The organism is Citrobacter amalonaticus Y19, from assembly GCF_000981805.1.
Classification (GTDB): domain Bacteria; phylum Pseudomonadota; class Gammaproteobacteria; order Enterobacterales; family Enterobacteriaceae; genus Citrobacter_A; species Citrobacter_A amalonaticus_C.
Map to the genome: position 1 here is coordinate 519,042 of NZ_CP011132.1, position 57,671 is coordinate 576,712.

A 57,671-nucleotide genomic window follows, 5' to 3' on the forward strand; every position below is an offset into this window, starting at 1 on the left:
CGATAGCGCCTTCTTTGATCCAGTCACCTGGAATGAAGCCCGGTTTACCGACGGCAACGATCAGCAGATCGGCATGCTCAACGTGGTGACGCAGATTTTTGGTGAAGCGGTGGGTTACCGTGGTGGTGCAACCGGCCAGCAGCAGCTCCATGCTCATTGGACGCCCCACGATGTTAGAGGCGCCGATCACGACCGCATTCAGGCCGTAGAGATCGATGTTGTAACGCTCAAGCAAGGTGACAATCCCGCGCGGTGTGCAGGGGCGCAGACGCGGGGCGCGCTGGCACAGACGACCGACGTTGTACGGATGAAAACCGTCCACGTCTTTATCCGGATCAATCCGCTCCAGCACTTTGACATTATCGATGCCCGCCGGAAGCGGCAGCTGCACCAGAATACCGTCGATGGTGTTATCGGCGTTGAGCGTATCAATCAGCTCAAGCAGTTCCGCCTCGCTGGTGGTTTCCGGTAGGTCATACGAGCGGGAGACGAATCCCACCTCGTCACAGGCTTTACGCTTGCTTGCCACATAAATCTGTGAGGCCGGGTTGCTGCCTACCAGGACTACAGCCAGGCCCGGGGCTCGACGTCCGGCGGCAATGCGCGCCTGAACTTTTTGAGCAACCTCAGAGCGCACCTGCTGCGCAATCGTTTTACCGTCAATAATCTTTGCTGCCATCAGAGAGAGGATTCCATCTGTTACTACACGTCAAAGGGGATGGCGCTATTTTGTCAGAAGTGAAGACCGTTGTCAGTTATCGCTTTCTGTCAGGGGGGATTTACACGGCGATCCGCCAGGCGAGGTGAGGCTCCAGGAAGAGAGGATGCTCACAACTCAAGCAGTTGAGAGGAAAGCCATTGACCGCTAAGGTTGTGAACGTATAATACCGACCAGTTTTGTATCAGTCCGCATTGCAGTTCTCTGCTCCCTTAGCTCAGTTGGATAGAGCAACGGCCTTCTAAGCCGTCGGTCACAGGTTCGAATCCTGTAGGGGGCGCCATTAGAACTCAACGAGTTAACCATTTCCTCCAGACTCCATATTTCCTTCATGGGACATATTTGGGGCATCGTCGTTTAAATCGGGTCAATTTGTGGCTCGAAACCGTCTAAGACCTCCAGTTTTTTCAGTTCCATTTGGGAAACACGGTCTGAGCAGCCCTGAACCAGACACCTAAAGGCTGAAGCTGATTTCCACTGATGGTGTACTGCGCTGCGCTTCACCATGATAGACGGCTTCAATGTTGTTACCATCCGGATCAAGCACGAAAGCTGCGTAGTACCCGGAGTGGTAGTGGCGTTCGCCAGGTGCTCCGTTGTCACGTCCCCCATGCGCCATTGCTGCACGATAAAAGGCATCCACCCTGTCACGATCGTTGGCCTGGAAGGCAAGATGATGACGTCCTGTCGGTACTCCCAGCGCTCCTGCGCTTTTCACCGAAGACACGACCAGTTCGTCTGCCCAGAAATAATCGTCCGTTGTGCTTACGATCGGGATTTCCAGCGTCGTCAGGACGGCAGTGTAAAACGCTTTGCTGGCGTTAAAGTCGTTAACCACGAGCTGGATATGGTCGATAAGTCTGCCACGATGGAGTTGATATGTTTTCATAAATTCATTTCCCTTTCTTTTACCGTCGTTTTTGCTGGTATTTATTCTTTATCAGGAAAAAACAAATCTCAATTTTATCTTTCGGTGATTTCATATCTGTTCCTATTAATACGGAGAGTTAAGCGTTCATCACCATGACAGAAAGACCATCCGGAAAACCGGATAGTCTTTTTGCGCTTTGGAGATATAGAGGCACGTAGCCCGCATTCACTCGCTATTCTCGTTCTGACGCTTTGCGCAAAAACGGGGTATACGATATTGCCATGATGATCCCTTCAGGACTGAGAAAGCGGGTGACAGTTTGTCCCCAGGGTTCTTCCTGCATACAGGTCAATAAGTTACATCCCTTTTCCTTTAAAATTTCGGACGCGGATTGCATGTCGTCAACTTCAAATTCGAGCCAGGCTTGGGGAACAGGTAAACTGGCAGGCCATTCAGATGAGCCAAAACAAGAGAGGGCCACTTTATCCAGTGGCCAGACAGCAAAATACTTCACGCCGGGGATGTTTTGCGTTTGCAGATATCCGTCATAACCGTCAATAGTTTCAAGCGGCAGTTGCAGTACGTCTTTATATAAAAACGCACTTTCTTCTGTGTTTGTTGTGACAGGACCAAACCCGGCGACAAATAACACATTAATTCCTTTCAGGATGCTGGACATAGTCACCTCATAGTGTTGATGCGTGATTACATTGTTATGCATGAATCGCACAATAATAAAATTTCTACAGTTGATGAGAAGAAAGGTACGATATAATCCAGATTCCTCGTTGTAAAAAAGGGACATTTCTATGAGGGAATATCAAAATGTACCGCGTTGCCGCCCAGAGACAGGCGGATTGAAGCAAATTGTCGGCAACCGACACAGCGCGGCGACGCAGCTCTTTTTCGCGCCGTCTGAGCCTTTACGTCACATTGTTTCCCACTATACCGTGCAATTACGCTGCGATTGTGAGCAGACGCAACAGCCATTGACGATTGTTCCTGACGCCAGCGGCTGCCTTGTTTTCACTATAGCCCGTGAGCGTGTCCAGCAGCTCTTTTGGGGGCCTTGCAGCCAACCGTACCAGGTTACGCGGGACTTCAATACGATCACCATGCGGATTCTGGTGGAGTTTTTGCCCGGCGGCGCGTTTGGGCTTCTGGGCAGCATGCCTTTAGATGAATTGCAAAACAGGCAATACCTTCTGGAGACCATCGCGCCTTCTCTGGAACGGCTATTTCTTCCTGTGATTGAACTGCATCATGAATCTTATCTGTTTCTGCTTCAGGCCATCGACGAGGCATTAGTCCGTCATCCCTGTGTTGCCACAGAAAACGGGCTGATGCAGCAGGTTCTTGCTTGTTCCTCTTCCGCGCATGGCGTGCTTCGTCTTAATACTCTGAGCGAGATGACGTCTTACAGCACCCGGCATATCAACCGGTTATGCCAGACGAGAATCGGCTTGTCGTGGAAATCGTTTGTCAGAATCCTCAGAATCAACGAAGCGTGTCGTCGCATCAATCGGGGAGGGGATGTTCTCAGAACGCTTGCCTGTGACCTGGACTACCACGATCAGGCTCACTTTACCAAAGACTTCAAAGCGCTCTGTGGGGTAACGCCGTCCGACTATCAACGAAACCTGTCGGACTTTTATCATGAAGAAACGAAATTGTGTGCGCATTTGCCTGGCCGGTATGCGCGTTGCGAATAATTAAAACGGCATAACCCGTTGTTTATACCTCATGCGGATAAAACCCATTGACCCGCAGTGAAGAGGGAGCGGAGGATCCGCCCCCTGGTTCATCAATGCCTTTTATCAGAACGATGCTTTAATGCCCAGCATCACTGAGGTATCGCTATAACCCTTATCGCCAGCCTGCTGCGCAACGTTGCCCCACAGCGCCACATTTTTGGTTAACTGGCCTTCAACACCGGCTTTCACTTCGCCAATGTTGCGGCTGCCGGCTAAATTCACATCCCGATCGCCCAGCGAGGTACCGAAGTCTTTGGTGTTGTGGATCCAGTTCACCTCCACAAACGGCTGGAAGTTGCGGTCTTTGCCAGCATCCAGCTTGTTGTGACCGTGACCATACAGACGGACGCCAACACGAGACTGCAAGTTGCCATCGCCTTTGCCTTCAACACGGGTACCGTTGGCTTCCTTATGATCGTCCGCCCGCACACCCATCCAGGTCAGTTGCGCTTTGGGCTGAATGTACAGCGCGTTGCGCTCACTGATATCCGCCAGTTTCCAGGTATAGCCGGATTCAACCGATGCGGTGAAGCCTTTGGATTTGTACTTTTCCTCATCAACGGCGTCGCTGGAGACGGTATTGTGGAACCAGTTGTACTGCGCCCAGGTATCCACATAGGCTCCTTCCAGCGTGTCATTGTCCTGCAGCCATGTGCCATAAATGCCCACGCTGTAGCCATTGACATGGCCGTCTGCACGGTTGCCGTTGCGCTTGTTCTTCGCATGGCTGCTCTGGTTAGCGTAACCGGCCATCAGACCAAGGTGGAAACGGTCTGCGTGATTCGAACTCCACTGCGCAAGATCGCCGCCAAGCTGTGCTACGTAGCGGTTGCTCTGCATATTCAACTGGCCGGAGTCGTCGCGCTGGCGGGTATGTCCCCCCACATTGCGCAGCCAGAGGCTGGTAACCGCCTCTTCGCCGGTCAGGGCGTCAACATAGTGGGTTTCGCCAAGGCGATCGTGCAGACGGGTATTGAACAACGAGTTTGCCGCCGCGAGGTTGACGGCATACAGGCCCGCTTCTGGACGAATGGCGCTCTCGCCTTCTTCCGGCATTGGCTCTGGCTGAACCGGTGCCTCAGAAGGCAGCAGATTGCTCAGATACCAGTTGGCGGCATCCACTCCGTTACCGCGACGCAATGTGTAGTCATACGCGCCGGCGACGATGCGCCCGGTCTGTCTGAACTCGCCATCGGACGTGCCGTTAACGGTGATAAGTTCAATGCCGTTAGTGGTCTGCGCACCCGCTCCGCCTGCGTTGACGACCGTGACGTTGGTAGTACCGTGGGTAGAACCTTCGATAATCAACCTGTCGGTTGGCGAACTGTCGTCGCCAAGGGCGGTGTTCATGACAATATGACCCTCATTGCCCTGATAGTCACCCGCCACGGTGAGCGTTTTGAACGTCCCGCTGCTGCGCGTTGCCCGCCGGGCCAGGCCATTTTCATGCATGAAATTCAGCGTGGAGTCGCTCAGGGTCAGGTCGGTAAGCTGCGAATCCTTCGTCATATTCCATGCGGAGGCCTCGCTCAGCGCCAGATTACTGGTAGCGCCTGACTCAGTGATAAATCCACCGGTGATGCGGGAGGCATTGTTCGCGCTGAGATCGATAACCCCGGCGTCGCTGGCCTCAATGGTCCCGACAATCTCCATTTTCTGCGCATTACCGATAACGCGAGTACCGGCGTTGCTTGCCTGAATCGCGGTAACATCAGGATCGTTATAGCCAACCCCCAGACGAGCGCCGCCATTTAGCGTGATTTCGCCACCGTTTTCCGCGTGGATGTAGCGCCAGTTGCCGCTGCGGCTGTCGTCTGCGACATCAATGTCCAGTTCGCCATTCAGCGTGATTTTACCCGCTGTGGCAGCAGTCGTAGATTTCCCTGCATACAACCCAATGCCTTCCGTCTGCTGATGGCCTTGAGTATCCATGAGTACAGATAACTGGTTTGCAGTGAACTGAGATGACCCCATTGACTCCACCGCGTGAAGTTGCGTACCGTCGGCGCCCGCCTTCATCAGCAACTGCGCTTTACCATGCGACGTGACATTCGAGGCCATGTCGAGGCCGGTTTGCCCAAAGTTGTTGGATAACCAGATGCCGGAGATCAAACCGCCAGTCTGGTTTATGGTGGCGTTAATCGTGGTATCGCCCAATGCTTCGACGTTGCCGCCAACAGCACCGATGCCATCGACATATTCATCTGCCGTGGCATTAATCACCGCGTTCTGATACTGCACGTTAGCGGGCTTGACTTTGTCTATAGGGGTAGAGGTAATTCCAGACTGAGAGTAAATACCCGCCGCGTAGAGTGTCCCCGTACTGTTCACAAGCAGGTTTTCTGCCGAAACGCTGGTACCGCGCTTGACGTACACGCCTACTGCACTCCCGTTGGCGCCGCTTGTTGTTGAGTTAAGGGTCGTCAGGCCGGTCAGATTAAAGAAGGCATCATCTTGATCGCCGTCCAGCGCAACCGCATATTCAATATCATTGCGAGTATTATTGATATTAACGGTCAGATTATCAGCGATTAATTTTCCCATACCGCTGGTAGTGATGGGAACAGTACCAACTGGCGTATCAAAATTAGTGGAAATACTCACCGCCGCGGCGAAACGTGACGTTGTACCGGAGAGGGGATACAGATTATGTTCCACATTGATAGTGGAACCCGACCCTAAATTGAGCGTGCCACCATGGGCTATCGAGACAGCAAGATTCTGCGTATATCCTTGATGTATCTGGCTTATATCAGTAGGGATGGGAACATAGAAACTCTCACCATCAAAATTAATCGTCACGCTACCATTGTTTTCGATGGAAATAGTATTATTTTCGCCAATAACCCCAATTCCCTGATAGATACTGCCATTATCTAACACACCGCTACCGGTGATCCGATTATCACCCAGATCGGTAATTTTTGCCGTTGCGTTGTTTGCGAACAGCGCAACGCCGATCAATAAAGCGGTCGTTTTTAGTTTGCATTTAATCATGTTTTATTTATATCCCTAAAAATAAATCATCCTAACTTTCTGAGATGCCCACGATGCTTGTATTTGTGAGTGAATCACAATCTCTCCATTACACGCATTGGGTATAGGATAAACAATATTTCGTTTTTTATGCTATGGGTAACTACGGTGAATAAGAACAATCCTATTTTTATATTATGTTTCTTATTTAAGATGTTTTGCAGGATAAAATGCTGACAAATTAAAATATTTTCACATTTTAATCTGTTTAATTAAATTGTACGACCTTTGAATCACCAGGCCGCTTTATAAAGAGCGAGCTCATTTAAGATGATATAAATCCCTTAAATTAAGCTATCTGAATGTTGCTGACAGGAAGACAGAGATAGGCTTTAAAAATATGTTATGGTTCAGCACAGTCATTATTAAAAATCAAAACAACCTGGTGCATTTATCTCTATGCCAGAGACCGGTGTCGTGTTTCATTAAGAAGGCTGTGGAGTCACTTCATTTCAGGATGATATCTGGGTTGATTCTGTTGCGGGGTAAAGAAAAGGAGAGGGGGGAGGTGTTGCCAGACGGTTTTTCCATCAATGGGGAGATTCACATCGGCTTCTTGCTCAACGCGACCTGTACGAAGAGCCTTAGCGTACGATCTTATCCGTTTCTCAGGCGTTCTCTGGTGCAGTCAGTGGGATTCGGTTTTGCTATGACTCATCAATCCGTTGTTGTCTAAACAGGATAAGGAAGGAGGGCTTTCTGGAAGTGTAGGCCGGATAAGGCTTCGCCGGCATCCGGCATACAGATAACGACATTATTCTCTATGAAAGTTTGAAATATCGACCGTGTTTTCTTTCACCGCATCCATCGCAGAAATGAACGCATTTTCATGGTCTTCCTCTTCTGTGCGCGGTAAAGAGTTACCGTAGAAGCGCCCATTTTTATGGATAGCCAGAGAATCACTTTTCACCTGACCATTCACGATACCCTGCGCGTTTATACTGACCTCGCCACCAATACAGTTTCCATTCAGCACGCCATCAACGGCGATAGCATAAGCAATAATGTCACCTTCAACATGTCCACTTCTTAGAATGTGAACCGTTTTCTCTGAACGAATAATACCGTCTATGCGACCATTAACGTGAATGTCGCTGGTTGAGTTCAGTTCACCCTTAATAATGCAGGTTTCAGGAATGACAGCAACGGAAGGTTCCATCTGTACGCTTTGCGAGGGTTTGACGGTGATTTCGACGTCGTCGCCCAGATAGGAAACCTGGGAAGAATCAAGAGAAGATGCAATGTTAATATCTGCGTTGGTATCAGCAAAAATCGTGTTTTGCGCTTTACGTTTAAACATGGTGCGGATCCTCATCGATGATGAAAGTAAATAAACGGCATAAATTAAACCACAGCTTAAAATAATTACGGCAATAATCTTCCATCGCGATTTTAACGTGATATAAAAATGTTGGTCACCTATGCCGTAATGTATAATGAGGTAAAGCCAAAGCCCCCAAACAAGCCACAGGAGGTTATATTGCATAATCTTTCACGTAATCTCCTGTTTGTATTTATAACGGTTAATAGGTATTGCGACGGTATCATTCAGCGATTCATTCCACAATAAAAAACAAACTTTGCTTTATTTGGTTTGCAATAATTAAAATTTCATCTGTTTAAAAAATATCAACGCAATATTAACAATAATGAAAAAAAAGCGCTGAGTAGTAAGCGCCAGATTGCTCATGATAAGGCCTGGGATAATACTTTCCGGAATGCTTCAGGATCGGTAACGGGGTAATTTTTCGGATTTTTTTTCTTTTTCAGTAAAAGACTTTGTGCAGTAGTTTGAAGTTTTGGTGATGAAATGCTGCCAGGGCAGGGGGTATCCACTGGATGGCGTGCAAGATGTTATCGGCCAGAAGAAAGAAGAATGACGGTCAACCACGTTGTCACAGAGACGGATTTGCAAAGGTCCAACTGTGATTGAAATGTAAAAAAGATGTAGTGATGAAAAATAAGTAAAGGTAAGTGGCTGTTTTTTTTAGGATGAATCCTAGAGTCTGCAATGCTGAAGAGGTGAAGCGCAGGTCAGTCAGACCTGCTCTTTAGGCAAACTCAGAATAAAACGGGTGACGCGGGTATCTGAGGTCACCGACACGGTTCCGTGGTGCGCTGTCACAATGGATTTCACGATGGCCAGGCCAATACCGCTGCCTTCTCCTTTGCGCTGGCGGGACGGATCCACGCGATAAAAGCGATCAAACAACCGTGGCAGATGTTCGGCAGGGATGGGCGTTCCCGGGTTTTCAATGATGATGTGCACCTGGTCGTCCGCCTCTTTCAGTCGCACGGTGATGCTCTGGCCCGACGGCGTATAGCGCATCGCGTTGGAGAGGAGATTGCTTATTGCCCGGCGCAGCATGCCGGGATCGCCGGAAACCAGGCATGGACGCCCTTCAAAATGCAGTCCGACTTCCCGCTCTTCCGCCAGCGCTTCAAAAAAGTCGAACACTTTCGTGACTTCATCCGCCAGATTGAGCGCTTTTTTCTCCGGAATCAGTTGGTTGTTATCGGCCTGCGCCAGAAACAGCATATCGCTGACCATTTTCGCCATATGGCTAAACTCTTCGAGGTTGGAATAGAGCACCTCTTCCAGTTCCTTCTGACTACGAGGCTGGCTGAGAACAATTTCCGTCTGTGTCACCAGGTTGGTGATGGGGGTGCGGATCTCATGGGCAATATCGGCAGAAAAATTGGACTGGCGGGTAAAAACGTCCTCAATACGCTCGATCATGTGATTAAAAGAGAGCACCAGCCGTTCCAGTTCAATGGGCACCGATTGGGGATCCAGGCGAACGTCGAGATCTTTCGAGGTAATGTTTTGAATCTGTCGACTGACGCTGCGGATCGGTTCGTGCCCTTTATAAACGGCAAACAGCACAATAAGAATGATCAGCATACTGATGATCGAGGCGGTCATGATCAGCTTGTTTTTCAGGTCGTTAATGTAATGCAGGTGGAAATCGATCGACAGCGCCAGATACAGGGTATAGGCCGGTTTGCCCTCGACCAGCGGCCCGACCGGCAGGCGGATCATGCGCCAGGTGGAATGCGTGCCGTGGCCTGGCATCTGCATCGACGGACCGTTAATCAAATAGACGTTGCCACCCGGAACGGTTTTATCCGGCGTGGCGCGGGCCAGAAACTGCCGGATGTCCGGTACATGAGGGGAATGAAAAAGCGCCTGCTGGTTTGCATCCTCCAGCGAAACGATCACGTTTGAGTAACCGGCCACGACGTTTTTCAGGATCTCCAGCCGCCGGGATTCCGGTTCGTCGGAGGGACTGAGGATACGTTCAAGGGTGGCGCTGATTTCGGTTAAGTCGTTGATGTCCTGTTCGGCAAAATGCACTTTTACCGACTGGACCATTATCCAGGTAAAGGCAAAAAAAGAGGCAATGGTCGCGAGGCTGATAAAAAAGGTCAGACGCGTCGCCAGCGAAAAAGGGCGGGAAAATCGCTTACTGACCATCCGGCACCTCAAGCACATATCCCACGCCACGCACGGTCTGAATCAGCTTAGGTTCAAAGTCGTTATCAATTTTGCCGCGCAGGCGCTTCACGGCGACATCAATGGCGTTGGTATCGCTGTCGAAATTCATGTCCCACACCTGAGAGGCAATCAGCGAGCGGGGCAACACCTCTCCCTGGTGGCGCAGGAAAAACTCCAGCAGGGTAAATTCTTTGCTGGTGAGCGTGATGCGCGTTCCGCTACGACTCACTTTGCGACTCACCAGGTCAACCGTCAGATCGGCTACCTGAAACTGGCTTTCGACAATCACCGCGGCTCCCCGGCGCAGCAGAGTTCTTACGCGCGCCAGCAGTTCGGCAAAAGCAAAGGGCTTAACCAGATAATCATCCGCCCCTAACTCCAGTCCTTTCACCCGATGTTCGATGGTGCCCAGCGCGGTAAGCAGCAGAATCGGCATACCTTTATTGGCGCTACGCAGCATCCGGACGATATCCCAGCCGTTGACGTCGGGCAGCATGATGTCAAGGATGAGCAGGTCGTATTCACCGGTCATCGCCAGGTGGTAACCGTTCAGACCGTTGTCGGCAAGATCGACAACAAAGCCAGCTTCCGTCAGCCCTTTGGTCAGGTATTCACCGGTTTTTTTCTCATCTTCGACAATCAAAATCTTCAACACGTTCTCCTTCACCACGCGAATGTCATGGGGCCCCTCAATTCTAGAGAAGCCAGATCGGATAGCAATCGCATTCTGGGAAAATGACAGCTTTGTCATTTTGCTGTCACGGGTTGAACAGAGAGCGCCAGGTAAAGTTGCTGATATCAACCCACATGAAAATCAGGCTTATGCGTAATTTTAGGTTTCTCACGCTCTCGATGGCGTTACTGCTGGCAGGATGTTCACTCGCGCCGGACTATCAGCGCCCGGCGCTCCCGGTGCCGCAACAGTTTTCTCTGAGCCAGAACCAACTGGTGACGTCACCGGCGGGTTATCAGGACAGCGGCTGGCGGCAGTTTTTCGTCGATCCACAGGTAAAAACGTTGATTGACGAGGCGCTGCGCAACAACCGCGATTTACGCATGGCGACGCTAAAAGTGCAGGAGGCGAGGGCGCAATACCGGGTCACCGATGCCGATCGTTATCCGCAACTGAACGCAGAAAGCAGCGGAAACTGGAGTGGAAAGCTCAAGGGCGACACCCGCAGTACGCGTGAATATGAGGCCGGACTGAACCTGAGCTTTGATCTGGATTTCTTTGGCCGACTGAAAAACATGAGCGAAGCCGACCGACAGAACTTCTTCGCCAGTGAAGAGGCGCGTCGGGCGGTGCATATTCTGTTGGTGTCCAACGTGGCGCAGAGCTATTTCAATCAGCGTCTGGCCTTCGCGCAGCTCCAGGTGGCGCAAGAAACGCTGAGCAACTATGAGCGCGCCTATGCGCTGGTGGAAAAACAACTGGTCACCGGCACGACCAACGTGCTGGCACTGGAACAGGCGCGCGGCGTGATCGAAAGTACCCGCAGTGACATCGCGAAGCGTCAGGGTGAACTGGCGCAGGCGAACAACGCGTTGCAACTGTTGTTGGGGAGCTATGGCGCACTGCCGGATGACACGCGACAGAACGTCGGCGATCTCAACGGCGTGACGTTACCGCCGTCGCTTTCATCGCACATCCTGTTGCAACGCCCGGACATTATGGAAGCCGAACATGCGCTGATGGCGGCGAATGCCAATATCGGCGCGGCGCGGGCGGCATTTTTTCCCTCCATTACGCTGACCAGCGGAATTTCTGGCAGCAGCAGCGACCTTTCAACGCTGTTTTCGGCGGCAGGCGGGATGTGGAATTTCATTCCGAAGGTGGAGTTACCCATCTTCAACGCCGGGCGTAATCAGGCCAACTTCGATCTGGCTGAAATCCGCCAGCAGCAGTCGGTGGTCAATTACGAGCAGAAGATCCAGAACGCTTTCAAAGAGGTTGCCGATGCGCTGGCGCTGCGCCAGAGCCTGGCCGATCAGATTCGCGGTCAGCAGCGTTACCTGTCCTCGCTACAAATCACCCTTCAGCGCGCCAGAGCGCTTTATCGCAACGGTGCGGTGAGCTATATCGACGTGCTGGACGCCGAACGTTCGCTCTTTACGACACAACAAACCCTGCTTGACCTTAATTATGCCCGGCAGGTTAACGAAATTACGCTCTATACCGCGCTTGGCGGCGGTTGGCTGGAATAAATCAAATGACATCATGGGAGATTAAAATGAACACAGTATTTAAAGCAGTGGTATTCGCGGTTTTCTCGACGCTGGCGATTAACGCTCAGGCTAATGAGCACCATCACGGCGATATGATGAGCGCCATGCCTGCCGCCGAACAAAGCCCGGTAATCAGCGCCACCGGCGTGGTGAAAAGCGTTGATAGGGAAAGCAAAAAAGTCACCATTGAGCATGGTCCTATTCCCGCGCTGAACTGGCCGGCAATGACCATGCGTTTTACCATCACGCCGCAAACGCAGCTCAACGATATAAAAGCGGGTGACAACGTGGCGTTTACGTTTATCCAGCAGGGCAATCTCTCTTTATTGCAGGATATTAAAAGCCAGTAATTCACTCTTATTTTAACGTTGAGCATGACCTCATGAAAAATATCGCGCTGATTATCGGCAGCATGATGGCGGGCGGCATTATCGCCGTGGGCGGCTATGCGTATTTCGCCGCCGCGCACCCGTCGGCGGCGACACCGCCTGCCACGGAAAAAGAAGCCCGCACCGTGCTGTTCTGGTACGACCCGATGTACCCGAATACCCGCTTCGATAAACCCGGTAAATCGCCCTTTATGGATATGGATCTGGTGCCGAAATATGCCGATGAAGAGTCTGCCAGCGGCGCTGCGCCGGGCGTCCATATCGATCCGACACAAACGCAAAACCTCGGTGTGAAGACCGAGGCCGTGCGCCGTGGTCCTCTCACGTTCGCCCAGACGTTCCCGGCCAACGTCAGCTACAACGAGTATCAGTTTGTCATCATGCAGGCACGGGCCGCCGGGTTTGTCGAGAAAGTCTGGCCGCTAACCGTGGGCGATAAGGTGAAAAAAGGCGCGCCGCTGCTCGAACTCACGATCCCTGACTGGGTGGAGGCGCAGAGCGAATATCTGCTGCTCAAAGAGACCGGCGGTACGACAACCCAGATTGAGGGGATTCTGGAGCGGCTGCGTCTGGCCGGTATGCCGGACGCGGATATTCGACGTCTGACCGCAACGCGCAAAATTCAGACCCGCTTTACTCTCACCGCCCCCATTGACGGGGTGATTACCGCCTTTGATTTACGCGCTGGCATGAACATCGCCAAAGATAACGTGGTGGCGAAAATTCAGGGGATGAACCCGGTGTGGGTCACGGCCTCCGTGCCGGAATCCATCGCGTGGTTGATTAAAGACGCGTCATCGTTTTCGCTGACCGTTCCGGCGCGTCCGGATAAGTCATTCGCTTTCCGTAAGTGGACGCTGCTGCCCAGTGCAGATACCACTACCCGGACGCTGCAACTGCGTCTGGAAGTCGAAAATCCGGACGAAGCGCTGAAACCGGGGATGAATGCTTATCTCAATCTGAAAACGGAAAGTGAGCCGATGCTGCTGATCCCGTCTAAAGCGCTGATCGATACCGGCAGCGAGCAGCGGGTGATCACGGTGGACGGTGATGGCCGTTTTGTCCCGAAGACGGTCTCCGTCTTCCAGGCCTCACAGGGGGTGACGGCGATCCGTTCCGGGCTGGACGAAGGCGAGAAGGTAGTTGCCAGCGGCCTGTTCCTGATTGATTCGGAAGCCAACATTTCGGGGGCGTTGGATCGAATGCGCGCGCAGCAACCGTCGGCGACGTCCGGCAATGCGGCCCATGCGCACTGAGGAGAACGCAGATGATTGAATGGATTATTCGCCGCTCGGTGGCCAACCGCTTTCTGGTGATCATTGGCGCGCTCTTTCTCAGTGTCTGGGGCACCTGGACTATCGTCAACACGCCGGTGGATGCGCTGCCCGATCTGTCCGATGTGCAGGTGATCGTCAAAACCAGCTATCCGGGACAGGCGCCGCAGATTGTCGAGAATCAGGTCACCTATCCGCTGACCACCACCATGTTGTCCGTGCCGGGCGCGAAGACGGTGCGCGGCTTCTCGCAGTTTGGCGACTCGTATGTCTATGTCATTTTTGAAGATGGCACCGATCCGTACTGGGCCCGTTCACGCGTGCTGGAATATCTCAACCAGGTGCAGGGTAAGCTCCCGGCGGGCGTTAGTGCGGAAATGGGGCCGGACGCCACCGGCGTGGGTTGGATCTTCGAGTATGCGCTGGTCGATCGCAGCGGTAAACACGATCTGGCGGAACTGCGATCGCTTCAGGACTGGTTCCTGAAATATGAGTTGAAGACCATCCCGAATGTGTCGGAAGTGGCCTCTGTAGGCGGCGTGGTGAAAGAGTATCAGGTGGTGATCGACCCGATGAAACTCGCTCAGTACGGCATTAGCCTGTCAGAGGTGAAAGGCGCGCTGGATGCCTCTAACCAGGAGGCGGGCGGCTCGTCGGTGGAACTGTCGGAAGCGGAGTACATGGTCCGCGCCAGCGGGTATCTACAAACGCTGGATGACTTTAATCACATTGTCCTGAAATCAGGGGAAAACGGTGTGCCGGTGTATCTGCGTGATGTGGCGAGAGTGCAGATCGGCCCGGAAATGCGCCGGGGAATCGCCGAACTCAACGGCGATGGTGAAGTGGCCGGCGGGGTGGTCATATTGCGTTCCGGTAAAAACGCGCGTGAGGTGATTTCGGCGGTCAAAAGTAAACTTGAGACGCTGAAAAGTAGCCTGCCGGAAGGCGTGGAAGTAGTGACCACCTACGATCGCAGTCAGTTGATTGACCGCGCCATCGACAATCTCAGCACTAAGCTGCTGGAAGAGTTTATCGTCGTGGCGCTGGTCTGTGCGCTGTTCCTCTGGCACGTGCGTTCCGCGCTGGTGGCGATCATCTCGCTACCGCTGGGGCTGTGTATCGCTTTTATCGTGATGCATTTCCAGGGGCTGAACGCCAACATTATGTCGCTTGGCGGGATCGCTATCGCGGTGGGGGCGATGGTGGATGCCGCCATTGTGATGATCGAAAACGCCCATAAACGGCTGGAGGAGTGGGAACATCAGCATCCGGGCGAAGCGCTTGATAACGAGACGCGCTGGAAGGTGATCACCAACGCGTCCGTGGAGGTCGGCCCGGCGCTGTTTATCAGTTTGCTGATCATCACACTCTCTTTTATTCCCATCTTTACCCTTGAGGGTCAGGAAGGACGCCTGTTCGGGCCACTGGCGTTTACCAAAACGTATGCGATGGCGGGGGCGGCGTTTCTGGCGATCGTGGTGATCCCGATTCTGATGGGGCTGTGGATCCGCGGTAAAATTCCGGCGGAAAGCAGCAACCCGCTCAACCGCTTTTTGATCCGCATTTACCATCCGCTATTGCTGAAAGTGCTGCACTGGCCGAAAACCACGCTGCTGGTGGCGGTGCTCTCGATCCTGACGGTTGCCTGGCCGCTGAGTAAAGTGGGGGGCGAGTTCTTACCGCAGATTAACGAAGGCGATCTGCTGTACATGCCGTCCACGCTGCCGGGGATTTCGGCAGCAGAAGCGGCCAGTATGTTACAGAAAACCGACAGGCTTATCATGACCGTACCGGAAGTGGCCAGAGTCTTTGGTAAAACCGGGAAAGCGGAGACCGCCACGGATTCAGCTCCGCTGGAAATGGTGGAAACCACTATTCAGCTTAAACCGCAGGAGCAGTGGCGTCCGGGCATGACGATGGACAAAATCATTGAGGAACTGGACAAAACCGTCCGCCTGCCGGGGCTGGCAAACCTGTGGGTGCCGCCGATTCGTAACCGTATTGATATGCTCTCTACCGGTATTAAGAGTCCGATTGGGATTAAAGTTTCCGGTAATGTGCTGGCCGATATCGATGCCATGGCTGAGCAGATTGAAGAGGTCGCCCGAACCGTCCCAGGCGTGACGTCCGCGCTGGCCGAGCGTTTGCAAGGGGGCCGTTATCTCAACATCGACATTAACCGTGAGAAGGCGGCCCGCTACGGCATGACGGTGGGCGACGTGCAGTTGTTCATTACCTCCGCCGTCGGCGGGGCGATGGTGGGGGAGACCGTTGAGGGGATCGCCCGTTATCCCATCAATCTGCGTTATCCGCAAAGCTACCGTGACAGCCCACAGGCGCTGCGTCAGTTACCGATTCTGACGCCGATGAAGCAGCAAATAACGCTGGGAGATGTGGCCACAATCAACATCACGCCGGGTCCCTCGATGCTGAAAACCGAGAATGCGCGGCCCACCGGTTGGATCTACATTGACGCGCGTGACAGGGATATGGTCTCCGTGGTCAACGACCTGAAAAAGGCGATTGCCGATAACGTCCAGTTGAAGCCCGGTACCAGCGTCGCGTTTTCTGGTCAGTTTGAGTTGCTGGAGCGGGCGAACCATAAGCTGAAGCTGATGGTGCCCATGACGCTGATGATCATCTTCGTCCTGTTGTATCTGGCCTTCCGCCGTGTCGGGGAAGCGCTGTTGATCATCACCAGCGTGCCGTTTGCGTTAGTGGGCGGGATCTGGTTTCTGTACTGGATGGGATTCCATCTGTCGGTGGCGACAGGAACCGGGTTTATCGCGCTGGCGGGGGTGGCGGCGGAATTTGGCGTGGTTATGCTGATGTATCTACGTCATGCCATTGAAGCCGACCCTTCGCTGGACAATCCGCAGACGTTCAGCGCAGAGAAACTGGATGATGCGCTGTATCACGGCGCAGTGCTGCGGGTACGGCCCAAAGCGATGACCGTGGCGGTGATCATTGCCGGTCTGCTGCCTATTTTATGGGGAACCGGGGCCGGTTCGGAAGTGATGAGCCGGATTGCGGCGCCCATGATCGGCGGCATGATTACGGCGCCGCTGCTGTCACTGTTTATTATCCCTGCGGCTTATAAATTGATGTGGATGCGCCGTCACCGCAAAATATCACCTTAATGCCATCATCATCCGGCCTGCTGCAATCGAACAGGCCGGATAACATCATCTCTTACGGTATGATTTCTATTCTGTCTGACATATTCCGCAATACTGTCAAATGCGTTATCTGATGATAACGCTTATCCCTTCCTGAATCTCCATTTATTGTTCATTCGCTCCCCTGATATTTAATTTTGCCGTTACCTGTCAGCAAGTTGTGCATAAAAAGCACAATTCTCCCCCTTATGTTGCAAATGGTGTAAACATCGATTTTATATTTCAGAATCGTGCAGTTAATCGCATTTTATTCATTTTTATTATCCAGTTTTCGTTAAGTTAATCTCCTTTTGCGCATAATGCGGGCCACTTTTACACTTCACTGAATGTTTTTACATATCAATTAATCAGTAAAAATAGCCAAAAACTTAATATCATGCGAAATATCTGAAAGGTAATCCCTTATGGTAATCAAAAAACCATCAGCGGGAGTCAGTTTTAGCCTTTTGTCATTAAACACGAATGAGAAGTATCTGAAACACAAAATAAGGATTTTATTATGGGATTTGGGATGGCAAAGGACAATAAATTTGAGATCGTGGCCATTATTCGCGAAGAGCTTCTCAGAAAAACCAAGGTGGAACTGAAATTTAAAGACACCAGCGTGGTCACTCAATTAGAAAAGGTTGACTTCGACTACTTCGTGATTGCCAACAATAGCGACATCCCTCTCTCTTCTATCCAGTCTTTTATCTTGCACAGTGACAGCGGCATTATCAGGTTCAATGCCCGATTCAGCCAGTCGCTGACCGATAAACTGGAGTGCGGACTGGCGTATCGCATACCTGAAGTGATCTTATTGGTCCAGCGCCGCCAGCATCAGCGTTTCTCTTTTTTAAAGGGATATCACTTTTACTGTTCTGGTCGCTATAAAAATGGTGAGAACTACGTGCTGCAGATTAAAAATATCTCTCGCGGTGGTTGTGCACTGATCTCACAAAAAATAAATACCCGCTTTCTTTATAAAAATGCGCTGATCAAAGGGGCACTCCTCGATTTTGAACAGTTTGGTCGTTTGCATTGCGATCTCCGGGTGGTCAACGTTGTTGCTATTAACGAATTTGATGAAAACAATCAGCTTTATTCTTGTCAGCAGATCTCCTGCAAGTTCGAATTTAAACATCCCCGCGATGCGTTGGATGTCGAAAAGGTCATTATTCATTTTTTGATGAGTAACAAATTGAAAAGTTTATAAAGGAAGGTGAACTTTATGTTGATGTGTGGAAATGAAGATTTTGTCGGCAGCAGTGTCTCAACGTATTTGAAAAGTAAAAATGCCGAGGTGACGAATGTCCCCTGGCAGGTGATGGTGGATTACTCTGCACGTTATCGCCATCGGCTGATGATTTTTAATATTATCAGCCACGAACAGTCTTACGCAGATTTCGTGAGCTATTTAAATAAGAACCGCTTTAAGGTTTACGATAATGCCGTGGTGGTGATTGCCGATGACCGTCTGGCGAAATTGTGCATTGAGTTGCTGTATGTTGAAAAGGCCATTGTGCTGACCGATAAATCACCGCTGCGTGATTTTGGTCGACTGACAACCCTGACGGGGGAGTGCTGGAATCCGCGCTTATTCCGTTCGCAAAAACGGCTGAGCGATCGTGAACAACAAATCCTCAGTTTGTTGGTGAGAGGATATTCGCCCGGCGAGATATCGAGTCTGATCAGCGTGAGTTATAAAACGATACAGACTCATAAAATGAGAGTCATCGCTAAGTTGGGGCTGGCCCATTCTACTGAACTGAATAAACTGATTGTCAGATTCAACCATCCGTTGTCTTTTTTGTCCTGAGTTTGTTATCAGCCTGATGGCGCTTCGCTTATCAGGCCTACAGATGTCACGAGTAACGTGTTGATATTCCAAAGTCTGTAGGCCGGGTAAGGTATAATCTACAGATGTCACGAATAACGTGTTGATATTACAAAGTTTGTAGGCCGGGTAAGGCATAGCCGTCACCCGGCATAATCCCAGTTCGACACGTTGTCAGCAATCTGAAATCCCTCTGTATTCCAGAGGGATTTTTCATATCAGAACGACTTTTTAAAGCCAATGGAGGCATTGACTGGCGCTTCCACCTGCGACTTATGCCCGCCGTTGTTGAACTGCGTGCCCAGTTCGCCGTACACCTGCAGATCGCGGTCGATGTTCCAGCTCAGACCTGCTGCCACCTCGGTACTGGAATACTGCTGCGAGGATTCCAGCGTTGTGGTCGCAACCGCATTGCTGAAGTGGGTTTTGTCTTTCGACCCCAGTCCCTGCCACAGGTTGACGCGACCATAAGGCTGAATCTTGCCGTGACGGGTGTCATAGTCGGCCTTCAGTCGCAGCCCTACGCGGGCGGTAAAGGCATCGGCGGTATCGAGTCTGACTTTCGTCTTCGTCGCGCCGCCCAGCGTGCTGTCATCAAAATCGCTGTACTGATAAATCAACTGCGCCTGCGGTTCCAGACTCCATGCGCTCGCCCCTAAACGGAACGCTTTGCCGATTTCCGTCGAGGCGGTTAGCGTGTGGCCTTTCACGGTATGGGAGCCATTGTTTCCGGATGCTGACAGGCGCGCGTCATGGTTTCCGTATTGCAAGACGTTATCCATGTATACGCCATCCGTGGAGAACCAGGTGGCATAACCGCCCAGGTAAAACGCGTTGTCGTCAATGTTACCGCCTTTACCCGCGCTGCCCGCATTACTGCCTTTGACGCTGCTGTCGATATCCAGAATGCTGGTGTAAACACCGGCTTTCCAGTTGGCATTCGCGTAGAGGTCAACCCCCGCCTGAATCCCCATTGTGTGGCTGGTGGTCTGCGTGCCGGTGACATCATCCAGTTTGGTTTTACCGGAGTAGCCAATCATTCTCGCCCACGCCCGGTTGTCTTCATCGAGACCTGGTCGCGCGTCGTCTCCCATTCGCTGGTGCAGGTTACCTAACAGGCTCAGGTCGCCTTGACGCACCACGCTGGCGAGACCCGAGTAGAGCATGGTCTCCGGACGATAGGCGCTGCGCAGATACCAGTTTTCGCCCAGACCTTGCGTGTTGCCGGCATACAGCTGGTATTCAAACGCCCCGGCGGACATGCGGTTACTCGCCAGATAGAAACCGTCGCGTGTGGATTGCGCCGTGGTGGTGGCACCGTTCTTCGCCGTCACCACTTCGATCCCGTCGCCTACCGTCGGCGCGCCCAGTCCGGAACCGTCCACGTTCAGCAGCGTGCTGCCGCTGACCTTACCGCCATCGATCACCAGTCGATCCGCAATACCTTGACCGCTGTTGCTCTGTGCGGCGGCTAATGCAAGCGTCCCGTTATTGCCGCTGTAATCGCCTTTCACCGTTAACGCGGAGCCAACCGCCGCCCCCGTCAGCGACACGTTGCCGCTGTTGGTTAATCCGGCGACCGTCTGATCGTACCCTTGAGTTTTCAGCGCAGTGTCGCTTGCCACATAGTGATGAGACGCGGCGCTCAGCGTATTGGCGCCACCGGCTTGCAGAACGCCACTGGCGACAAGCGTTGCGCCTTTGTAGCTATTCGTTCCTTCCAGCGTGGTGGTGCCGCTGCCGGTGTGGTGGAGCTGTCCTTCGCCGCTGATATTACCGCTCAGGGTGTAGCTGTTGCAGCGTTTCACATCCAGTATGCCGTCAGCGATGATATCGCCCTGTATGCTGCCGATCTCACCGCCGTTACCCAACTGCAACGTTCCCTGCACGACGTGGGTACCGCCAGTGTAGGAGGTATCCAGCGTGAGCATCAGCGTGCCCTGACCGGTTTTTGTTAACTGACCGCTGCCATCAACTTCAGTCAGCAGCGCAACGTTGAAGCCGTTGGTGTCGAAGGTCCCGCCGCCGGATTCCAGCGTCACCTGACGAGCGGTATTAAACGCATCGCCATATTTCAGCGTGCCGCCATTAAAAGTGATCCCGGTATTGGCCGCGCCGAGGTTGTTATCGCCGGAAACTTGCAGCGTCCCTGCCGTAATGGTCGTGCCGCCGCTGTAATGGTTATCGCCGGTCAGGATCAGCGTGCCAAGATCGCTCTTATTGACGCCGCCAGCGCCGCGGATCTGACTGTCGATGGTGGCGGTATAGCCTGCGCCATCGACGGTGCCGTCGCCGACGCGAATCAGCGTATTGGCCGTGTCGGTGGTGATGGCATCGCCCGCCACGCGGTAGCCATCGGCGGCAAACTGCGCGCCGCTGATGATCACATCACCCAGGCTGTTATCCACGGTGACGTTGCCCGCCTCCCCCTGGAAGACGGCGAAAGCGGCATCGGTGAACGGGGCGTTCAGGGCGCCTTCCGGCGTGGATTCATCAGTGGTCCAGTTGTCGTTGCCATGGCTGGACTGCCAGATACCGTCGCCGCCGTTGATCACGCCGTTGTTTTTCAGTTCGCCGTTTTCACCGCCGGTGCCGTCCCAGAAGCGCAGGGTCAGCCCGCCGTGATTCACCAGGTTGACCTGATTTTTCACTGACGTCTGCACGTACAAACTGTCCGCCGCTGCCGGGGCGTTGGCAATGTCCATCACGTTGTTGGTCAGCGCGCCGGAGTAGTTAATGACGCGATAGACGCCGACATCAAAACTGCCGCCGGGTGAGGTCGCAATGTTGAGTTTGCCGTCGAGCACCAGATCGCCGTTGACGTTAATCAGGTCGTTGAAGGCACCGCCTGGGGTATACGCCTGACCAAACTGATAGTCCAGTTGCGACAGGTCATTCAGGGTCAGAGAACCGGTGGTCAGTTTGCCGACGCTGTTGAGTGTGGAACCGGCGCTGATATGGCCGTTATCCGCCACGTTCACCGCGCCGCCAATAATGCCGTTGCCGCCGAGCGTCGCACCCGCCTTGACCGTGACGTCACCGGTCGCCGCCGCCTGGTTACCGTTGACCAGCAGCACCCCTTCATCGACCGATGTGGTGCCGGTGTAAGTGTTGTCACCCGTTACGGTCAGCGTCCCGTCGCCGATTTTCACCAGGTTGCCGTGATCACCGCTGATGATGCCGCTGATGGTGTCATCCAGCGCCAGATTGCCGAGGGAGAGCGTTTTATCACCCAGCGCAACGTTACCCGCACCGGAAAGCGAACCGATAGACGTCGCGCTGTCGACGTTGCTGATATCCACGTTGCCGCCGGACTGGTTTTTCACGGTGGTCATCTGTGCCAGCGCGTGACCGGCAAAGGACATCAATCCGCTGTTGGTCACCGTTGCGCTACCGCCGCTGGCATTCTCTTCCAGCGCCAGCGTGCTCTCTTCTGATACGTTAATGGTCGATTGTCCTGCCGTTGCAACGTCTGCAATCAGCGCCTTTGCTTTACCATTCAGATTCAGCGTCGCGTCGGCGGCAGTGACCGTGTCTTTCAGCGTTAACAGGCTGTCGGTAATATCCAGCGTCAGTGATTGCAAACGGGTGGCAGCGCCGCTGACGTTCAGCGTCGCGCCTTTCGTTACGCTCACCGTGCTGCTGGCGTTGCTGCCAAATACGCCCGTCTGGCTGGCATTCACCGTGACGTTATGAGCCTGACCGGTGCCTTCAATCAGCGTCGTGCCCTGATAGCTGTTGGCCCGGTCGAGCGACAGCGTGCTGGCTGCATCGTGGGTACTGCTGGTGACTTTCAGGTTGCCCGCACCGGTTATCTCGCCAACAGGGGAGAAGTGATGCGAATTCAGGTCGAACACGGCCGCCGTGCCGGATGTGCCCAGAGTGAGGACGCGCTCGGTGGTGAAGTCCGCGCCCAACTGTAGCGTGGAACCGTTGTTGATGGTGACGCCGGTCCCGGCCTGGCCCAGGTTGTTATCCGCCGAGATTTGCAGCGTGCCGCCGTCAATGCGTGTGCCGCCATGATAGGTGTTGTCACCGCTCAGGATCAGCCGCCCCTGGTCAGTCTTGACCAGCGTCAGGCTATCCGCACTGTCACCTTCGCGGATCGCTGATGCGATCGTCGCGGTGAAATTTTCGCCCGCGCCGCCTGAACCGACGCGCAGCATCAGCTCATTACTGCCCGCGATGGTCTCCCACGCGTTCAGCGCATCGCCTTTGATGATATAGCCGTCCGCGTCAAACTGTGCGCCGGAGAACTGAACGTTGCCCGCGCTCCTGTCGACTTCGACCGTGCCGGCGGTGCCGGTAAAGACGGCGAAGGCTTTCTGCGCCCACGGTGCGTTGCCGATACCGTCCTGCTGCGTCCAGTTGTTATCGCCCTGGTTTCCGATCGCCATCCATTTGCCATCGCCACCGTCGATTTTGCCGTTGCCTTCAATCCCGGTTTTACCGTGATTTTCACCCGTCTGCGCGCCGTCCCAGAACTGCAGCGTGACGCCATTGGCGTTGACCAGGTTGACCTGTTTATCCAGCACCGTCTGGACAAAAATGTTGCTCTTATCCTGGCCCGCCGGAACGTCGCCCAACGCCAGCGTCTGGTTGTCGAGCGTGCCGCCGTAGTTATAGAGACGGTAGACGCCCGGTCCAAACGCGCCGCCTGCGCTTTGGCTGACGTTCAGCGTGCCGTCAAGCAGCAGATTACCGGCAACATCGACCAGATCGTTTTGTGCGCCACCGGGCACGAAGGCCTGCCCCAGCTCAAATGCGGACGTCGTTTTACTGCCCAGTTGCAGGCTACCGTTGATTTTCAGCGTTCCCGCGCCGCCGTCGCCTGCGCTGAGGGTGGTGGCGTCATTCATCACGACGTCGCCGCCGAGGGTTCCGGTACCGCCCAGCGTCGCCATGCCATTCACGGTTGTCATGCCCGTCGCGGCTGACTGATTGCCGTTGACCAGCAGCGTGCCGTTGTCGACGGTGGTTTCCCCTTTATAGCGGTTGGTGCCGGTTAAACGCGTGATGCCTTGACCGATTTGTTCCAGCGCGCCGATACCGGAAATCACCCCGTTAAGCAGGACGCTGTTACTGCGGTTAATGGTCAGAATACCGTCATCAACGATCTGAGAAACCGGGTTGATACCCCCCGTCGTGCCTCCCTGACCCAGATGTAATGCACCGCCCTGATTGATGGTGGTCGAACCGCTGTAGCTATTGTCGGCGGTGAAAACCGTCGTGCCGCCCGTTGCGCGAACAAAGTTGCCGCTACCGCTGATGGTGCCCTGATAAATCTGGCTGTCGGCGCCATTGCCCTGCGTGTCAAAGATGATATTGCTGGCATTGCCGCTGGTGGTAATGCTGTAGTTGCCAATGGTTGCGCCGGTATTACTTACATCCCGATGGTCACCTGTGCGCAGCGTCGCGCCGTTGTTAACGGCGAGGGTTCCGTCAGTCAGCGTCAGGCTTTCAACGATGCGCATATCTGCCTGTGCGCCCGTCAGCGTTAATGTATTCCAGCCGCTGCCGATGTTGGTTCCCAGACTGAGGTCATCTCCCAGCAGTGAACCGACATGGCCCGTGGTATTCGTGAAGGTGAGGGCGTTGCCCATCCCGGCGAGCGTGGTGATGTGGCGCGTGCTCGTCAGCGATACATTACCGATGTTGGCCTTGTTGTTGGTTGTCCCCGCGAAGTTCACCTCTCCGGCGAATGTTCCGCTGTTCCAGATAAAGCGGTCGCTACCGGTGCCGGTATTGATGACGCCGCGCGTATTGCCGCCGCTGATGTTGATGGTATCGTTGCCTTTACCGGACAGAATGGCGACATCCCGATCGGTGGCGGCAAGAATGGTTCCGTTGTTGGTGATGGTTTTACCGTTGTCGCCGCTGGCATCCACCACCGGACCGTTTACACTGTTGGAGGTGACGTTGCCGCTGTTGGTGAGGGCGGAAACGTCTTTTGCCAGGATGGCTGATCCACCCGTCGTGTCCTGAACGGTTATATTGGCGCGGGTGGTCAGTCTGCCGTTGGTGCGGGCATCGATCCCGTTCCCTGTGGCGTTTCCGGCATCGTTGTGCACCAGCACCGTGTAACCGGCGCCGATCGCCAAATCGCCGATAGCGTTGTCGCCGTTCTCTTTCATGAAGGCAAAGCCTGAGCCAGAGCCGGTGACGTTGAGCATATTGTTGGCGCCGTCTTTCACGTTCAGCGCCACGCTGGTGCGGATCCCCGGACCGTTGTTGGCGTTAATCGTAACGTCGTTTAGCGTGATATCCGAACTTTCGGCATGGTTCTGAATCCCTGCGCCGCTGCCTAATGCGCTGATGGTGACGCCTTTGGCCGTCAGTGAGCCAGCGCCTGCTTCAAGGCGAATACCGTCCGCCGTACCGTTGGTCGTAATGGTATCGGCTAATCCACCGTTTCCCGCCGTCATATTCAGCGTTGCGCCATTGGTCAGCAGCACGCCTGCAGTGCCGTCATCGACCTCTATCGCACCCAGCTTTTTGATTTGTGCGTCTTTACCGGAGGCGCGAACACCGATTCCGTTGCTGACATGCAATACCTGGGAGGCGTTGTTGCTCAACCGTCCTCCTTCCTGCACGTCGACGCCGATACTGTTTTTACTGGCGAGTTCGATAACCGCGTCCTGTTGCAGCACGATATTGCCCAGATTCTTCGCCACATAGGCGATAACATTCAGCCCATCCACGGCGGATCGAATGGTGGCGCTGGTGTTGAGAACGGTCTCGACGGGGGCGTTCTGTTTGTTACCGTTCAACTGATGCGCCTGCCCGTCGACAATCCCGGCGGTGGTGTTTGAGCCAGTCAGTTCGATAAGGGTCTTATCGCTAATGCTACCGGTTGCGCCACCTTCCAGCAGCAGGGCGGCGGCCCCGTTGCCACTGACGATGAATGTCGCTTCGCCTGTATCCACGGTGCTGCCTGCACCGGTTGCGAAGACGCCAATGGATTTTTCACCGGTTAAGGTCATCTTGAGTGTAGATGACTGATTATTCAAAGGATTGATCGTATCACCGGCAAAGTTTGCACCGTTAGCAATGCGGAACAGCGTCGTGCGCGCCTGGCCGTTATCGTTCATCTCGGCTTTGCCGATATTGGCGGTCGCCCCGTTGCCGTACAGGTAGTAGCCAATCTGATCGCTATTTTTGAACAGCGGACTGCTGGTGCTGTTAATGTTTGCGACCGCATTATCGCGGACGTGAACGCCAATGTTGCCAACTTCTTCCAGCGTGATCGTGGAAAACACATCGACGGTAGCCTGAGCGGTGGTACTTCCCTCGGCCCAGATCGCATAGTTACGGTTCGACGTGCCGCCGTCGCCCGCGACCGCGATCGCGCCGGCATTGCTGGACGTCACATGCGCGTCCTTCGAACTGGCGGTCAGATGGATACCGATGTTGTTGTGGCCGTTGACGTTAATCTCGCCGTCGTTGCGGATCTGCTGGCCGTTTTCGCTGCCGCTGTCGCGTACCGAAATACCGAAGTTCTGGCTGGTGCCGGACGACGAGTCACCATTGAGGGTGATTTTACCCGTGTTGATAACGTTCCCGGTGGCGTTGCCGACCAGGATCCCGGCGGCGTTACGTACGCCAGTTCCAAGGGTGATCGTCCCGTCATTGGTGACATCGCCTGAGCTTCGTGTCAGGATCCCGGCGCTGGGACTTGCGCCGCCTGCCATCGCAATATCCTCAGCGGGGTTGTCAACATTACGCCCAAGGTAAATAGTCCCGCCTGCGGTGTTCGTGAAGGTGGCATCACCGGATACTTCAACGCCGTAAGCCGTTCCCTTACCAAATGAAGCGCCGCTACTGCGTCCGTCGACAACGTTAATTTCACCCTTGTTAATCCCGGTGGTTTCACCGGACAACTGCATACCGATAGCGAGCGTCAGAGAACTGTTGGGTTTATCGGTTGACCATGGGTCGGCGGCGGCCGCAGTGCCGTAGTTGTTGGTTGTAATCGCCTGGTTAATCGTCCCTTCGTTCACCACGGTGCTGTTTCCCAGCCCCTGCATACCGTAAGCGCCGTAGCTGTTGACGTTCTGATTACCATCTTTATCGATAAACAATCCGGAATTGATCGTGCCTCGGTTAGTGGCGCTGGCGTCACTGGCCAGCATGCCTATCGCCAGTCCCTGCCCGGTAGACGTTCGCAGAACGTTCAGAGCCCCCTCATTGAGGACAGAACCGCCGCCATCGGCCTTCATTGCGCCATTGATACTGCCATCGACAGCCAGAATTGCGCCCGCGGCCAGGGTGCCGGTGGTGCCTTGTCCGTTGGCGTAGATGGCATGCAGCTCCCCTGTAGCCGCCGTGGTGTTATTGGTGTGCGCCTGCCCGTCAGTCCAGACATCGTAATCCCAGGTCAGCAGGTCGGCATTGGTGCTGGAGGTCAGCAGTTGATTGATAAGGCTCGCGTAGTAAGTCTGTGCGTCAGACACTTTACTGATAGCGCCAGAATCCAGCCACAGCTGGATCTGGCTGATATCTTGCCCGTCGGGGGTTTTGGCGCTCTCACTGCCGACGCCAATCAGCCAGTTGTTGAAATTCGCCAGATCCGCCGTGCTTTTGATAGAAAAGGTGCGATTACCCGTTTCAACGACCTTGCCCTCTTCGTCGTAGCCGTAGGTCATTAAGGTGATGTCATTGCCAAACACGGTTGTCTGTTTCGAACCGGCAAAGGTTTTGCTCGGAACGACCGGTGCAGCACCAAACTGGATGTAGTTATCGGATTGCCAGTTGACCTTGCTGTTCAGGTCTTGCGCTTTGAGCAGAGAAGAGTCTTTTGCCAGCAGACGGATATCATTTTCTCTGACGTTCAGTGAATTATCGCCAATATTGAGATTGGCGGTTGCGCCATCTTTGGCAAGAGCAAAGCCAAACTGCTTATAGATTTGCGACACATTGGCATCAAAGGTGTTAAGCACCGCATCGCCAATTTGCGAAACGCTAATAAAGTTTGCCAGGCTTGCGGTATCAAACACCTTCAGGGTGGAGGTTGTCTCGGGATCGGCCGGGTCAATTACCTGAAATTCCACGCTTTGCTGTGGGGTAGACGACTGAGTATGACTCAGGTATTCCGCCAGTTCTTCAATGGTGGTGATGGATTTTTGCTCGTGGCTGGGGCTGGTGGCGGTAATAACAATTTTGCCGCTTTCCAGCAGATCCCGGATGGTGGACGACTCCACAATGCCGGTCTGTCCGTAGGCGATGTTGGGGATCGCGCCGGTGACATTCAGTTCGCTGCCGCCGGTGTGGTTTTCATATAAAAAACCGTAGTTGAAGACGTCCTGATGGACGCCAGCGGAGAGGCCATCCTGGTAATCCACGGCGATATCGCGAGTACCATCGGTCACGATCGGCGCCGCGACGGCAGTGAGCGAAACGCCAGCGAATAAACCGGAAACGATAAGCCGTCCCGTTTTACGTGAGCGGCTTTTTTTCTTCCCCTTTGATAATTCGGAGGCGACAACCCAAAGCCCGAGTGCCGCATTCCATATAATGTTGTAAACCTTATTCATAATAACCTCGTCTGCATTTCTATTTTTTTGTTGGCTGGTGCATTGCATTTATGGTTAGGGCTGGCTCACGATGAGTGCGGCCTGGGTTGTCAAATTTCGAAAATGGGAATCCCTTCCGCAGGGCGGAATAATTTTCAGTGATTGGACGCGCCTTAAATAATAATCAGTCGGCCGTGTCTTACTTCCTTGGTTGATGGTTAGCGATAATGGAAAAGCCTGTATTTCAGATGGGTGTTGCGGTATCCCAGTTTTTTGGCAATATTGCTTTTATAAGTACCAATTGTTTTTTCACTTTTATGCGCAATAGTGGCGATGCTGGTCAGTGACCAGCCCCGGGAATACATCATCATGACGTTAAATTCATTCACGCTTATGGCGTTATCCAGCGGACGACTCGTGTTCTTGTTGCTAATGAGGTGAGTGACCCGGCGATGCAGTGCGTCAAGGCTCAACGTGTGATCGAGAAAGTGCATCTGCATGCCGCAAATGGCCTGGAACACCGCAAAGGTTTCGGCATCCGTCAGTACGAAAAGCCTCAATGACGAACGTGAGGAGAGACGACGAATGATGCTGGCGTATTTCAGAATATCTGCCTGTACGGGATGAATAATGAGGTAATCATTATTCTGGACAGCAGGAAGAGAGGAGGGCGGTAAATCGGTTGCATAATATTGTATGCCATAAAAGATTGATGTCCCGCGCAGGATATTTTTCATGCCAAGCCAGGTGTAATAATTATCACCAAAGAAAATAGCTTTAGACATAAATTTCTCCTTGAATCGGCTATAGCATCCTGCCCCTCTTTAAATGACTAAAAAAGGGTTCTTTCCCTTGCCGGGAATCAGTTTGAATTCACATTTTTTATTGGGATTATTCTCAATAGAAATATTACGCTTTGTTAAAATTTAAGATAAATCGTTTATTTCGACGTCGAGAGAATGATTGATAGATTTCACTTATGGATTGATATAAACAGGAAAGAAAATAATGAAGAATATGCGGGGTTGTCTTAAAAAATCACGGAGGCAAAAGAGGCGGGAAGGAGCGCAGTCAGGTGAGGTGGGATAAGCGTGACGATCCAGGGGAACGTAGGTTAAGAATATTCCTGGTTGATGCGGCAATGATGATGCTGCGGTTGGAGGTAACTGCTTAAAATTTATAATTTGATGGTTGATTGTTTTATATTTATTGATTTTTGCAGAGACAACAATCAATGATTATCTTGATTTATATGATTATGTGTTGTTTTTGATTATTTGTGCTGAACGGGCAGCTCAGCGGTCGCCAGTAAGCAGTGTGTCGCAGACAAGCCTTAACCCGCCAGCAGATCCTGCTCAACGTGTTTGACCTGGTTCTCCAGCGTATCGCGCAACTCAGCCAGCGCGCGCTCCTGCTCGGAAAAGTATGCCTCTTTATCGCGAAGCGATGTCGCCAGACGCCAGGCATTTTCCGCTTCCAGTCCGGCTATCTCTTTTAGCAGCGCGTCAATCTGGATCCGCAACTGCTGGATTTTTTGCCGCAGATGGTCGAGGTTGTTCAGCCGATCGCTGGCCATCATCGGTTCCAGACCGCTTTGTAACTGGTTGAGCAGGGCGCGAATGGCCACCAGATCGGCATTCTGTCGGGCCAGATTAAGCTGCACCATCATCTGATGTGCTTTCTCTTTCAGTTCGTCGGCGACGACGTCCGGATGACACAGACGGCTGGCCTGACGCCACAGGCGTTTGAGTTCATTGCGTTCGTCCGTTGAAAGACGCTGATCGCGCGCGAAGCGGTGCTGAGCATCCTGCTGCTGTTCCTGATATTCCTCATATTCATGCGCTGCCTCTTCCTGCGCCTGTCGCGTGTCGCTGTCATCCTGACGGGAAAAATCGGCTTCCAGTTCACGGATCTCAGCGAGCAGATCGGTAATCAACTCCGTTTGCTGCTGGATACGCTGGCGAATGTCGACCGCAGAACGAGAGGTCGAGTCCATGCCCATCCACTGCTGTTTGAGTTGCGCTAACCGATCGATTGCCAGTGAGATGTACTGCTGACAGGAGAGGTAATCTTTCTCGCGGCGTCTGCGCTCCGCCTCTTGCCGACGTTGGGCACTGGCCGCGAGCTGTTTACGCAGTTCGAGAATACGGCTCATTAACGGCCCGAGGCGCAAATGATACTGGTCGTTAAATTCATCCAGAATCTGAATGCGGGTATTGCGGGTGTCGATCAGCTCGCGCAACTGACTTTCCAGCGCTTTTAGTTCCAGCTTGCTGGCGGCAATCGCCGGATCCTGCCAGCTGGTTATTGCGCGCTGATTTTGCAACCAGGTGGCAATTTCACGCATTGCATCACTGAACCGGCGCGTTTCGATAGCCTGGGCAATTGCCGTTATTACGGGATCACCAGATTCCCGCTGCAGATGCACAAGCTGCTGCTGGATTATCTCCTCATCTTCAAGTTCGATGGCGCTTTTAATGATTTCGAGTCGTTTGATGATTTTATTCATGACACCGTTGCCTGGCGTGACCGACACATGAATGACGATATTTAGGTTAAGTCATTCGTTTGAAAAATATAAAAAAAGTGCAAATCGCATTCTGTGGCCTGTGGGGCCTGTTCGTCCAGAATAATTCGCAGAAATTATCGTTCACTCACCATTTTCGTTTGAGCTCTCACAATTCGAACCTCTGTTTCATTAAGGGTATTTTTTGTGCGAAATACGCTTGCTTCGAAAAAGAGAATAAGTATAGTTCTCATTCTCTTTATTGTTTAATGCGTCTCTTTTTTGGTAAGGAACCCAGGAATGAAAAAAAACATAACCGCGCTGGCAGTGCTGATCGCGGCAGCATTAAGCGGTTGCGCGGCCACTACGCCCGCCACCACGCCGACCAACACCGTTGAAAAAGTGGCGGCGCCAGCAGTGGCGACCGATACGTTAAAACGCTCCCTGGCGGATGGTCTGTATGAGATGGCCCTGAATCCGGCAGGGGACGCGCTGTATGTCGCCAGTGCCGAAGGCTTTAAAGATGTTCAGGGCGGGGTGGTCTACAAACTGGATGCCAAAACGCTTAAGACGATCGGGCGCAGCCACACGGATCTGAAAAACTTTGGCATGGCCATTTCACCGGACGGCAAAACGGTGTACGTCACCAACTCGCTGGACGGTGGTCTGAGCGCGTTGAATACCGCGGACGGCAAAGTCAAAAATCGCATCCTGTTCCCGGAGCGAAATCCTGAAGGTTTCCCGTATGGCGCACGTCAGGTGCTGCTGCATAACGGCCTGCTGTATATCGGCGCGGTCGCCGATCCCGCGGTGATCTGGGTGGTTGATGCCGAAACGCTGAAGCTGAAAACGCGCATTAAAAACACCGGCAAATGGATGACGGGTCTGCACTACTCCGAAACCACTCAGCGCATCTATGCCGCGAATGGCGGTGGTGAGATCCTGGTTATCAACCCGCGTAACCAGCGTGTTGAGAAACGCTGGAAGCCGCTGGGTGACAAACCGGCGCTGCTGCTGAATATGGCAGAAGATCCGCAAACCGGGCGTCTGTTCGTGACCGACAATTCCAAAGCGAAAACCACGCTGGTGCTCGATATCCACACCGGCAAGGTGCTGAAACAGCTGGAAGTGGGCGATTCGCTGTCCGTGAAATTCAATGCCAAGCGCCACGAAATTTACATCACCCAGCGGGATTCCGGGAAGCTGCTTAGCCTCGACGCGACCGATTACAGCGTGAAGAAAAGCTGGGATCTGCCGCCGAATCCAAACAGCCTGCTGCTCTCTGCTGACGGTCAGACTCTGTATGTCACCGTGAAACAGAAATTTAATAAGGATCACTCAACCGACGCGCCGGACAGCGTCGTGCGCATTGAGCTGAATAAATAATAAAAACCAGCCGGGGGGCGGATGTCGTCCCCCCGACACATTGACTTCTTTTGATGGCATTCACATGAACAACACCAAAACAATTCTGGCGCTGACGATTGGCGCTATCTCTGGCACGGCCTGGGCGGCAGACACTGCGAAAAAAGCGGAAGATACCATTGTGGTTCAGGCGACAACGAATAATGATTTCAAACCGGGTGGCGACACGCCGTTACCGGCATTCCTTGACGGGCAGGTTGCCAACGGCGGCAGGCTGGGAATGCTCGGTCAACAGAGCGCGATGGACGTCCCCTTCAACGTCATCAGCTATACCTCTAAACTGGTTGAAGATCAGCAGGCAAAAACCATTGCCGATGTCGTGGCAAACGATGCGGGCGTGCAGTATGTCCAGGGCTATGGTAACAGCGCGGAAAGCTTCCGTATCCGCGGCCTGAAGTTTGATGGCGATGACATGACCTTTGGCGGCCTTTCCGGCATTTTGCCGCGTCAGGTGGTGGATGCGCAGATGGTGGATCGCATCGAAATCTTCAAAGGGGCAAACGCCCTGATGAACGGTGCCGCAAGCTCCGCTGTCGGCGGGATGATCAACCTTGAACCGAAACATGCAGGCGACATCCCGCAGGCCAAAGTCGGCGTGGACTACACCTCAGATTCACAGATTGGCACCACGCTGGATGCCGGTCGTCGCTTTGGTGACAGCGACCAGTTTGGCGCACGGGTGAATCTGGTCCACCGTGAAGGCGAAACCCGAATTCAGGACGATCGCCGCCGTACGACGCTGCTCTCCACGGGACTGGACTACAAAGGCGATAATTTCCGCACCTCGCTGGACGTGGGGTATCAGAAGAAAACCTTCCACGGCAGCCCAACCAGCGTCAACATTTCTGCGGTCGATTTCATCCCGACGCTGCCGAAAAATGACCGCAACTTCTCGCAGAAGTGGGCGTACAGCGATATCGAAAACGAATTCGGTATGTGGCGTAGTGAATACGACATCACCGACAACTGGACCGCCTATACCGGTCTTGGCGCTCAGCACGCGCACGAAGAAGGTCTCTACAGCGCGCCGAAACTGCTGGATAAGAGCGGTACGGCCACTGCCAGCCGTCTTGATACTAACCGCATCAGCGACACGGTGAGCGGCATGGCGGGGATTCGCGGCAACTTCGACACTGGCTTTGTCTCGCACAAAGTGAACGTCGGCTACTCGGCGCAAAGCAAAAACGAAAAAATCGCGTGGAAGATGTCCAAAGCGGCGGATAACCCGTATACCAATATCTACCACAACCGCGGCGTTGATGCGCCAGCCAGTACCAACTCAAACGGCAAGGGCGGCAACTACAGCGATCCGCTGACCAGCGGACGCACCCGTACTCAGGGCTGGCTGCTGAGCGATACGCTGGGCGTGCTGGATGACACACTGCTGTTTACCGTCGGGGCGCGCCATCAGAAAGTGGTCATCCGGGGTTATGACAAAGTCACCGGTGCGGAAAACGCCGCCGACGGCTTTGACGGCAGTCGCTGGATGCCCACTTACGGTGTCGTCTACAAACCGTGGGAGGCGATCGCTTTCTACGCCAATCACACCGAAGCGCTACAGCCAGGTAAAACGGCGCCCAATACCGCAACCAACTATGGTCAGAGCACCGGTATCGTCCATTCTAAGCAGAACGAAGTGGGCGTGAAGGCGGACTTCGGGCGCGTGGGCGGCTCGCTGGCGCTGTTTGAGATCAAGATGCCTTCGGCGATCCTTGACAGTGAAACCAAACATTATGGTCTGGATGCCGAGCAGCGTAACCGCGGCGTTGAGCTGAATGTCTTCGGTGAACCGATGCTGGGCATGCGTCTGAACGCCAGCGCCACCTGGCTGCAGGCGGAGATGACCAAAACCAACAATGGCCTGAATCAGGGCAATGATGTGATCGGCGTGCCGAATTTTTACGCCGTGCTGGGTGCCGAGTATGACATCAAACCGATTGAGGGTCTGACCGCCACGGCACGCGTGAACCATTCCGGTTCTCAGTATGCAAACCTGACCAATACCAAAAAGCTCGACAGCTTCACTACCCTGGATCTGGGTATGCGTTATCGCTTCGCGCTTAACCAGAACCAAAACCAGATGACCGTTCGCGCGGGCATCGACAACGTGACCAACGAAAACTACTGGGCCAGTGTTGATGATTCCGGCACGTATGTCACCCAGGGCGAACCGCGCACCGTTAAAGTGTCCGTTGGCTACGAGTTCTGAGTTCCACCTCGTTATCAGGGGCAAGGATGCCCCATCCATTCCCGTGCCTTTAACTTGCTACCTCCAGCATGAAGTGTTAAAACGTGCCCCTTCGAAAAACGAGACAGGGGTAGGACGTGAGAGACGCGTCATCCGCTTCAGGCAATGGCCGTTCTGAAGCGTCGTCGGAACAGACTCCGACGCTGCAACGTGGTTTGCAAAATCGACATATTCAGTTAATCGCCCTCGGCGGCGCGATTGGTACTGGGCTGTTTCTGGGTATCGGCCCGGCGATTCAGATGGCGGGACCGGCCGTACTGCTGGGTTACGGCATCGCCGGGGTTATTGCCTTTCTGATCATGCGCCAGCTCGGCGAAATGGTCGTCGAAGAGCCGGTATCGGGCTCCTTCGCTCACTTTGCCTATAAATACTGGGGGCCATTTGCGGGCTTCCTGTCAGGCTGGAACTACTGGGTGATGTTTGTGCTGGTCGGGATGGCTGAACTGACGGCCGCCGGCATCTATATGCAGTACTGGTTACCTGACGTTCCCACCTGGGTCTGGGCCGCAGCCTTCTTTATTATCATTAACGCCGTCAACCTGGTGAACGTTCGACTGTATGGCGAAACCGAATTCTGGTTTGCGCTCATTAAAGTGCTGGCGATTATCGGCATGATTGGCTTTGGTCTGTGGCTGCTGTTCTCGGGTAACGGCGGCGAGCGGGCGACCATCGACAACCTGTGGCAGCACGGTGGTTTCCTGGCGACGGGCTGGAAGGGGTTGATCCTGTCGCTGGCGGTAATTATGTTCTCCTTCGGCGGGCTGGAGCTTATCGGGATCACTGCGGCAGAAGCCCGCGATCCGCATAAAAGCATCCCCAAAGCCGTCAATCAGGTGGTGTATCGTATTCTGCTGTTCTACATCGGTTCGCTGGTGGTTCTGCTGGCGCTCTATCCGTGGGTGGAAGTGAAATCCGACAGTAGCCCGTTCGTGATGATTTTCCACGATCTGAACAGCAACGTGGTGGCTTCAGCACTGAACTTCGTGATTTTGGTGGCATCCCTGTCTGTTTATAACAGCGGCGTTTATTCCAACAGTCGTATGCTGTTTGGTCTGTCAGTCCAGGGCAACGCCCCGAAGTTTCTGACCCGCGTCAGCCGTCGTGGTGTGCCGGTGAACTCACTGCTGCTCTCTGGTGCTATCACCTCGCTGGTGGTGCTGATTAACTACCTGCTGCCGAAAGAGGCTTTTGGCTTGCTGATGGCGCTGGTGGTGGCAACGCTGCTGCTGAACTGGATCATGATCTGTCTGGCGCACCTGCGTTTTCGTGCTGCGATGCGTCGCAAAGGGCGCGACACCCAGTTCAAAGCATTGCTCTACCCGGCGGGGAACTACATCTGTATTGCCTTCCTGGCGATGATCCTCGTGCTGATGTGCACTATCGACGATATGCGTCTGTCAGCCATGCTGCTGCCGGTGTGGGTCATCTTCCTGTTTGTGGCGTTTAAGCTCTCCCGCAAGAAATAACCCTGTTGATGCCCGGTGGCGCTTTGCTTGCCGGGCATCAAATCTGAAAAGCTATCCGTTTCCCATCAGGTAAGGTCACATCAATACTCAGTTCTCCCCCAAGCGCCGCTACGTAGCGTTTCAGAGTAGACAGTCGAGGGTCGTTACCGGGATGTTCAATTTTAGCCACCGTGGGCTGTTTTACTCCCATTGCCGCAGCGAGTTCGGTTTGCGAGATGTTCAACTCTTCGCGCAACTGGTTGAGTGCAACGATACGGCGCATCTCTTCAACTTTAGTAGCAATGCGCTCCTGACTTTCCACGCTCTGTTGCGCCATCAGTTCTTTCAGCGTAGCCATATGGCCTCCTTACTTCGCCAGATGCTGGCAGAACTCAGCATCTGCCAGCTTAATCATCTCTTTGTAGAATTGTTTTTCCAGGCGTCCCGTTTTATCCCCGGCGCACAACACGATCGCTTTACGGCTGGGATCAAAAGCAAAGAATGCTCTGATTGGTGTTCCCGCATGCTGAATGCGTAATTCCTTCATATTTGGATAGGTTGACGCTTTCACTGTATCAACGTAGGGACGTCCAAGTTGTGGGCCATACTCTGCAAGAATATACATTGCAGCCAGCACATCCTCTTTTAATGCCAAGGTTTGTTGATAGAACCATTCATCAAACCGTTCTGTTGTTTCGACGTCCCACATCGTTCGTCCCTTATAGCTTCCTGGCTATAAATAGTGTATAGCCAAATAGCTATACTCTCAACCTGATCCGTTCATCAGGTCATGAGACGATCTTTATCGTGACCCTTCTCTCAATTCTGTTTCGATCCACAGGATCTTTATTTTGTAATCGATTACTTTTCACGTGATGACAATTTGTAATCGATTACTTTTTAAAGGCGAGGCTCAAAATGGTGTCAACAACGGAAAGTAGTGGAAAGGCGATAGGGCAGCACCGGCTGCTGGTCCCCCGACTGTCGCTGATGATGTTCTTACAGTTTTTTATCTGGGGAAGCTGGTCGGTGACGCTCGGTCTGGTCATGACGCAGCACGACATGTCTTTGCTGATTGGCGATGCGTTTTCCGCAGGGCCGATCGCCTCCATCCTTTCACCGTTTGTGCTCGGTATGCTGGTGGATCGCTTCTTCGCCTCGCAAAAGGTGATGGCGGTGATGCATCTGGCCGGGGCGGTGATTCTGTGGTTTGTGCCGGGGGCATTGATTGCCCAGAACGGGGCGCTGCTGATTGGCCTGCTGTTCGGCTATACGCTGTGTTATATGCCGACGCTGGCGCTGACCAATAACATCGCGTTTCACAGCCTGACGAATGTCGATAAAACCTTCCCGGTGGTGCGCGTGTTCGGCACGATAGGCTGGATTGTGGCGGGGATTTTTATCGGCGTCACCGGCGTGGCGTCCAGTATTACCATCTTCCAGGTGGCGGCGGTCAGTTCCGTGGTGCTGGCGTTGTATAGTCTGACTCTGCCGCATACGCCCGCTCCTGCGAAAGGGCTGCCGGTACAGGTGCGCGATCTGTTCTGTGCTGATGCGTTTGCACTGCTCAAAACGCGCCATTTCTTTATCTTTTCGCTTTGCGCGATGTTGATCTCGGTACCGCTCGGCACTTATTACGCTTATACCGCCTCGTATCTGGCGGATGCCGACATTGCGGATGTCAGTACCGCGATGTCGTTCGGGCAGATGTCAGAAATCTTCTTCATGCTGGTTATCCCACTATTGTTCCGCCGTCTGGGCGTGAAATACATGCTGCTGATCGGCATGCTGGCGTGGTTCGTTCGCTATGCGTTTTTTGCGCTTGGAGTGAGTGAAGAGGGGCGTTTCCTGCTGTATCTCGGCATTCTGCTGCACGGCGTGTGCTATGACTTTTTCTTTGTTGTCGGCTTTATCTACACCGACCGCGTAGCGGGGGAAAAGGTAAAAGGCCAGGCGCAGAGCATGATCGTCATGTTCACTTACGGTATTGGGATGCTGCTGGGATCGCAGATCTCCGGAGCGCTGTATAACCGGTTGGTGGCCGGACAAACCGTGCCGCAGGCATGGGTGACATTCTGGTGGATCCCGGCGGTGGCGGCCGCGGTGATTGCCCTGATTTTCCTGTTCTCGTTTAAGTATGACGATGACAAGGCGTAATTTTCTGGAGGTGGTATGAGGACGATTAAAGGACCGGGTATTTTTCTGTCGCAGTTTATCGGGGAACAAGCGCCGTTTAATTCGCTGGAAGGGCTGGCAGGTTGGGCGGCGGGCAAAGGTTATTGCGCGGTACAGATCCCCTGCCATCAGCCGCAGATTTTCGATCTGGCAACCGCGGCGCAGAGTCAGGCCTATTGCGATGACATCAACGGTAAGCTGGCGGAACACGGGATAGTCATCAGCGAACTGTCGACCCATCTGGAAGGGCAACTGATAGCGGTAAACCCGGTCTACAGCGATGCCTTTGACCACTTTGCGCCAGAGGCAGTGCGCGGTAACGATGTGGCGCGTCGGGCGTGGGCTACGGAAAAGCTGAAACAGGCGGCCGCGGCGTCGGCAAAGCTGGGGCTACGCGCACATGCCACGTTTTCTGGTTCGCTGGCCTGGCCGTTTTTCTACCCGTGGCCGCCGCACAATGAAGCGCGTTTTCAGGACGCATTCAGTGAACTGGCAAACCGCTGGCGACCGATTCTGGATACCTTCGATGCACACGGGGTGGACGTCTGTTTTGAGCTACATCCTGGGGAAGATTTGCACGATGGCGTCACGTTCGAGCGTTTCTTACACCTTCTGGACAACCACCCGCGCTGCAACATTCTTTATGATCCCAGTCATATGCTGTTGCAGCAGATGGATTACCTGGCCTTTATCGACATCTACCACGCGCGTATCAAAGCGTTCCATGTGAAGGATGCGGAGTTCCGGGCGAACGGACGCAGCGGGGTATACGGCGGCTATCAGTCGTGGATCAACCGTGCAGGGCGCTTCCGTTCGCTGGGCGACGGGCAGATCGACTTCAACGGTATTTTCAGCAAACTGACGCAGTATGACTTTGACGGTTGGGCGGTGCTGGAGTGGGAATGTTGCCTGAAAGACGGTGAAACCGGGGCCCGCGAAGGCAGCGAATTTATCCGCCGCCATATCATTCCGGTCTCCGGACGGGCGTTTGATGATTTTGCCGCCGGAGGCGCCAGTGATTAACGTCGGTATTATTGGCAGCGGATTTATCGGTCCTGCGCATATCGACGCGCTGCGTCGGCTCGGGTTTGTGCAGGTGGTGGCGCTGTGCGACGGGAGCCTTTCTCAGGCGCAGGAAAAAGCGCAGGCGCTGAACGTGCCGTATGCCTACGGCAGCGTTGAGGAACTGCTCGCGCATCCGAATCTGCAGGTGGTGCATAACTGCACGCCGAACCATCTGCATGCGCAGATCAACCGGCAGATAGTGCAGGCAGGCAAGCATGTCTTCTCTGAAAAGCCATTGTGCATGACGCCAGAAGAGGCGCGCGAGCTGGTGGCGCTGGCGGAAGAGGCCGGTGTGGTACATGGCGTCAGCTTTGTTTATCGCCAGTTTGCCATGGTGCGTCAGGCGGCCAGCATGATGCACGCAGGAAGCATCGGGCGACTGTTTGCTACTCATGGCAGCTATCTGCAGGACTGGATGTTGCTGGAAACCGACTACAACTGGCGGGTGGAAGCGGCGCTTGGCGGGGCGTCGCGTGCCGTGGCGGATATTGGACCCCACTGGTGCGACACGGTGCAGTTTGTTACCGGACGACGCATCACGGAGGTGATGGCCGATCTCGCGATTGTCTGGCCGACGCGCAAGGCGAATGTTGCGGGTAACCAGACCTTTGTTCATGACCCGAACGCCCGGTATGACGATAAACCGGTGAACACGGAGGATTTCGGTTCGGTGCTGTTTCGCTTTGACGATGGCAGCAAGGGCAGTTTTCGCGTCTCACAGGTGAGCGCCGGGCGGAAAAATGGCCTGACATTTGAAATCAACGGCAGCGAACAGTCCGTGGCGTGGGATCAGGAGGTGCCGCAGCAGTTGTGGGTGGGGCATCGCGCGCAGGCGAATCAGATCCTGACCGATGATCCTGCACTGATGAACCGCGATGTTGCCGACAGCGCCCATTTTCCCGGCGGACATATTGAAGGCTGGCCCGATGCCTTCAAAAATATGATGGCGCAGTTCTACCGTGCCGTTCAGGCTGGCGAAATGGCGAAAACTCCGCAATTTGCGACCTTCCACGACGGTGCGGATGTGATGTATATCATTGATGCGATAGTGAAAAGTCATCAGCAGCAGCGCTGGGTACGCATTGAGCGATGACGCGTTGCCCGGTTCGCCGGGCAACAAATTTATGATAGCCTGCATAAAACGCTAACCGCAGGATGTGTCGTCGTTATGTCTATTCAGAAAATCGCTCAGTTGGCCGGGGTTTCGGTGGCGACGGTGTCGCGCGTGTTGAACAACAGCGACAGCGTGAAAGCGAAAAACCGTGAGCGGGTTTTGCAGGCAATCAAGGAGAGTAACTACCAGCCCAATCTGCTGGCACGTCAACTTCGCACCGCGCGTAGCCACATGATTCTGGTGATGGTGTCCAACATCGCCAACCCGTTCTGCGCGGAGGTGGTCAAGGGCATTGAAGCGGAGGCCGAGAAAAACGGCTACCGTATCCTGCTGTGCAATTCAGGTTCTGACATCGATCGTTCCCGCTCAGGGTTAAGCCTGCTGTCGGGGAAAATCGTCGACGGCATTATCACCATGGACGCCTTCTCCCGACTGCCGGAACTTGCCGAGTTAATCGGCAGCGCCGCCTGGGTTCAGTGTGCGGAGTATGCCGATGCGGGAACCGTTTCCTGTGTCGGGATCAACGATGTGGATGCGTCGCAGTATGTGGTGAGTCAGCTCGCCGATAGCGGGCGTACGCGGATTGCCTTGATTAACCACGACTTAAGCTACAAATATGCCCGTTTGCGCGAGCGCGGTTACAAGAGCGTGATTCATCTGCGCGATCTGGATTATCAGGTGGTGGAATATGCCAGCGACCTCAGCTCAGCGGCCGGAATGGCGGCGATGCAAACGCTACTGAAAGAGAACCCGCCAGATGCGGTGTTTGCCGTTTCCGATACGCTGGCGGCAGGGGCGCTGCGCGCCATTGAGCAGGCGGGACTCCGTGTACCGCAGGATATCGCCGTGGTGGGGTTCGACGGTACCGAACTGTCTGAGATGGTGTCACTCACGACCATTGAACAGCCGTCGCGGGAGATTGGCCGCAAAGCGGTCACCTTACTGCTCAACAAAATTGATAATCCGGATGCGCCAACGGAAAGGGTCATGATGGACTGGCGCTTTATTTCGCGCGCCAGTACCTGATTTATTGGCTGAAGGTTCCTGCCAGCGAGCGAATATCATTGCCGGTGGGCGACTGGTGAATACGTAAGCCGAACTCTTCCACTACCGCAAAAATATGGTCGAAAATATCGGCCTGAATACTTTCATATTCCAGCCAGACCACGGTATTGGTAAACGCGTAAATCTCGATGGGCAGACCGTGATCGTCCGGCGCTAACTGGCGCACCATTAAGGTCATATCTTTACGAATACGCGGATGGTTGCGCAAATATTCGTTCAGGTAGGCGCGGAACGTCCCAATATTGGTCATCCGTCGATGGTTTAATACCGATTCCGGCGCATCCAGTTGTTGATTCCATTCATCAATTTCCTGATGGCGCGTAACCAGATAAGGCTTCAGCAGGCGCGCTTTATACAGGCGCTGCTTTTCATCATCATCCAGAAAATGAATGCTGGTGGCGTCAATACTGATGCTGCGTTTAATACGCCGACCGCCGGAGGCCGACATACCGCTCCAGTTTTTAAAGGAATCAGAGACCAGTGACCAGGTGGGAATGGTGGTGATGGTATTGTCCCAGTTGCGGACTTTCACTGTTGTCAGGCCAATGTCAATCACCGCGCCGTCAGCGCCGTATTTCGGCATCTCCAGCCAGTCGCCCAGTTTCAGCATGTCGTTGGCGGAAAGTTGAATGCCGGCAACCAGCCCCAGAATCGGGTCTTTAAATACCAACATCAGCACGGCCGCCATCGCGCCCAGGCCGCTAATCAGAATCGCCGGGGATTGCCCCATTAACAGCGAGATCACCAGAATGCCAACGATAATCGCGCTGATCAGTTTAACGCCCTGAAATATGCCTTTGAGCGGAAGCTGAGAGGCTGCCGGTAATTTTTGCGCCAGATTTAAGATGACATCCAGTAATGAAAACAGCGACAGCAGGGCATACATCATGATCCACAACTGCGCACAGGTGGTCAGAATACCTGCCGCTTCACTGCCTTTTTGCAGCCATAGCGCCGCCTGAATATTGACGATAATCCCCTGCAGGGTAAACGCCAGACGATGGAATAACTTGTTCTGGGTAATAATTTGCAGCCACAGGCGGGAACTGGCAGTGGCGCGTTTTTCGAATGTGCGCAGTACCACCCAGTGCAAAATAATATGCACAACGACAGCAGTGAGAAAAATAATACCAAAAATCATCACCAGCGAGGTGGTGTGATTCATCTCAATACCCGCTAAATCTTCAACCTGGGTAATTAATTCCTGCATAACCTCTCCTTTATAAAACAGCGGTCAATGATGACCGCTGAGGCGAAATTATGCAAACGGAGGGACGACGGGTGAATTACACCTCTGTCAGCGTGGTTTCCAGCGGCAGGCGAGATTTTGGCAGCGACGCGTTGAAATCTTCGACGCTATGATGGCCCACAGGAACCACGACCACACTGGTGAAGCCTTTTTCTTTCAGGCCAAATTCCGCGTCGAGAATGGCGGCGTCGAACCCTTCGATCGGTACCGCGTCCAGACCCAGCGCGCCAACGCCTAACAGGAAGTTACCGACGTTCAGATAAACCTGTTTTGCCATCCAGTGCGCGTCATCTTTCAAATCTTTCCGGTGCATGTCGGCGAAGAAAGTACGACCTTTATGGTTGGCGGCTTTCGCGTCGGCAGAGGCAAAACGACCATCAGCCTCTTCCTGATCGACCACGCGCTCCAGCCACGCATCGTCCATCGCCGTTTTGGCGCAGAACACCACAACATGCGAGGCATCGAGCATTTTACGCTCGTTGAAGACATAGCTGCCGGTGGCGGATTTCGCCACGCGCGCTTTGCCTTCCTCTGTGCTGGCAACAATAAAGTGCCACGGCTGAGAGTTAGTGCTGGACGGGCTGTACTGCAGCAGCGTTTTGATTTTTTCTGCTTCTTCAGCGGTCAGCTTTTTATTTGGGTCGAATGCCTTGGTGGAGTGACGCTTTAAGGCTACTGAAACGATATCCATAACTACTCCCGATTGGTTTTAATACCCGCAGGGTACAAGGTTCTCCGGACGATGATAAGAGAGATAATGCGAAAACAGTTTTCGGCTCTCGCGACCAATCAGGTGGGGCGGATGCGTTTTTGGTCGCGTTTGGCCAGGCCGTCGACCACTAAATTCCACGAATCATCGACCAGTTCTTCCAGTAATGACTCACTGATGTCATCGCCGGGGGCGACGGAAATCCAGTGCTTTTTGTTCATATGGTAACCGGGGGTAATGCTCGGGTAAATTTGCTGATTTAGCAGCGATTTTTCCGGATCGGCTTTCAGGTTAATCACCGCGCGGCGGTTAAATTCGGTAACGATCATAAAAATCTTACCGCCGACTTTAAACACGTCGTACTCCGGCCCGAACGGCCAGCAGTGCTCGGTAAACGGAAACGCCAGCGCCAGACGGCTTGCGGACTCATACAGCGTTTTTTCATCCATTATGCTTCCTCACGGGTGAGGGCGCGCCACATCGCTTCAAAGCCCAGGGAGATAAATTCGCTGGCGCGACCCGGTTCGCGAGCGGCAAATTCCATTGTTGTTTCTGCCAGCGTTAAAAACAGCGCATCGCCGAAGGCGCGATACTCATCGGACATAAAGACTGGCAGCACCGAACGGTGGCAAAGATCGCGTAGCTCAGGAAACAGATCGTCGGCTTTTTGTTCCGTCTCTTTGGTTATTTTTTCACTGACCGCCAGTTGGCGAATGGCGCGATGTCCCTGCGTATGGTTGAGACCCCAACTGATATAGCTGCTCCAGATGTAAAAGGTCAGCACTTTGGTATCCGTCAGTGAACGATCGAGGTGCTCGATCAGCGACTGGCAAAGGCTTTGTTTAAGATGAAGATAAAGTTCGTTGATTAACTCGTCTTTTGTCGCGAAATAGCGAAACAACGTTCCCTCTGCCACGCCTGCGTTGCGGGCTATCACAGCGGTAGATGCTGCGATCCCGGATTGCGCAATTGCCGTGGTTGCCGCTTCCAGTAATGCCTGTTTTTTGTCTTCACTCTTCGGACGAGCCACTACACTTTACCCTTATGATTGTTTAAAAAGGTGATTGAAACACGGCCTTTGTAGCGCCGCAACGGTGAATGTCAAAGATTGAAAATCATCTTGACGCGAAACTTCCGATTTCTATAATGAGTGCTTACTCACTCATAATCAAGAGTCAGCCGCGCAAACCATCGGACAGGAGCGCGTTTTACAGGTCAGGATATGAAGCCTCTCTCCGTTTGTGTGGTCGTTATTATGCTCATTGCCAGTGCAGCAACGTTACCGTTTATCCTCAATGCGGGCTTCGGCCAGGCGCCGCAGGGCGCTCAGCTTAGTCAGGTAGAGCAATCTGTGAACTACCGTGATGGGCAATTTCATAACCAGGTGCCAACGCCGGGCTATACCGGAAACAAAAGTATGCTCGCGGCATGGTGGGAGTTTCTGGTCGCGAAGCGTGAAAATGCGCGGCCTGCTCAGCCATTACCGCTGGTTGCCACCGATCTTGCCAGCCTGCCGGTGGAGCAAAATACCCTGATCTGGCTGGGGCACTCCTCGTGGTATCTGCAACTGGGCGGCAAACGTATTCTTATCGACCCGGTCTTCAGCAGCTACGCCGCACCGTTTTCATTCCTCAACAAAGCGTTCGCCGGTGAGTATCCGTGGACGGCACAAGCGATGCCAGAGATAGACCTGCTGATCATTTCGCACGATCACTATGACCATCTGGATTACGCCACCATCACCGCGTTAATGCCGAAGGTTAAACGCGTGCTCACGCCGCTGGGCGTTGGCTCGCATCTGCGTTACTGGGGAATGAATGGCGATGTGATTGAAGAGCGTGACTGGAATCAGTCTGTCAGAGTTGACGATTCACTGATGGTTCACGTGCTGCCCGCGCGGCACTTTTCCGGGCGCGGTATCAAGCGCAACCAGACGCTGTGGGCCAGTTTTCTGTTTGAAACACCGGAACAGAAAATTTATTACAGCGGCGACTCGGGCTATGGCCCGCATTTCAGGGCAATTGGCGAACAGTTTGGCGGCATCGATCTCGCCATCATGGAGAACGGCCAATACGACCAGGACTGGAAATACATTCACATGATGCCGGAAGAGACCGCGCAGGCCGCTCTGGATTTGCGGGCAAAAGCGATATTGCCCGGTCATGCCGGACGCTTTGTGTTGGCAAAGCATAGCTGGGATGACCCTTACAAACGGCTGGCGCTGGCCAGTCGAAATAAAGCGTACCGTCTGCTCACCCCGATGCAGGGGGAACCGGTGAAGCTGGACGATCCAGCGCAACGGTTCACCACATGGTGGGATCAGGCAACACATTTGCAGGAGAGGAGTTCCGAATGACCATTTCTGCTCAGGTTATCGACAGCATTGTCGAGTGGATTGATGATAATTTGAATCAGCCGCTGCGTATTGATGAGATCGCCCGCCATGCGGGTTACTCCAAATGGCACTTGCAGCGCCTGTTTTTGCAGTACAAAGGGGAGAGCCTGGGGCGCTACATTCGCGAGCGTAAACTGCTGCTGGCGGCGCGGGATCTGCGCGAATCCGACGAAAAAGTGTATGAGATTTGTCTGCGCTACGGCTTTGACTCGCAGCAGACCTTTACCCGTATTTTTACTCGCACGTTTAACCAGCCGCCGGGTGCCTACCGCAAAGAAAACCACAGCCGGGCGCACTGATCCTCTTCGGCATGCGGGGATTTAACGGCCCTGATGGGCCAGCGAAAACCAGCGACGCCAGACGTAGCGAATCACGAAATATTCGACAGCGCCAAGCGCTAAGAACCACAGACAGAACAGCAGCGTATAAAGCTGGTTGAGGTCCATCAGATGGAAGGTCGCAACCAGCTTTTGCGCCAGCACCAGTCCCAGCGACGGCGCCGGAAGCAGCAGGCAAGAGAGAAAAGCCAGCAGTAAAATACCGGCGGCGGTCATCAGGGATTCAAGCGGGTGTTTCATGGCATTGTTAAACTTGAGTTAAAAAAGCCATTGTCCGGGATCTTCTCCGCTAACGCAAACCCGCTCCGCTTACCCCGCCCAGATCTCACCATGTTTTTTCACCAGCCCGATGAGCGAACCGCCCTCGCTGACAAACTCTCGCATTGTCTGCGCTTCATTGAGGCCGTTTTTCACCTGACGGGTTAAGGCCTCGATGGCGCTGGCCGCACCCACTTTATCCGCCGATGGCGCCACGTTTTCCAGCAGGCGCAGGGTATCGTCTGACAACGGATGGCGATCGCCGGTATGCACATCGGTCAGAATACCTTCCAGCCCATAGCGGCAGGCCTGAAAGCGGTTGAATTTATACAGCAGGTAATCTCGCTCCTGATGCTTAAACGGACGCTCGGTCAGCAGCCAGTGCGCGGTGGCCTGGATTAATCCGGCGATATTTACCGCATGCGACAGGGTCAGCGGCGTATCCATCACCCGCACTTCGACGGTACCAAAATGTGGGCTGGGACGAATATCCCAGTGCAAATCCTTAATGCTGTCGATCATGCTCGTATAGCTGAGCCGACGGAATAACCCCTCAAATTCCTGCCAGTTGCTGACCCACGGCATCGGGCCGTTATCGGGAAAACCGGAGAAGATGTTCAGGCGTGACGAGGCAAAGCGGGTGTCAGAGCCCTGCATATAGGGCGAAGCCGCTGAGAGCGCGATAAAGTGGGGGACAAAGCGCGACAGCCCGTGCAGCAGATAAATGGCGTCATCTCCGCTGGAACAGCCGACGTGGACGTGCTGCCCAAACACCGTGGCCTGCTGGATGAGGTAGCCAAACCTTTCCAGCGTGCGCTGATAGCGCTCGTTGTCGCAGACCTGCTGGCGCTGCCATTTCTGAAACGGATGGGTGCCGCCGCCGCAAATTTCGAGGTGATGCTCAGCCGCCGCCTGTAGGATCACCTGCTGCATGGCGGAAAACTGCGCGGCGGCCTGATCGATGTTGTGGCAGACGTCGGTGGCCATCTCCAGCATGCTTTCGGTGATATCGTGCTTCACCTCTCCGGCGCTCACCCGATCTTTCACCGCAGCAATCAGCGTCGAAGAGTCCTGACTCAGGTCATAACCCGGTGGATTCACCACCTGCATTTCCAGTTCAATGCCGAGGGTGTACGGTGTCGAGACGTGAAAATCGGGTAGTGGCATGGCGTTCGTTTCCCGGATGATTTGCTTTCAGTATAGAAGCGATGCGGAGATCCGCAGCGGCAGAAGAAATCTGAAGGTGGCGCTTTGAAGACGAATCGGGAACTGCTATAACCAGATTTTACCGTTGCGTAAGGAGTGAGCTGTGCCGGAAATTAATCAGTATGGTCAGACGGTTGGCGACGCGCTGCCGGACTGGCATGGCGCGTCGGTTCTGGAACGAACCGTGCTGGAAGGCCGCTGGTGTCGTCTTGAGCCGCTTGACCCGGAACGTCATGCCGGAGATCTGTTCGATGCCTATGCGCAGGCAGACGACGAGCGGGACTGGACGTGGCTGGCGAGCAGTCGCCCCGACAGCGTTGCGGCGACGTTCCACTGGCTTTGCGGGAAAGCGAACGATGACGCGCTGGTGCCTTTCACCGTCGTGGATACACGCGCTGAACGTGCGGTGGGACTGGTCTGCTTTATGGCTATCGAACGCGAGCATGGCAGCGTCGAAATCGGCCATGTCACCTGGTCGCCGCGGATGAAAAATAGCGTACTGGGCACGGAAGCCGTCTGGCTCCTGTTGCGGTATGCGTTTGCGCTGGGCTATCGCCGCGTGGAGTGGAAATGTGACTCTCTGAACCTGGCGTCGCGTCGGGCGGCTGAGCGGTTAGGATTTGTGTTTGAAGGCCGTTTTCGCCAGAAAATTGTCCGCAAAGGCCGCAATCGGGACAGCGACTGGTTGTCGATGATTGATGGTGAGTGGCCTGAATGTGACCGCGCAATGCAGCGCTGGTTAGCGCCGGAGAATTTTGACGAACACGGTCAGCAGCGGCAAACGCTGGCGCAGTGTCGGTAGCGATAAGCGACATTCCGCTCTGTTACCAGAGCGGAAATCACTTTAGCGCTGTGCCGGTTTGCGTACCGGCGCATCGCCCGCCACGTAATAGCGCGCGGTGCTTTTTGCCAGCGGCGCACGACCGCGAATGGCATCGGCGATTTTCTCGCCAATCATGATGGTCGTTGCATTCAGATTGCCGGTGATAATTTGCGGCATGATCGACGCATCCACCACGCGCAGGTTTTCCACGCCGTGCACCTTGCCTTCACCATCAACCACCGCCATCTCATCAAAGCCCATTTTACAGGTGCCGCAGGGGTGGAACGCCGTTTCCGCGTGGTTACGTACAAACGCATCCAGCTGTTCGTCGCTCTGGCAGTCAATGCCGGGGCTTATCTCCCGTCCACGGAATTTATCCAGCGCTGGCTGGTTGATGATTTCACGGGTAAGGCGAATCGCATCGCGGAATTCCTGCCAGTCCTGCTCCGTTGACATGTAGTTAAACAGAATCGCCGGATGCTCGCGCGGATCGCGCGATTTTATCTGCACATGACCACGACTCGGCGAACGCATCGAGCCAACGTGGCACTGAAAACCGTGCTCTTTCACCGCGTTCGAACCGTTGTAGTTAATCGCCACCGGCAGGAAATGGTACTGAATGTTCGGCCAGCCAAATTCTTCGCGGCTGCGAATAAATCCGCCCGCTTCAAAATGGTTGCTGGCCCCAACGCCAGTCCCGCTAAACAGCCATTCGGCGCCGATCTTTGGCTGGTTCCACCATTGCAGGGCAGGGTAGAGAGAGACCGGTTCTTTACACGCATACTGGAGGTACATTTCCAGATGATCCTGCAAGTTTTCACCGACACCTGGCAGATGGTGAACCAGCGGAATGGCATGCGCTTTTAACAGCGCGGCATCACCCACGCCGGAGCGTTGCAGGATCTGCGGCGAGGCAATGGCGCCCGCGCACAGCAACACTTCTTTTTGGGCCGTCGCGCTGACGGGGAGGGTACTGTCGCCTTCGAGCCACTCCACACCGATCGCTTTTTTACCGTCAAAGAGGATGTGGTCGGTCAGGGCATGGGTCACGATGGTGAGGTTCGGGCGTTTTTTCGCCTGATCCAGATAACCACGGGCGGTGCTGGCGCGACGCCCCTGTGGCGTGACGGTGCGGTCCATCGGACCAAAGCCTTCCTGTTGATAGCCATTCAGGTCATCGGTTCGCGGGTAACCCGCCTGCACACCCGCTTCGATTATCGCTGCGAACAGCGGGTTTACCCCCGGTTTTGAGGTGGTCACGCTGACCGGGCCATCGCCGCCGTGATAGTCATTCGCCCCCACATCGCGGGTTTCCGCCTTGCGGTAATAGGGCAGGCAGTTGAGATAGCTCCAGTGCTCAAGTCCGGGTTCTTCCGCCCAGTGGTCGAGATCCAGGGCGTTGCCACGGATGTAGCACATGCCGTTAATCAGCGACGAACCGCCCAGCCCTTTGCCGCGTCCACACTCCATACGGCGGTAGTTCATATGCGGTTCAGGTTCGGTCTCATACGCCCAGTTATAGCGCCTTCCCTGCAACGGAAAGGCCAGCGCCGCTGGCATCTGGGTGCGGAAATCCGCACGGTAATCCGGACCGCCTGCTTCCAAAAGCAGAACGGTGGTATCGCTGTCTTCTGTCAGTCGTGTTGCCAGTACGTTGCCGGCAGAACCGGCACCAATAATGATGTAGTCAAAATGCAATGAAACCTCCTGCTTAAAATACAGACTGGAAGGGCGCCATCTCGAGCTGGATGGATTTCACCTGGGTATAGCTTTGCAGCGTCATCACGCCGTTTTCACGCCCGATGCCGGAATGCTTGTAGCCGCCAACCGGCATTTCTGCGGGGGATTCGCCCCAGGTGTTGATCCAGCAGATCCCGGCTTCAAGCTGGTGAATGACGCGATGTGCGCGGTTGAGATCCTGGGTGACGACGCCCGCCGCCAGACCGTAATCGGTGTTGTTGGCGCGACGAATGACCTCGTCTTCGCTCTCGTAAGTGAGGATTGCCATCACCGGGCCGAAGATTTCCTCGCACACGATGGTCATCTCATCGTGGCAGTCGGTGAACACCGTCGGGGCAACCCAGGCACCGTGGTCAAACGCGCTGCCCTTTAGCACATCGCCACCGCAAAGCAGCGTTGCGCCTTCGTTTTTACCGCTTTCGATATAGCGCAGGACATTTTCGCGATGCGGGAAGCTGACCAGCGGGCCAAAATTGGTGGCGGGATCAAACAAATCGCCTGCGCGGATCCGCGCCACGCGAGACAGAATGGTTTGCTCGAACGCGCTTTTCATCCGCGCCGGAATAAACACGCGCGTCCCGTTGGTACAGACCTGGCCGGAGCTGTAGAAATTCGCCATCATCGCGATATCGGCGGCGAGATTAACGTTGGCATCCTCGAAAACGATCAGCGGCGATTTACCGCCCAGTTCCATCGTCACCGCTTTCAGCGAGGAGGCGGCAGAGTTCGCCATCACTTTTTTACCGCTGGCGACGCCGCCGGTGAAGGAGACTTTGGCGATGCCCGGATGTTCAGTCAGATAGTGGCCCGTTTCCGCCCCTTCACCCGGCAGGACATTAAAGACACCGTCCGGCAAACCGGCTTCGCTGTAGATTTCCGCCAGCTTCAGGGCGGTCAGCGGAGTGACTTCGCTGGGTTTGAAGATCATCGCGTTGCCTGCTGCCAGCGCTGGCGCAGATTTCCACAGCGCGATTTGAATCGGGTAGTTCCATGCGCCAATCCCGGCGACGACGCCTAACGGCTCGCGTCGGGTATAAACGAAGGCGGTTTCGCGCAGGGGGATTTGGCTGCCTTCCAGCGCGGGGATCAGCCCGGCGTAGTATTCCAGGACATCTGCGCCGGTCACAATATCGACGCTGGCGGTTTCGCTGAACGGTTTGCCGGTATCCAGCGTTTCCAGTTTTGCCAGCTCATCATTGCGTTCGCGCAGAATCTCCACGGCACGACGCAGAATGCGCGAGCGTTCCATCGCGGTCATCGCCGCCCAGATTTTTTGTCCACGCTGAGCGCTTTTCACCGCGCGGTCGACATCCTCGCGCCCTGCGGCCTGTACGGTGGCAAGGACCTCGCCATTGGCAGGGTTGATCGTCTCAAACGTCCGACCGCTGGTGGCGGCGGTATAGCCACCATCAATGTAAAGCTGTTGTTCTGCCATTCGGGACATGTATTCTCCTCGGTGAGTCAGCGACTTTTTGGTAAGTGCTGACTGATGAAATGGGTGGTCAGCGCCTGGGCGAGACTGAGGTTGAACGGTTTACCGCTCAGCGCGGCACGCAGCCACAGCCCGTCTATCAGCGCCGCTAATCCGTAACCCGCCTGCTGCGCCTGTTCACGCGGCAGTTCGCGTCTAAATTCGGCAACGATGTTTGACAGCAGGCGTTTGCTGGCGACCTGTTGCAGGCGGTACAGCATCGGCTGGTGCATGCTGCTGGCCCAGAACGCCAGCCAGGCTTTCATTGCGGCATGGCTTATCTGGGTCTCGTCAAAGTTTCCCGCCACGATGGCGCGCAATCGTAGTTCTGCGCGCGCCCCCGGTAGCGCATGGAGTCGATGCAAAACGGCATGACGCAGCTGGCTGGTGATGTCGCGCATCGTCGCCTCCAGCAATCCATTCTTATCCTTAAAGTAATGGCTAATGATCCCGGTTGAAACCCCGGCGCGACGGGCGATTTGCGCAATCGTCGCATCGTGCATCCCGACTTCATTTATCGCTTCCAGCGTGGCGTCAATGAGCTGCCGCTGCCGTATCGGCTGCATCCCCAGTTTGGGCATTTTGGGACTCCATTCATCAGTTTTGTTTAACCATTAAAGCGGTTTTTGATTGGACGTTCAATATAAAATGTGTCTTAATTGTTGCGAATTTGATTTTTAATAGTTACAGAAAATGTGAGGATACTGGATGTCAGACCTTCCACAGAGCAGAGAAAAGGACAAAATCAATCCGGTGGTTTTCTACACGTCCGCCGGGCTGATTTTGTTGTTTTCCCTGACCACCATCTTTTTTAGTGATTTCTCCGCCGTCTGGATTGGCCGGACGTTGAACTGGGTTTCAAAAACGTTTGGCTGGTACTATTTGCTGGCGGCCACGCTGTACATCGTCTTTGTTGTTTTCATCGCCTGTTCGCGTTTTGGCTCGGTCAAGCTCGGGCCGGAGCAGTCGAAACCGGAGTTTAGCCTGCTCAGTTGGGCGGCCATGCTGTTCGCCGCCGGGATCGGTATCGACCTGATGTTCTTCTCCGTGGCGGAGCCGGTAACGCAATATATGCAGCCGCCGGAAGGGGCAGGGCAGACGATTGAAGCGGCGCGTCAGTCGATGGTCTGGACGCTCTTCCACTACGGCCTGACCGGCTGGTCGATGTATGCCCTGATGGGCATGGCGCTGGGATACTTTAGCTACCGTTATAATCTGCCGCTGACCATCCGTTCCGCGCTCTATCCCATCTTCGGTAAACGCATTAACGGGCCGATTGGGCATAGCGTCGATATTGCCGCCGTCATCGGCACCATTTTTGGTATCGCCACGACGCTGGGAATTGGTGTGGTTCAGCTCAACTATGGCCTGAGTGTGTTGTTTGATATTCCGGACTCGATGGCGGCAAAAGCGGCGTTGATTGTGCTGTCGGTGGTGATTGCCACGATTTCGGTCACATCCGGGGTGGATAAGGGCATCCGCGTGCTTTCAGAACTTAACGTTCTGCTGGCGCTGGGACTTATCCTCTTTGTCCTGTTTATGGGCGACACCTCATTCCTGCTCAATGCGCTGGTGCTGAACGTGGGCGACTATGTGAATCGCTTTATGGGCATGACGCTCAACAGCTTTGCCTTCGATCGTCCGGTCGAGTGGATGAATAACTGGACGTTGTTTTTCTGGGCGTGGTGGGTGGCCTGGTCGCCGTTTGTCGGCCTGTTCCTTGCGCGAATCTCACGCGGACGTACCATCCGTCAGTTTGTCTTCGGTACGCTGATTATTCCGTTCACCTTTACCCTGCTGTGGTTGTCGGTGTTCGGCAACAGCGCGCTGTATGAAATCATCCACGGCGATGCGGGCTTTGCTCAGGAGGCAATGGCGCATCCGGAACGCGGATTCTACAGCCTGCTGGCGCAGTATCCGGCGTTTACTTTCAGCGCTTCGGTGGCCACCATCACGGGCCTGCTGTTTTATGTCACGTCAGCAGATTCCGGCGCGCTGGTGCTGGGGAATTTCACCTCGAAACTGAAAGATATCAACAGCGATGCCCCGTCATGGCTGCGTGTCTTCTGGTCGGTAGCGATCGGTTTGCTGACGCTGGGAATGTTGATGACGAACGGAATTTCAGCCTTGCAGAACACGACGGTGATCATGGGACTGCCGTTCAGCTTTGTCATTTTCTTTATTATGGCGGGATTATATAAGTCGCTGAAGGTGGAAGATTATCGCCGCGAGAGCGCTAACCGGAATACCGCGCCGCGACCCATGGGCGTGCAGGACCGGTTGAGCTGGAAAAAACGCCTGTCACGGCTGATGAATTATCCCGGTACGCGCTATACCCGCGAGATGATGGAGAACGTGTGCTTCCCGGCAATGGAAGAGGTCGCACAGGAGTTAACACTGCGTGGCGCGCATGTCGAACTGAAAAGTGTGCCGCCTGTAGAAGGCGAAAGTCTGGGACACCTCGATTTACGGGTGCATATGGGCGATGAACGTAACTTTATCTACCAAATCTGGCCGCAGCAGTATGCGATTCCGGGCTTTACTTATCGCGCGCGCAGCGGGAAATCGACCTATTACCGACTGGAGACCTTCTTGCTGGAAGGCAGTCAGGGCAATGACCTGATGGACTACAGCAAAGAGCAGGTGATTACCGATATTCTCGACCAGTATGAACGCCATCTGAACTTCATCCATCTGGATCGCGAAGCGCCAGGAAATGGTGTGCTGTTCCCGGGTATGTAGGGCTATCTAAATGTTTTCCGAAAATGAGGTTTTACTGTGTAAGTATACAGTATCCTGAGAGAGGAAGAGTACGATAACGGCGGGTGCCTGATGCTTTCCTGCTTCAGGCCGTTGCTGAGGTCTGGAAAGAAGAAAGCCCCAAGGAGATAGTGCTATCAACCTTGAGGCTACCATTCCAAACCTGAACAATTCGGATGGTAGTCTCTTCTTCGCATGGAGGCAATACATGCTGACGAAATATGCCTTAATGGCAGTCATCGCACTCTGCATTACAGTGCTGGGATTCACACTCCTCGTGCGGGATTCACTCTGTGAGTTCAGCGTCAGGGAGCGTGGTATTGAGTTTAAGGCCGTTCTCGCTTACGAATCGAAGAAGTAGCCGTTATGCGGGGAGCTATCCCCGCATATCCGCTTGTCAGATCTGGATGAGACGGCACCCGCTTTATTATATCGCCCGCAGTCAGTCATGGCTGCGGGCGAATTTCTGTTTACCAGCAGATAAATCCGCCATCAACAACGAGATCGACGCCAGTACAAAACGAAGCTGCATCACTGGCGAGGAACAGCGCCGGGCCTGCCATCTCTTCAACTTTCGCCATTCGCTGGATTGGCGTCTGGCTCTCAAATTCACGCGTCTGATGAACCATCTCAGGGCGGGTATTCATCGGTGTGGCGGTGTATCCTGGGCTGATTGAGTTCACGCGAATACCTTTCTCAATCCATTCCATCGCCAGGCTCTTCGAGAGATGAATAACCCCCGCTTTGGAGCTGTTGTAATGCGCCTGTTCAAGGCCCCGGTTGACGATGATCCCGGACATTGAGGCGATGTTGATGATGGAGCCGCCGCCAGATTCCAGCATCAGTTCCGCTTCGGCCTTACAGGAGTTCCACACGCCCGTGAGGTTGATGTCGATAACGCGCTGCCACTGTTCGCTTTCCATTTCCAGCGCCGGATTGGCGTTAGCAATACCGGCGGCATTCACCGCGATATCCAGACGACCAAACCGTTCTTTGGCCAGCGCGACGGCGGCGCGAAGGTCACTAAGCTGGCGAACATCTCCCGTATAGAGTGCCGACTGGCCGCCAATCGATTCGATATGATGAGCGGTCTCTTTCAGCCCGCCGTCCTCGCGCAGATCAAAACAGACGACCCGCGCGCCCGCGCTGGCCAGCGCCCAGGCAATGGTCTGACCGATGCCGCTCCCTGCGCCCGTGACGAAAGCGACACGTCCTTGCAGGTTAAACAGTTGTTGAGCAAAATCTTTTGCGATCATAGTGATAACTCTCTTCACAAGTACCCCGTCGGGTATTACGACATAATCAGGCCGCCATCAATGTTGATGGTTTGTCCGGTAAGATAGCGCGCATCGTCAGAAGCCAGGAAGGCGACCAGCCCGGCGACATCTTCAGGTTTGCCCGCGCGTTTCATGGGGATGCCCTTAACCCATTCCGCCATCAGTTCACCTTTGCCGTAGCGTTTTTCATCGGTGCTGAGGATCTGGCCCCATACACGATCGTTGTAATCCCACATTTCGCTTTCGATGATCCCCGGACAGAAGGCGTTGACGGTAATGTTCCACGGCGCCAGTTCATGCGCCAGGCTTTGCGTGATGCCAATCACGCCCATTTTGCTGGCAGCGTAGTGTGGGGTATAGATAAAGCCCTGACGTCCCTGGCCGGAAGAGGTATTAATCAGGCAGCCGTGATTCTGTTTCACCATGTATTTCGCCGCTTCGCGACAGCAGAGCCACACGCCAGTGGTATTGACGGCGAGGGTTTTTTCAAAATCCGCTTTCGGCATCCGGTCAAAGTAATCGATGGTGATCACGCCCGCGTTCTGGATGGAGACATCAATCGAGCCAAAGCGCGCCGCCGCTTGCTCATACAATGCCTGGACCTGCTCTTCATTAGTGACATCAACCTGTAGTGATAAAATATCAGCCTGGTAGCGCTGGCGCAGGTGTTCTGCCGTTTCGTGAACGCGCTCAGCGTTGGAGACCATCACCAGGTTTGCGCCGTCCCGGGCGAAACGTTCGGCGATACCTGCGCCAATTCCCCGGCATGCGCCGGTGATGACGACCGTCTTACCATGAAAATCACGTTGCATATTTCTTTCCCCTGTATAAGCCGGACACGCGATGCCCGGCGCAGTGATGCTACTTAACTGGATACGGTATTTGCTGAGGGTGCTGTCGCCTGTTTCTCTTCATGGCGACGCATCAGAATGACTTTGTTCTGTAGCTTTTGCTGGAACTGGTCGACAACCACGGCGGTGACAATAACGACGCCCTTAATGACCATTTGCCAGAAATCGCTGACGCCCATCATCACCATGCCATCGGCCAGGAAGACGATGACGAAGGCCCCGATGATGGATCCGGATACCCGTCCTCGACCGCCGGCGAGCGCGGTTCCGCCCAGAACGGTGGCGCCGATGGCGTCCATCTCAAACATGTTGCCGGTCATCGGGTGTGACGTTTGTAACTGGGATGCGACAATCAGCCCAACAAAGGCGGCGCATAACCCAGAGAAGGCGTAGACGAAAATTTTCGCTTTGACGATCGGCACACCGGCGAGTCGCGCGGCAGATTCGTTACCGCCAATCGCGTAGATATAGCGACCGAGCGGGGTTTTGGTGGTGATCCAGTAACCCAGAACCAGGAAGGCGATCATCAGCCAGATGGGCAGGTAAATCCCGAGCAGCGTGCCGGATCCCAGGGTGGCAAAACCGGTATTGCCCAGCGCCTCCATACCGTTAAGATTGGGGTAGGTGCTACCGTCGTTAAACAGCAGGGCAGAGCCCCTGGCAACGTACATCATGCCGAGGGTACAGATGAAAGGCGCAACGCCAAAGCGGGTGATGACCGCGCCATTGACGAACCCAACGAGCACGCCAAAGATGGCGACGCAGAGGATCACTTCCGGCACGTTGAAGAAGATGATGTTGCCGCCCCAGATGGGCAAGCCATTGGTGAGTAACGCGCCTGCAACCATGCCGCAAATGCCGGCAACGGCGCCGACCGACAGGTCAATGCCGCCTGTCAGGATAACCAGCGTCATCCCAATCGCCAGTAAGCCGGTAATAGCAACGTGCTGGGTCATAATCAGCAGGTTAGATGTGGTCAGGAAATTCGGTACCATCACGCTGAAGAATGCGATGACCAGCAGCAGAGCGATAAACGTTCTGGCCTTCAGCAGGTACATGTAAATCATATATTTCTGGTTCATGATGGATTCCAGCCTGATTAATCTTGCGGTGTAGAAGCCGCGATCAACTTCTCGCGGGTGACTGCATGACGGGGGACATCAGCGGTGATCCGGCCATCAGCCATCACCAGAATGCGGTCCGCCAGCGCCATCACTTCGTCCAGCTCTGATGAAGAGAACATCACTGCCAGCCCTTGTTGTGCCATTTTGCCGATA

General features: G+C 54.2%; 44 protein-coding genes and 1 tRNA gene (2 of these 45 cut by a window edge). 20 read left to right on the top strand and 25 right to left on the bottom strand.

The window, feature by feature from the left end:
• Window positions 1-679, bottom strand: partial view of a bifunctional methylenetetrahydrofolate dehydrogenase/methenyltetrahydrofolate cyclohydrolase FolD gene (folD, locus tag F384_RS02305; protein ID WP_046477124.1) — the 5' portion only. 188 nt of this gene lie to the left of the window's left edge; 679 of the gene's 867 nt are visible here — the first part of the coding sequence; it begins with the start codon at window positions 677-679; its stop codon lies off the left edge, out of view.
• A gap of 245 nt (window positions 680-924) precedes the next feature.
• On the opposite strand from folD, the gene F384_RS02310 reads away from it, so the two are divergent.
• Window positions 925-1,001: transfer RNA gene (locus tag F384_RS02310), tRNA-Arg, on the top strand.
• Between the two features lie 171 nt (window positions 1,002-1,172).
• Here F384_RS02310 and F384_RS02315 read toward each other — a convergent pair.
• Window positions 1,173-1,607 carry a VOC family protein gene (locus tag F384_RS02315; protein WP_046477126.1) on the bottom strand — a complete coding sequence of 145 codons (435 nt, stop codon included), beginning with the start codon at window positions 1,605-1,607 and terminating at the stop codon, window positions 1,173-1,175.
• A 214-nt stretch (window positions 1,608-1,821) separates the two neighbouring features.
• Window positions 1,822-2,268, bottom strand: coding sequence for a glyoxalase/bleomycin resistance/dioxygenase family protein (locus F384_RS02320; protein WP_046477128.1), 447 nt, complete (start codon window positions 2,266-2,268; stop codon window positions 1,822-1,824).
• 130 nt (window positions 2,269-2,398) lie between these two features.
• Between F384_RS02320 and F384_RS30275 the strand changes: the two genes are divergently transcribed.
• Complete coding sequence (locus tag F384_RS30275; protein ID WP_226991625.1) at window positions 2,399-3,301, top strand: AraC family transcriptional regulator; 903 nt, start codon at window positions 2,399-2,401, stop codon at window positions 3,299-3,301.
• 105 nt (window positions 3,302-3,406) lie between these two features.
• On the opposite strand, the gene F384_RS02330 is transcribed toward F384_RS30275, so the two are convergent.
• The 4 genes from F384_RS02330 to cusR all read right to left on the bottom strand — a co-directional run bounded on the left by F384_RS02330 (window position 3,407) and on the right by cusR (window position 10,530).
• The gene (locus tag F384_RS02330; RefSeq protein WP_052746875.1) at window positions 3,407-6,340 is read right to left on the bottom strand and encodes an autotransporter outer membrane beta-barrel domain-containing protein; all 2,934 of its coding nucleotides are present in this window, start codon (window positions 6,338-6,340) and stop codon (window positions 3,407-3,409) included.
• Window positions 6,341-7,133: 793 nt separating this feature from the next.
• Window positions 7,134-7,865: a bactofilin family protein gene (locus tag F384_RS02340; protein WP_080949861.1), complete on the bottom strand. Its 732-nt coding sequence runs from the start codon at window positions 7,863-7,865 to the stop codon at window positions 7,134-7,136.
• A gap of 552 nt (window positions 7,866-8,417) precedes the next feature.
• Window positions 8,418-9,857, bottom strand: coding sequence for a Cu(+)/Ag(+) sensor histidine kinase (locus tag F384_RS02345; RefSeq protein WP_046477133.1), 1,440 nt, complete (start codon window positions 9,855-9,857; stop codon window positions 8,418-8,420).
• A complete protein-coding gene (gene cusR, locus F384_RS02350; protein ID WP_046477134.1) occupies window positions 9,847-10,530 on the bottom strand; it encodes a copper response regulator transcription factor CusR in 684 nt (227 codons plus the stop codon). Before cusR ends, F384_RS02345 begins: the two co-directional genes overlap by 11 nt.
• A 170-nt stretch (window positions 10,531-10,700) precedes the next feature.
• On the opposite strand from cusR, the gene F384_RS02355 reads away from it, so the two are divergent.
• The 6 genes from F384_RS02355 (at window position 10,701) to F384_RS02380 (ending at window position 18,744) form a co-directional block, all read left to right on the top strand.
• On the top strand, window positions 10,701-12,083 hold the full coding sequence (locus tag F384_RS02355) for an efflux transporter outer membrane subunit (RefSeq protein WP_046477136.1): 1,383 nt from the start codon (window positions 10,701-10,703) through the stop codon (window positions 12,081-12,083).
• Between the two features lie 26 nt (window positions 12,084-12,109).
• Window positions 12,110-12,454 (top strand): cation efflux system protein CusF, encoded by a 345-nt coding sequence (gene cusF / locus F384_RS02360; protein ID WP_046497645.1) that lies wholly within the window; start codon window positions 12,110-12,112, stop codon window positions 12,452-12,454.
• Between the two features lie 32 nt (window positions 12,455-12,486).
• Window positions 12,487-13,749 (top strand): efflux RND transporter periplasmic adaptor subunit, encoded by a 1,263-nt coding sequence (locus tag F384_RS02365; protein WP_046477137.1) that lies wholly within the window; start codon window positions 12,487-12,489, stop codon window positions 13,747-13,749.
• Between the two features lie 11 nt (window positions 13,750-13,760).
• On the top strand, window positions 13,761-16,907 hold the full coding sequence (locus F384_RS02370) for a CusA/CzcA family heavy metal efflux RND transporter (RefSeq protein ID WP_046477139.1): 3,147 nt from the start codon (window positions 13,761-13,763) through the stop codon (window positions 16,905-16,907).
• 538 nt (window positions 16,908-17,445) lie between these two features.
• On the top strand, window positions 17,446-18,141 hold the full coding sequence (locus tag F384_RS02375) for a flagellar brake protein (RefSeq protein ID WP_046477141.1): 696 nt from the start codon (window positions 17,446-17,448) through the stop codon (window positions 18,139-18,141).
• A 15-nt stretch (window positions 18,142-18,156) separates the two neighbouring features.
• A complete protein-coding gene (locus F384_RS02380) occupies window positions 18,157-18,744 on the top strand; it encodes a helix-turn-helix transcriptional regulator (protein ID WP_046477143.1) in 588 nt (195 codons plus the stop codon).
• Window positions 18,745-18,980: 236 nt separating this feature from the next.
• Here F384_RS02380 and F384_RS02385 read toward each other — a convergent pair whose 3' ends face one another.
• The 3 genes from F384_RS02385 to F384_RS02395 all read right to left on the bottom strand — a co-directional run bounded on the left by F384_RS02385 (window position 18,981) and on the right by F384_RS02395 (window position 30,783).
• Window positions 18,981-28,295 carry an autotransporter outer membrane beta-barrel domain-containing protein gene (locus F384_RS02385; protein WP_046477144.1) on the bottom strand — a complete coding sequence of 3,105 codons (9,315 nt, stop codon included), beginning with the start codon at window positions 28,293-28,295 and terminating at the stop codon, window positions 18,981-18,983.
• Window positions 28,296-28,492: 197 nt separating this feature from the next.
• Window positions 28,493-29,059 carry a LuxR C-terminal-related transcriptional regulator gene (locus tag F384_RS02390; protein WP_046477146.1) on the bottom strand — a complete coding sequence of 189 codons (567 nt, stop codon included), beginning with the start codon at window positions 29,057-29,059 and terminating at the stop codon, window positions 28,493-28,495.
• 548 nt (window positions 29,060-29,607) lie between these two features.
• Window positions 29,608-30,783: a DnaJ family molecular chaperone gene (locus tag F384_RS02395; protein ID WP_046477147.1), complete on the bottom strand. Its 1,176-nt coding sequence runs from the start codon at window positions 30,781-30,783 to the stop codon at window positions 29,608-29,610.
• A 297-nt stretch (window positions 30,784-31,080) separates the two neighbouring features.
• Here F384_RS02395 and F384_RS02400 point away from each other — a divergent pair, with 297 nt between their 5' ends.
• The 3 genes from F384_RS02400 (at window position 31,081) to pheP (ending at window position 35,919) form a co-directional block, all read left to right on the top strand.
• Window positions 31,081-32,166, top strand: coding sequence for a YncE family protein (locus tag F384_RS02400; protein WP_046477149.1), 1,086 nt, complete (start codon window positions 31,081-31,083; stop codon window positions 32,164-32,166).
• 64 nt (window positions 32,167-32,230) lie between these two features.
• Window positions 32,231-34,414 (top strand): TonB-dependent receptor, encoded by a 2,184-nt coding sequence (locus F384_RS02405; RefSeq protein ID WP_046477151.1) that lies wholly within the window; start codon window positions 32,231-32,233, stop codon window positions 34,412-34,414.
• A 116-nt stretch (window positions 34,415-34,530) separates the two neighbouring features.
• Entirely contained in the window at window positions 34,531-35,919 is a 1,389-nt protein-coding gene (pheP, locus tag F384_RS02410) for a phenylalanine transporter (RefSeq protein ID WP_046477152.1), read from the top strand.
• A 37-nt stretch (window positions 35,920-35,956) separates the two neighbouring features.
• Here pheP and F384_RS02415 read toward each other — a convergent pair whose 3' ends face one another.
• Complete coding sequence (locus tag F384_RS02415) at window positions 35,957-36,256, bottom strand: helix-turn-helix domain-containing protein (protein WP_046477154.1); 300 nt, start codon at window positions 36,254-36,256, stop codon at window positions 35,957-35,959.
• Window positions 36,257-36,265: 9 nt separating this feature from the next.
• Entirely contained in the window at window positions 36,266-36,607 is a 342-nt protein-coding gene (locus F384_RS02420) for a type II toxin-antitoxin system RelE/ParE family toxin (RefSeq protein WP_046477155.1), read from the bottom strand.
• A gap of 209 nt (window positions 36,608-36,816) precedes the next feature.
• Here F384_RS02420 and F384_RS02425 point away from each other — a divergent pair, with 209 nt between their 5' ends.
• From F384_RS02425 to F384_RS02440, 4 genes are all read left to right on the top strand, one after another.
• Window positions 36,817-38,055 carry an MFS transporter gene (locus F384_RS02425; RefSeq protein WP_046477157.1) on the top strand — a complete coding sequence of 413 codons (1,239 nt, stop codon included), beginning with the start codon at window positions 36,817-36,819 and terminating at the stop codon, window positions 38,053-38,055.
• Window positions 38,056-38,070: 15 nt separating this feature from the next.
• Window positions 38,071-39,096 carry a sugar phosphate isomerase/epimerase family protein gene (locus tag F384_RS02430; RefSeq protein ID WP_046477158.1) on the top strand — a complete coding sequence of 342 codons (1,026 nt, stop codon included), beginning with the start codon at window positions 38,071-38,073 and terminating at the stop codon, window positions 39,094-39,096.
• Window positions 39,089-40,231: a Gfo/Idh/MocA family protein gene (locus tag F384_RS02435; RefSeq protein WP_046477160.1), complete on the top strand. Its 1,143-nt coding sequence runs from the start codon at window positions 39,089-39,091 to the stop codon at window positions 40,229-40,231. The genes F384_RS02430 and F384_RS02435 overlap by 8 nt, the downstream gene beginning before the upstream one ends.
• A 75-nt stretch (window positions 40,232-40,306) precedes the next feature.
• Window positions 40,307-41,278: a LacI family DNA-binding transcriptional regulator gene (locus F384_RS02440; protein ID WP_046477162.1), complete on the top strand. Its 972-nt coding sequence runs from the start codon at window positions 40,307-40,309 to the stop codon at window positions 41,276-41,278.
• A gap of 1 nt (window position 41,279) precedes the next feature.
• Here F384_RS02440 and F384_RS02445 read toward each other — a convergent pair whose 3' ends face one another.
• The 4 genes from F384_RS02445 to F384_RS02460 all read right to left on the bottom strand — a co-directional run bounded on the left by F384_RS02445 (window position 41,280) and on the right by F384_RS02460 (window position 44,305).
• The gene (locus F384_RS02445; RefSeq protein WP_046477163.1) at window positions 41,280-42,527 is read right to left on the bottom strand and encodes a mechanosensitive ion channel family protein; all 1,248 of its coding nucleotides are present in this window, start codon (window positions 42,525-42,527) and stop codon (window positions 41,280-41,282) included.
• 76 nt (window positions 42,528-42,603) lie between these two features.
• Complete coding sequence (gene nfsB / locus F384_RS02450) at window positions 42,604-43,257, bottom strand: oxygen-insensitive NAD(P)H nitroreductase (RefSeq protein WP_046477165.1); 654 nt, start codon at window positions 43,255-43,257, stop codon at window positions 42,604-42,606.
• Between the two features lie 98 nt (window positions 43,258-43,355).
• Window positions 43,356-43,724, bottom strand: a complete 369-nt coding sequence (locus F384_RS02455) for an MmcQ/YjbR family DNA-binding protein (protein ID WP_046477167.1) — start codon at window positions 43,722-43,724, stop codon at window positions 43,356-43,358.
• Window positions 43,724-44,305: a TetR/AcrR family transcriptional regulator gene (locus tag F384_RS02460; RefSeq protein ID WP_046477169.1), complete on the bottom strand. Its 582-nt coding sequence runs from the start codon at window positions 44,303-44,305 to the stop codon at window positions 43,724-43,726. Before F384_RS02460 ends, F384_RS02455 begins: the two co-directional genes overlap by 1 nt.
• A gap of 192 nt (window positions 44,306-44,497) precedes the next feature.
• Between F384_RS02460 and F384_RS02465 the strand changes: the two genes are divergently transcribed.
• Complete coding sequence (locus tag F384_RS02465; protein WP_046477171.1) at window positions 44,498-45,631, top strand: MBL fold metallo-hydrolase; 1,134 nt, start codon at window positions 44,498-44,500, stop codon at window positions 45,629-45,631.
• Complete coding sequence (locus tag F384_RS02470; RefSeq protein ID WP_046477172.1) at window positions 45,628-45,969, top strand: RamA family antibiotic efflux transcriptional regulator; 342 nt, start codon at window positions 45,628-45,630, stop codon at window positions 45,967-45,969. Before F384_RS02465 ends, F384_RS02470 begins: the two co-directional genes overlap by 4 nt.
• Window positions 45,970-45,990: 21 nt before the next feature.
• Here the strand turns inward: F384_RS02470 and F384_RS02475 are convergent, their stop codons facing one another.
• A complete protein-coding gene (locus tag F384_RS02475) occupies window positions 45,991-46,248 on the bottom strand; it encodes a DUF1158 domain-containing protein (RefSeq protein WP_046477174.1) in 258 nt (85 codons plus the stop codon).
• Window positions 46,249-46,317: 69 nt separating this feature from the next.
• A complete protein-coding gene (locus F384_RS02480; protein WP_046477176.1) occupies window positions 46,318-47,433 on the bottom strand; it encodes a YbdK family carboxylate-amine ligase in 1,116 nt (371 codons plus the stop codon).
• Between the two features lie 142 nt (window positions 47,434-47,575).
• On the opposite strand from F384_RS02480, the gene F384_RS02485 reads away from it, so the two are divergent.
• Window positions 47,576-48,274, top strand: coding sequence for a GNAT family N-acetyltransferase (locus F384_RS02485; RefSeq protein WP_046477178.1), 699 nt, complete (start codon window positions 47,576-47,578; stop codon window positions 48,272-48,274).
• 42 nt (window positions 48,275-48,316) lie between these two features.
• Here F384_RS02485 and betA read toward each other — a convergent pair whose 3' ends face one another.
• Genes betA through betI form a run of 3 tightly spaced genes read right to left on the bottom strand, consistent with a single transcriptional unit; the run spans window position 48,317 to window position 52,087 of the window.
• Window positions 48,317-49,993, bottom strand: coding sequence for a choline dehydrogenase (betA, locus tag F384_RS02490; RefSeq protein ID WP_046477180.1), 1,677 nt, complete (start codon window positions 49,991-49,993; stop codon window positions 48,317-48,319).
• 13 nt (window positions 49,994-50,006) lie between these two features.
• Entirely contained in the window at window positions 50,007-51,479 is a 1,473-nt protein-coding gene (gene betB, locus F384_RS02495) for a betaine-aldehyde dehydrogenase (protein WP_046477182.1), read from the bottom strand.
• Window positions 51,480-51,496: 17 nt separating this feature from the next.
• A complete protein-coding gene (betI, locus tag F384_RS02500) occupies window positions 51,497-52,087 on the bottom strand; it encodes a transcriptional regulator BetI (protein WP_046477185.1) in 591 nt (196 codons plus the stop codon).
• 127 nt (window positions 52,088-52,214) lie between these two features.
• On the opposite strand from betI, the gene F384_RS02505 reads away from it, so the two are divergent.
• Window positions 52,215-54,248 carry a choline transporter gene (locus F384_RS02505; RefSeq protein ID WP_046477186.1) on the top strand — a complete coding sequence of 678 codons (2,034 nt, stop codon included), beginning with the start codon at window positions 52,215-52,217 and terminating at the stop codon, window positions 54,246-54,248.
• Window positions 54,249-54,474: 226 nt separating this feature from the next.
• On the top strand, window positions 54,475-54,627 hold the full coding sequence (locus F384_RS28185; protein WP_046477188.1) for a Hok/Gef family protein: 153 nt from the start codon (window positions 54,475-54,477) through the stop codon (window positions 54,625-54,627).
• A gap of 109 nt (window positions 54,628-54,736) precedes the next feature.
• Here F384_RS28185 and F384_RS02515 read toward each other — a convergent pair whose 3' ends face one another.
• The 4 genes in view from F384_RS02515 to F384_RS02530 are tightly spaced (at most 53 nt apart) and all read right to left on the bottom strand, a layout consistent with a single transcriptional unit that may run on beyond the window.
• Window positions 54,737-55,522 carry an SDR family oxidoreductase gene (locus F384_RS02515; protein ID WP_046477190.1) on the bottom strand — a complete coding sequence of 262 codons (786 nt, stop codon included), beginning with the start codon at window positions 55,520-55,522 and terminating at the stop codon, window positions 54,737-54,739.
• 35 nt (window positions 55,523-55,557) lie between these two features.
• The gene (locus F384_RS02520; RefSeq protein WP_046477192.1) at window positions 55,558-56,355 is read right to left on the bottom strand and encodes an SDR family oxidoreductase; all 798 of its coding nucleotides are present in this window, start codon (window positions 56,353-56,355) and stop codon (window positions 55,558-55,560) included.
• Window positions 56,356-56,408: 53 nt separating this feature from the next.
• A complete protein-coding gene (locus F384_RS02525; RefSeq protein ID WP_046477194.1) occupies window positions 56,409-57,476 on the bottom strand; it encodes an ABC transporter permease in 1,068 nt (355 codons plus the stop codon).
• A 17-nt stretch (window positions 57,477-57,493) separates the two neighbouring features.
• Window positions 57,494-57,671: the final stretch of a sugar ABC transporter ATP-binding protein gene (locus tag F384_RS02530; protein ID WP_046477196.1), read on the bottom strand. Its footprint extends 1,367 nt past the window's final position; only the last 178 of its 1,545 coding nucleotides appear in the window; the start codon falls outside the window, past its right edge; its stop codon occupies window positions 57,494-57,496.

Excerpts from the sequence above, each read along its gene's own strand:
- F384_RS02315 (WP_046477126.1), bottom strand. The coding sequence starts at position 1,607 with ATGAAAACATATCAACTCCATCGTGGCAGACTTATCGACCATATCCAG.
- F384_RS02320 (WP_046477128.1), bottom strand. The coding sequence starts at position 2,268 with ATGTCCAGCATCCTGAAAGGAATTAATGTGTTATTTGTCGCCGGGTTT.
- F384_RS30275 (WP_226991625.1), top strand. The coding sequence starts at position 2,399 with ATGAGGGAATATCAAAATGTACCGCGTTGCCGCCCAGAGACAGGCGGA.
- F384_RS02330 (WP_052746875.1), bottom strand. The coding sequence starts at position 6,340 with ATGATTAAATGCAAACTAAAAACGACCGCTTTATTGATCGGCGTTGCG.
- F384_RS02340 (WP_080949861.1), bottom strand. The coding sequence starts at position 7,865 with ATGCAATATAACCTCCTGTGGCTTGTTTGGGGGCTTTGGCTTTACCTC.
- F384_RS02345 (WP_046477133.1), bottom strand. The coding sequence starts at position 9,857 with ATGGTCAGTAAGCGATTTTCCCGCCCTTTTTCGCTGGCGACGCGTCTG.
- F384_RS02355 (WP_046477136.1), top strand. The coding sequence starts at position 10,701 with ATGCGTAATTTTAGGTTTCTCACGCTCTCGATGGCGTTACTGCTGGCA.
- cusF (WP_046497645.1), top strand. The coding sequence starts at position 12,110 with ATGAACACAGTATTTAAAGCAGTGGTATTCGCGGTTTTCTCGACGCTG.
- F384_RS02365 (WP_046477137.1), top strand. The coding sequence starts at position 12,487 with ATGAAAAATATCGCGCTGATTATCGGCAGCATGATGGCGGGCGGCATT.
- F384_RS02370 (WP_046477139.1), top strand. The coding sequence starts at position 13,761 with ATGATTGAATGGATTATTCGCCGCTCGGTGGCCAACCGCTTTCTGGTG.
- F384_RS02375 (WP_046477141.1), top strand. The coding sequence starts at position 17,446 with ATGGGATTTGGGATGGCAAAGGACAATAAATTTGAGATCGTGGCCATT.
- F384_RS02380 (WP_046477143.1), top strand. The coding sequence starts at position 18,157 with ATGTTGATGTGTGGAAATGAAGATTTTGTCGGCAGCAGTGTCTCAACG.
- F384_RS02385 (WP_046477144.1), bottom strand. The coding sequence starts at position 28,295 with ATGAATAAGGTTTACAACATTATATGGAATGCGGCACTCGGGCTTTGG.
- F384_RS02390 (WP_046477146.1), bottom strand. The coding sequence starts at position 29,059 with ATGTCTAAAGCTATTTTCTTTGGTGATAATTATTACACCTGGCTTGGC.
- F384_RS02395 (WP_046477147.1), bottom strand. The coding sequence starts at position 30,783 with ATGAATAAAATCATCAAACGACTCGAAATCATTAAAAGCGCCATCGAA.
- F384_RS02400 (WP_046477149.1), top strand. The coding sequence starts at position 31,081 with ATGAAAAAAAACATAACCGCGCTGGCAGTGCTGATCGCGGCAGCATTA.
- F384_RS02405 (WP_046477151.1), top strand. The coding sequence starts at position 32,231 with ATGAACAACACCAAAACAATTCTGGCGCTGACGATTGGCGCTATCTCT.
- F384_RS02415 (WP_046477154.1), bottom strand. The coding sequence starts at position 36,256 with ATGGCTACGCTGAAAGAACTGATGGCGCAACAGAGCGTGGAAAGTCAG.
- F384_RS02420 (WP_046477155.1), bottom strand. The coding sequence starts at position 36,607 with ATGTGGGACGTCGAAACAACAGAACGGTTTGATGAATGGTTCTATCAA.
- F384_RS02425 (WP_046477157.1), top strand. The coding sequence starts at position 36,817 with ATGGTGTCAACAACGGAAAGTAGTGGAAAGGCGATAGGGCAGCACCGG.
- F384_RS02430 (WP_046477158.1), top strand. The coding sequence starts at position 38,071 with ATGAGGACGATTAAAGGACCGGGTATTTTTCTGTCGCAGTTTATCGGG.
- F384_RS02440 (WP_046477162.1), top strand. The coding sequence starts at position 40,307 with ATGTCTATTCAGAAAATCGCTCAGTTGGCCGGGGTTTCGGTGGCGACG.
- F384_RS02445 (WP_046477163.1), bottom strand. The coding sequence starts at position 42,527 with ATGCAGGAATTAATTACCCAGGTTGAAGATTTAGCGGGTATTGAGATG.
- nfsB (WP_046477165.1), bottom strand. The coding sequence starts at position 43,257 with ATGGATATCGTTTCAGTAGCCTTAAAGCGTCACTCCACCAAGGCATTC.
- F384_RS02455 (WP_046477167.1), bottom strand. The coding sequence starts at position 43,724 with ATGGATGAAAAAACGCTGTATGAGTCCGCAAGCCGTCTGGCGCTGGCG.
- F384_RS02465 (WP_046477171.1), top strand. The coding sequence starts at position 44,498 with ATGAAGCCTCTCTCCGTTTGTGTGGTCGTTATTATGCTCATTGCCAGT.
- F384_RS02470 (WP_046477172.1), top strand. The coding sequence starts at position 45,628 with ATGACCATTTCTGCTCAGGTTATCGACAGCATTGTCGAGTGGATTGAT.
- F384_RS02475 (WP_046477174.1), bottom strand. The coding sequence starts at position 46,248 with ATGAAACACCCGCTTGAATCCCTGATGACCGCCGCCGGTATTTTACTG.
- F384_RS02480 (WP_046477176.1), bottom strand. The coding sequence starts at position 47,433 with ATGCCACTACCCGATTTTCACGTCTCGACACCGTACACCCTCGGCATT.
- betB (WP_046477182.1), bottom strand. The coding sequence starts at position 51,479 with ATGTCCCGAATGGCAGAACAACAGCTTTACATTGATGGTGGCTATACC.
- betI (WP_046477185.1), bottom strand. The coding sequence starts at position 52,087 with ATGCCCAAACTGGGGATGCAGCCGATACGGCAGCGGCAGCTCATTGAC.
- F384_RS02505 (WP_046477186.1), top strand. The coding sequence starts at position 52,215 with ATGTCAGACCTTCCACAGAGCAGAGAAAAGGACAAAATCAATCCGGTG.
- F384_RS28185 (WP_046477188.1), top strand. The coding sequence starts at position 54,475 with ATGCTGACGAAATATGCCTTAATGGCAGTCATCGCACTCTGCATTACA.
- F384_RS02515 (WP_046477190.1), bottom strand. The coding sequence starts at position 55,522 with ATGATCGCAAAAGATTTTGCTCAACAACTGTTTAACCTGCAAGGACGT.
- F384_RS02520 (WP_046477192.1), bottom strand. The coding sequence starts at position 56,355 with ATGCAACGTGATTTTCATGGTAAGACGGTCGTCATCACCGGCGCATGC.
- F384_RS02525 (WP_046477194.1), bottom strand. The coding sequence starts at position 57,476 with ATGAACCAGAAATATATGATTTACATGTACCTGCTGAAGGCCAGAACG.